The organism is Desulfurobacterium crinifex (genome assembly GCF_054656775.1).
Genome location: NZ_BAAHXO010000004.1, coordinates 56,162 through 109,872, shown reverse-complemented (window position 1 = coordinate 109,872; position 53,711 = coordinate 56,162). Strand labels below are relative to the sequence as shown.

The window sequence follows — 53,711 nt, the reverse complement described above, 5'->3', positions numbered from 1 at the left end:
GAACTTTTGAGGTAAATCTGTGAATGTTGTGGAAGATGATAAAGTCTTTAAAGAACTGATAGCCGTGCTTTTTCAATATTGCAACGTACCATGGAGCTACGATGAGAAGGTAAATACCGAAGCCTTTCAGCCAGGGAATCGCCTTGAGGGTTTTCAGCAGATCTCTTCTGAGGATGAGGTAAATAATGGCAATGAGACCCGGAAGGGCAAGACCAACAGGACCTTTGGTTAATGTTGCAAATCCAGAAGAAGCAAAGGCTAATAAATAAAACTTTTCGCTCTTTCTGTGGTAGCCTTCAAAAAAGAAAATAAGTGAAGCAGCCATAAAGAAAGTAAGGACAATATCTGGCATTGCAACAGATGCCATAACGATGAAATCGAGAAGTGAAAGGAGGACAAGGGAGCTCCAGAATGCAAAATCCCTTCCTTTCCACCTTTGTAACCACCAGTAAAGAAGAAGGACTGTCAAAACTCCAAAGATGGAAACGAAAAATCTGCCTCCAAACTCGTTGACTCCAAATATCTTGTAGCCTATAGCAATGAGCCAGTAAACGAGAATAGGCTTGTCAAATCTGTATTCATAGTTGTAGTAGGGAGTTATGTAATCTCCCGTTTTGACCATTTCCCAGGCTGCTTCAAGATACTTGGGTTCATCCTTATCAAAGGCTGAATAGAGACCGTTAGGCAAAACAAGGAGAACGATTGAGATTAAAGCTAAGATCCAGAATCGCTTATCCTTCATCATTTCTTCCTCTTAAAGTTGCAATTTGAAGTATAACAGAGAAATTATTGTCCGTAGGAAAATGTTTTTAAAGGGGTAATAATGTACAGGAAGCTTTTAAAGTGCAGCACCTGTGGAAATGTTGGAGAGTTTGAGTACATAGGGTCAAGGGACGTAAATAGAAAAGGCGATATAAGGGACATTATTGGAGATGAAGAAATGTGGATGAGTTATTTCAGATGTCCTGAGTGTGGTTCTATTGAGGTAGAATTTCATCCTGTAGGTGAAAAACCAGATATTCCAGACGAGCATTTCAAAGAGGTAGCTGTTGAAAAAGGAGATAGTAAATAGAACCTTCAGACTTTTTCTGATTTTCCTCGTTTTTTCGCTCTTGATAAATATTGGGACATTAGTTCTTCACCATGAAGAACCAAGACGGGGAATAATAACTTTTGAGATGTTGAAGCTTCACAACTTCCTTCAGCCAACTGTTCTTCTTGAACCATATTTTAAGAAGCCTCCTTTTCACAACTGGGTCTTAGCGCTCTTCTCAACAGTTTCGGGTTCGGTGTCTGAATTCTCACTGAGGATTCCCTCTCTTCTGTCTGTTGTTCTAACCACTATTCTTATCTTCTTCTTTTCCTCCAAGTTTTTCGAAAGGAGAGTGGCACTCTTTTCGGCGGTTGTATTTCCAACATTTTTCATGGTTCTCTTTGGGTATTCAACAAAGTGTGAACCGGATACACCCTTCACTTTCCTTGTTTCATCCTCTATTCTTTTCTGGTACTACTTTATGGAAAAGAAAAGAGAGAAAGTAGCCTGGTTTCTTGGGTACTTTTTTACCTCCCTTGCAGCCCTTACAAAAGGTTTTCCAGCATTTCACTTTTTCCTGATAGCTGTATTTGTTTACTTTTTCCTAAAGAAAGATTTAAAAGGGCTTTTTTCTTTAAATCATTTAATTGGATTTATTTTAGGGATTGTTCCTTTCGTTAGCTGGATACTTGCCGTTCCAACAGAACAAGCTTTGAAAACCCTTTTCTCAGAGGTTACTTCTCGGGCTCCCACTCAATTTAATTTGCTTGAAACCATCAAAAGGTACGTTTCTTTTCCATTTAGATTCTTGTTCGCAACCTTTCCGTGGTCACTAATTGTGCTTTTCTACCTGTATAAGGAAAGGGAGAGTTATAAAGATTTACTTAATAATAAACTTACCCTTTTTCTGCTCTTGACGTTTGCTGGAAACTCTCTTATCTACTGGCTCTTTCCTGGTTCGAGGATGAGATACACAATGCCTATCCTTCCACTTTTGGCAATTTTAATAGCGGTCTATCTGAAGGAGAAGTTTTTCTTACACAAGAGAGCAAAGAGTATTCTTCAGTTTACAATGGAGCTCCTCGTCCCAATTGGGATCGTTGCTGGAGTGGTTGCTACCCACAACCCATCCTTCATACTCAAACAGACAATCGTTTTTCTGATTTTTGCCTATCTCTTTTACTTCTTCTTTCTCCCAAGAATTAACTTTACCCCAGTTGTAATCCTCTTTGCACTTTTGATGGTTCTCCTCAGAGGGTTTTACAGCTCATATTATCTATCAGTAGCAGATTACAAATATCCACCGGTCAAAGAAGTTGCGAAAGAAATAGGAGAGATGACGAAAGACTATTCTCTCTATGCAAAGACAAAGTATCTCCAGCTCTGTTTTTACGTTGAAAAGTATAGAGACAAGGTGTTACCCTATTCCCCAAAGCCTCCAGAGGACTCCCTTTTCCTTTCTGAAAAACCTGAAGGAAATGTTTTAAAAGAATTGTCTCTTGGTAAGCACAAGTTTTACCTGTGTTCTTTTAGCATTGAAACAATAGATGGTAGGACTTTAGAGGCTGAATCCCGGAAAACAAAGTCGCAGTAGGAAGATATAGGAGTTTCCTCTGGATTTATCTCAACAAGAACTGCCCCATTTCTCTTTGCAACTATTGGTAGAGAAGCTACTGGCTGGACAACTGCTGACGTTCCAACGGAGAAAAAGATTTCACTTTTCTCTGTTGCCTGAAAAGCTCTTTGAAGAGCATCTTCTGGGAGACTTTCACCAAACCAGACAACTCCGGGACCAATGAAACTTCCACACCAACGACACTCTGGTAAATCCTCCTCCTTCAGACCTTCTAAAACTCTTTCTCTGAACTCTTCATCTGTGAGTCTTTTCAGAAATTCTCTATCTGAAAGAGGGAACAGTCTGGAAAACTCCTCCTCGCTGTACTTTTTGCCACAGTATCGACATTTTCCTTCAAAGATGTTTCCGTGGAGCTCTACAAGCCTTTTTGAGCCTGCTCTTCTATGGAGTCCATCAACGTTCTGGGTTATGAGAAGAAAATCAGGGAATAGACTTTCCATTTCGGCAAGGGCGGTATGAGCATGGTTGGATTTTGCCTTTGCTATAAGTCTCATTCTCCAGAGGTACCATTTCCAGACCATTAAAGGATTTTCTTCAAAAGCTTCAAATGTTGCGAGCTCTGTGGGGTCGTATTTGTTCCAGAGACCGTCTTTCCCTCTGAAGGTAGGAATCCCGCTTTCGGCACTTACACCAGCACCTGTGAGAACAGCAACGGACTGAGAGTTCTTGAAAAGTTGAATAAGTTTTTCTACGTTCTCCATCACGAGGTAACTGTGAAGTGTTTTTTACTTTTTATGGTGCCCGGGGCGGGATTTGAACCCGCACGGACTTGCGTCCACAGGATCCTGAGTCCTGCGCGTCTGCCAATTCCGCCACCCGGGCTTTATAATTGAGGAAGGACTTCTCCCTAAGAAGGGTAGAATTATAATATAGGCAAATTTTGACGAATTGCATAAATTGACTGCAGGGAAAATAACAAATGAGGTTAGAAATGGAAAATCTGAAGATTCTTTACGATAACACGGCGGTTAATGGCTTTGCTCCAGACTGGGGATTTTCTGCCCTTGTGGAGCTTTCCAAAGAAACTATACTTTTTGATACAGGGGCAAAGCCAGAAGTTCTTGCAGAGAATATGGAAAGGTTTGGATTAGACCCTTCAGAAATAGATACTGTTTTTATATCCCACAATCACTGGGATCATACCGGAGGATTGCCTTACCTTCTGGAGAAGAATGGAAATTTTGAACTTTTCATTCCTGAGCCTGACTGCCCGGAGTTTGAAGAAAACCTGCCGGAGAGTGTTGTCTGTGTTCCAATATCAGCTCCAACTTACATATCGGAGAGGGCAATCTCTACAGGAATGATGACAACGGGAATGGAAAAGCCCGCGTATGAGCATTCATTGATAGTTAGTACGGCGGAAGGGTTCCTTCTGTTGACAGGCTGCTCTCATCCTGGAATAGTCGAGATAGCTAAGAAAGCTGTGACAATCTGTGGAGAGGAACTGTTCCTCATAGTCGGTGGATTTCACCTTTATAAATCATCAGATGAGAAGATTATCGAAGTGACTGAAGAACTTAAAAGGTTTACTCGTTTTGTTGCTCCATGTCACTGTACAGGAGAGAGAGGAATAGAACTTTTCAAAGAAATCTGGAAAGATAGATTTGTAGAAGTAGCAACCGGTGTGGAAATTCCGCTCGAATAGGAGGTAGTTGATGTTTGATGCTTTAGCAGAAAAGGTTCAATCTGCAATAGAGAAAATTGGTAGGAAAGGAAGAATAGATGAAGAAACCCTTGAAAAGGGTCTTAGAGAGATAAAGCTTGCTCTTCTTGAAGCTGACGTAAACTACAGAGTTGTTTCAAAGTTTATAAAGGACATAAAAGAAAAAGCCCTTGGAGCCAAGGTAATAAAAGGTGTAAACCCTGCCCAGCAGCTTGTGAAGATAGTTCACGATGAGCTGGTTGAAACCTTAGGTGGAGAAGCTGAAAAACTCAACCTAAAGGGAAGACCGTCTGTTATTCTTCTAATAGGTCTTCAGGGTTCTGGAAAGACAACAACAGCAGCAAAACTTGCAAACTACCTGAAAAAGCAGGGAAAAAAGGTTCTTTTGACCTCTGCAGACGTTTACAGGCCTGCTGCAATGCTCCAGCTCAAAAAACTTGGAGATCAGATTGGAGTGCCTGTTTTCCTTGAAGAGAATGAAAAAGATGCTGTAAAGATTGCGGAAGATGCCCTAAGAAAAGCGAAAGAAGAAGGATACGACGTTCTCATTGTTGACACAGCAGGAAGACTCCACATAGATAAGGAGATGCTTGAAGAAGCAAGGAGAATAAAAGAAAGAGTTGTTCCTGATGAAACTCTCTTTGTTGTTGATGCAATGACCGGTCAGGAGTCAGTAAACATTGCGAAGGCTTTTGATGAAAGAGTTGGAATGAATGGAATTATCCTGACAAAGATGGATTCAGATGCGAGGGGAGGAGTTGCTTTATCTGTTAAGGGTGTTACAGGAAAGCCCATAAAGTTTGCCGGTGTTGGTGAGAAAATTGATGATTTTGAGCCTTTTTATCCTGACAGAGTGGCATCACGAATTCTGGGAATGGGAGACATTGTCTCTCTGGTTGAGAAAGCTCAAGAAGTGATAGATGAAAAAGAGGCACTTTCTATGCAGGAAAAACTCCTCTCAGGGGAGTTTACCTTAGAAGACTTCAGACAGCAGCTAAGAATGATTCAAAGGCTCGGACCTCTCCAGCAGATAATCAGGATGATTCCTGGACTCTCAAGTCAAAAAATGCTCAAACAGCTTGAGAAGGCGATAGATGATAAGAAACTGAAAAGGATTGAAGCGATAATAAACTCAATGACTCCAGAGGAGAGAAGAAACCACGCAATTATAAATGCCAGCAGGAAGAGAAGAATTGCAAGAGGTAGTGGAACTTCTGTTAAGGAGGTCGATGCGCTTATAAAACAGTTTGTTCAGGCGAAGATGGCAATGAAACAGATGAAGAAGATGCAGAAGAAAATGGCAAAGAAGGGTGGAAGGTTTCCCTTTCCCTTTATGTAAACTTGAACTAAATTTCTTTTGGAATAAAATTACCACTCAAAACTCTGATAATGCAGGAGGAGTGCCTTGGTTAAGATCAGACTTAAAAGGATGGGAAGAAAGAAGCTTCCTATTTACAAGATTGTAGTTGCTGAGAGTATGTCTAAGAGAGATGGAAGAGCAGTGGATATTCTTGGGACTTATAACCCAAAGTCTAAAGAGCTCCAAATCGATGTTGAGAAGGTAAAAGAGTGGCTTGCAAAGGGAGATCAACCTACAGACAGAGTAGCTGCTCTCCTAAAGAGAGTAGTTCAGTAAGGAGGTAGAAGATGTCTGCTCTAAAAGAGATGGTAGAGTGCGTAGCAAAGAGGCTCGTTGACAATCCTGACGCTGTTTATGTTGCAGAAACAGAGGGAGAAAGAACAGTTGTTATTGAGCTTAAAGTTGATCCAAAAGATCTTGGAAAAGTCATTGGAAGGCAAGGAAGAACAGCAAAGGCATTAAGAACTCTACTTTCTGCTGCTGCAACAAAAATGGGCAAAAGAGCTGTTCTTGAAATAATTGAGTAGCGGTTTGCCGCTACTCAAAACTCTTCATTTTCTCGAGGACTTCCTCAGCTTTGCTATCCTTACCAACATAGATTCCGTCTGATATTTGATAAGAACGTTTCTGTTACTGTAAAAAGCATACTATTCAATCTTTTAAACTTTGTCCTTCAAAATGAAAGTCTTATTCTTAATAGTTTTATCGCCAATTTTTTTATCTTCTTGATGCTATTTTCCCCTCTCCCTCCCGGTTAAATAGAGAATGCTATTTAAAGATTGCATCTTTATCAGGTACTTTTGCCCAATCCTCTAAGAACCTTTCAATTCCAATATCTGTTAAAGGATGCTTTGCAAGCTGCTTTATAACCTTAAACGGAATTGTTGCGATATCTGCTCCAAGGATAGCTGCTTGAAGAACGTGCTGAGGATGTCTGATGCTTGCAACGATTATCTCTGTGTCAAAACCGTAGTTATCGTAGATCTGAACAATTTGAGATATCAATTCCATTCCGTCGTGACCAATATCATCAAGCCTTCCAACAAAAGGAGAAACGAAAGTAGCTCCGGCTTTGGCTGCAAGAAGTGCTTGAAGAGGTGAAAAAACAAGAGTAACGTTTGTTTTTATTCCTTCTTCGGAAAGTATTTTGACTGCTTTCAATCCTTCTGTTGTCATAGGTATTTTTATAACAACGTTGTCTCCAAGTTTTGCAAGTTGTCTTGCTTCATCTACCATGCCTTGAGTATTAAGGCTGACAACTTCAAGACTTACAGGACCAGGAACAGTTTCAATGATTTCCTTTGCAACTTCAAGGAAAGGCCTTCCAGTCTTTGAAATCAAAGTTGGATTGGTGGTAACTCCGTCAACCATTCCCATTTCCATGGCTGCTTTTATTTCGTTAATGTCAGCAGTATCTATGAAGAACTTCATCCTCTAACCTCCTCGATTAATTTCTTTAAAACTTCAAAAATATCCTCATCTATAAAACTTGTATAGCTGAGTTCTCCAGAATCAATGAAATAGATGAGTATTGTAATCAGGGTAAGTATAACAAAAATCTCTCCAAACTTCCCTGAGCGAACAAACTTTAAAGAAAGCCTTGGATAATATTTTAGAGTAAAAGGTACTCCCAGAGGGTTTAAGATATCGAGGAGAATGTGTGAAACATAACCAATAGAAAAAGAGAGCAGGTAGCGTCCCAGTTCATAGCTATAGTTATCCCTGAAATAAAGAGAAAGCAGAACCAAAGTTATAGGTATAGCAACATGGTGGGTTATTCCTCTATGGGAATTGAATAGTGTTCTATTTTGTCTTTTAGGTAAGCCTTTTTTTAAATCGATATCGGGTAAGACGCTTCCAAATGCAGCAGGGATTACAGGTAGATGGAAAAGTGCTGCAAGAAGGATTCCACCTAAGATGTGTGTACCTGCTGTCATCCCAGAATCTCTCTTATAAATGGATTGGTACTTAGTTCTTCTTTTACTGTAGTTCTTGGACCGTGTCCTGGAACAAGAGTTGTATCTGGGTTGAGGTGGTTCAGAACTTTTACTATTGAGCGTTGAAGGTCATTGTAGTTGCTCATCGGAAGGTCGTATCTGCCTATACTTCCTTTAAATATCAGGTCTCCTACTATTGCCACGTTTACTTCAGGCGAATAAAGAACAATACTACCGGGAGAATGGCCTGGAGCATGAATAATCTTGAAGGAGCAATTCCCTAATCTTATTTCATTTCCTTCTTCTACAGTTTCATCGGGTTGTGGTGAATACTCCGCGCCTGCCATCTCTCCAATTTCGCTTTCAATCCAGAAGGAGAGGTTTCTTGCTGCTTCCGGGTGCATGATGAGTTTAGCTTCTGGGAACTTTAGCTTTGCCCAGGCGTTAGCCGCTATGTGATCAGGATGTTCATGGGTATTGATTATATACTTAATCTGAAGTTCTTCTCTGAAAACTTTGTCCTCTATCTCTTCCAGAGATCTCCTATCCCCGGGATCAATGATAAGAGCTTCTTTGGTCTTTTCATCCCAGATAAGAAGCGTATTAACCAGAAATGGACCTGCTGGAATTGCCATGGTTTTCATCTTCCTTCTCCTCTAATACGATGTAATCACCCATTTCTCCAAGGTCAATATATTCGTTAGCAGCCTGAATGAGTTCTTTCGCAGTTATAGCTCGAAAAGAGATTACTTCTACCTTTATTCCTTTTGCTTTTAAAAAGTTTATAAGATCAACAAAATCGCCATCACCACTCATCAAAACAACAACATCAATCTTTCCATTTTCAGCCATTGCAATGGCATCAATGGCTATACCCATGTCCCAGTCGGCTTTGTATTCTATTTTGTCCCAGCTGTAAAATTTCTTTGGTTCTTTGAGCTTAACTTCATATCCCAAGTTTTTCAAGACGTAGATAAAGCTGTCCTGATTTACCCTGTCAAGATTAACTAAATAGGCTATAGCTCTGTAAAGTTTTCTTCCTCTTACCTCCAACTCAAGCAGCCTTTGAAAATCAACCTTTTTCTTTAGTGTATTTTTTGCCCCGTAGTAAATGTTTTGCATGTCAACAAAGACAGCAACGCTAAGGTGGGAAGCTATCCTATCCCTTTCTATAAGCTCGAGTGCTTTCACCGGCTCCTCCTTGGGAGATATCACAGGCAAATCTATTCCAGACAGCAAGTGGTGGTTCACAGACAGGATCCTGTTTTAACTTCTCTATAAAGCGGGTGAGTTCTTCTTCGGGTATAAGCTTCATACCTATTCCATAGTTAGAGAGGGCAAAAATTACACCTTTTCCAATAGGTAATGAATTGACAGCAATGCAGTTAACACCCTTTGAAAGGAGAAACTCTACCAACTCAATGCATTTGCCGAATTTCATATTGGAGGCTGGGTTTTTCAGAAGTGCCAATTCCTCAAAGTTGTTTTTCTCTTTTTTTAGCAGGAGAATTTTCGGGCATTCTCCAAACCTCCCACAAACTCTTTTTTCATCTTCTTCAATGGGAATAGCATAGATAATATCGCTTCTCTCTTCTGGTTCGAAATGAATAACTATCTTTTCTATAAAGGGGACGTCTCGCTTTATCCTTTCCTCAATTTCATGGATGAGACTGTGGGCTTTTTCAAGGCTATCTGTAGAGACGCAGACTTCTGCTTCAATGAATTTGTAGCTTCCGGAACTCCTTCCGGTTATTGACTTAACTCTGGAGACAAGAGGATAGGAAAGCATTATTTCCTTAATTCTATCAAGGGTTTCTCTATCTATAGAAGCATCAAGAATGACTTTTAGAGAATCTAACATTATCTCGAAGCCTGAGTGGAAGATGAAAAGAACAACTATAAGAACTGCTATCTTTTCAAGTATGGGGTAACCAAAGTAGTTTCCAAGAATACCAGTAAGAACTATGATAGAAGAAAGCATATCGGTTTTTATGTGTTCAGAATCTGCAATGAGGCTGGGAGAATTGAGCTCTTCACCCTTCTTCCTCTCATACTTTGAAAAAAGGTAGGTAAGGATAATTGTAGTGATAATAGCCACAACAGCTGCAGGAAGATTGTCGATTATCATTTCTTTATGGCTGAAGAGAACATCTCTGGCTATCTCATAACCTGCGAAGAATATAGCAAAGGCACTAACTAATGAGATTACGTTTTCTACCTTGTAGAGTCCATAGGGAAAGCTATTCAGCTTCATATTGGCTATGACTATACCTGCATAAACAGATAGAGCAGCAGCAAAGTCAGCTATTGAGTGAATTCCATCTGCAATTAAAGCTGCAGAACCGGAAACTATTCCTGCACCAATCTTTAAAAGAGATAGAAATAGATTTAGAAAGACAGAATAGAGAGCTATCTTCTTTTTTTCCTCTACCATATAAAACTCCGTACCCAATAGAACTGTAAACTTAAATATCAAAGGCGTTATTTAAAAGATTTTCTGGCAAATTCTACCATCTCTGTAATTACATGATTGAGTAAGATTAAGTCAAAGTGTTACAATATATTTCAAGTTGACGTTCCATCCTCTACCTTCCTCAGGGGATTTTTTTTGACTACAGATGAAATATTTTTCCCTTGACAAATTTTCAATTCGAATGTAAATATTGCCTGCTTTCCCGCAAAACTAAAACAGGAGGTAAGTATGAAGGTAGTAAACCTGAAAGCTACCCGAAGAGAGAAGACAGGAAAAGGGGTAGCAAGAAAACTACGCAGGGAAGGCCTTCTGCCAGCCGTTATCTACGGTGGTGGAAGACCAGAGGCGACACACATAGCCATTCCTGCTAGCGAAGTAAGGAGAATCAAGCACCATCATGGTCTCATCAAGTTAGACCTTGATGGGGAAGAGAGGATATGCATCCTCAAAGATATCCAGTACAACTGGTTGGGGGATGTACCTATCCACGTTGACTTCCAGGAAGTCAAGTTTGGTGAAACCATCACTACTGTAGTCGAACTTGAGTTTGTAGGAACACCTGTTGGTGTATCCGAAGAGGGTGGTGTTCTCGAGATCATGAAAAGGGAAATTGAAATCGAAACTCTTCCAAGGGCAATTCCTGAAAAGATTGTTGTTGACATCTCCAACCTCCACGCAGGAGATGCTCTCCATGTAGGAGAACTTCCTGTTCCAGAAGGTGTCAAGATCGTTGACAACCCAGAAGAAACAGTTGTCGTAGTAACCGAACCAGAAGAAGCTACAACTGAAGGATCTGAAGAGGCTTCAGAGGAGTAATGATAAAGCTCATTGTAGGCCTTGGTAATCCCGGAAGGGAATATGAGAATACAAGGCACAACGTAGGCTGGATGGTTTTAGACCTTCTGGCTGAGGAGCTCGGTATCGATTTTTCTAAGGAAAAGTTTAAAGGGAAGGTCGCAGAGCTCAGAGCTGATGATGGTAGAAAGATTTTCCTTTTAAAGCCACTCACCTACATGAACCTGAGCGGGGAGAGTGTGGGAGAGATTGCAAGGTTTTACAAGATAAAGCCTGAAGAAATTCTGGTTATTTACGATGATCTTGATCTCCCTTTAGGTAAGCTCCGCCTCAGGTTGAAGGGAAGCAGCGGAGGACACAGAGGAGTAGCCTCTGTTGAACAGCACCTACGGAGCAGAAACTTCCCGAGACTTAGAGTGGGAATAGGAAGACCTGAAAGAAAGGAAGAGGTTGTCAACTACGTCCTGTCTCCTTTCAGAGAAGAAGAGATTGAAACTCTGAAGGAGACTATAGAGAAAGCAGTGAACTGCTTAAAAGAGATTCTCCAGAAGGGCGAGATTGACAACAAAATCATGAGTAAATGCAACTAACGGAGGTTAAAATGAGGGAATACTACTACGAGATGGTTTACATACTGAGACCAACAATGTCTGATGAAGAGATTGAAAAAGGCATAGAAAAGGTTAACTCTTATGTTGAAAGATACAACGGTGAAGTTCTCCACATTGATAGGTGGGGAAGAAGGCAGCTTGCGTACCCAATTAACGACTACGACAAAGGATACTACGTCCTTGAGTACATAAGGACAAACGATAGAGATTTTGTAAGGAATATGGAAAACTTTTTCAAAATCAACGAAGATGTAATCAGATTCCTTACATTCAGACTGAAGCCATCTGAAGTGAAGGAGTTAAAGGAGAAACTTGGAGCAAAGGCTGAAGCTGCTCCTGCTGAAGAGTCTAAGGGAGAAGAGTAATGGCAAACCTTAACAGAGTGTTTCTCATCGGAAGGCTCGTTGCTGATCCCCAGCTCTCACATACGAACTCCGGAACACCTTTTACCAGATTCAGAATTGCAGTTAACAACCCCTACAGGGACAGGAACGGCAACTGGCAGGATGAAACTCTTTTCATCGACGTTGTTCTCTGGGGAGATGCAGCCGATAGAGCTGTCAGCAGATTCAATAAGGGAACCAGAGTTCTTGTGGAAGGCAAACTGAGGCAGTCAAGCTGGGAAACAGAAGAGGGAGAAAGACGTTCAAGAATAGAAGTAAGAGCAGACAGAGTTGTAGGACTTGATCCCAGAAGGGAACAGAATGAATCTATTGAAGAAATTGATGACATCGAATTTTAAGGAGGTAAACAATGAGCAACGGACTTCCACAGAGAAGATTTGTAAGAAGAAGGAAATACTGTAAGTTTTGTGCTGAGAAGATAGAAAAGATTGACTATAAAAATGTAGAACTTATCAAGCCTTTTATTTCTGAAAGGGGAAGAATTATCCCAAGAAGAATTTCTGGTGTATGTTCCAAGCACCAGAGACAACTTGCAAGGGCTGTTAAAAGAGCAAGACACCTTGCATTACTCCCATTTGTGAAGATAGACTAATGAGAAATTACAAGCTGCCAGTTTTCTATGTTTTACTGACGGTTGCAACAGGAGCCCTAATGGGCATGGAGGCTCTTTTGCCTCTTGCTCTGGGGCTTTCTCTGTTTATTCCGGCTTTGTGTTATGTTGTCACCAGAGACTTTGGAATATTGGCTGCTTTGTTTCTCTCTGTAGTTTCTATTGGGATTATCTCTCTATCTGAAGGCTGGAAGATCTCTCTTGATATTTCTGCCTTTTCCCTTTTAGGTATATCAACAAGGATCTTAAAAGAGAGACTAAAAACAGAGAATATTATTCTTGTTCTGTCACTGATATCCTTTGGAACAACCATACTTGAAGATCTCTTTATAGGTCTTCCAGCCGAAGTTAAACAGATACCATGGTTTACTCAATTGAGATGGGGATTCTACTTTCTTTCATCCGTTGTAATATCAGCCATTAGTGTCGGCATGATAGCACTGGTTTCAAAAGAAGATTTCGGATTCAAGAGACTTAAATTTGATTTCTGGATTGTACCAATCTTTCTTATAGCTGGATTTTTATCCATCCTTAGGTGGATACCGGAGATACAGGTAATCAGTGCAAACATACTTGTTGGAGTTTTAGGACTTTTCATCGTCCAGGGATTTGCAATTTTTTCCTATTACATAGAGAAGTTTTCCTTGGTAGCAAAAATTTTGACCCTATTTGCTATTGTTTTCTTTCCGGCAGGAGCTGTTATAGTGGCAGTACTTGCTGGAATCTTCGATTTCTGGTTTGATTTCAGAAAACTAAAGGGAGGTAAGAAAAATGGAAGTGATTCTGCTTAGAGATATGGAAAACCTTGGAAAGGTTGGCGAAATTGTAAGAGTAAAGGATGGCTACGCTCGAAACTACTTAATTCCTGAGGGAATCGCTCTCCCTGCAACAAAATCCAACATTGCAAGGGTGAGAAATGAACTAAAAGCTCTTCAAAGGAAAGCTCAAAGACAGATTGAAAGGTATAAAGAACTTGCTGAGCAGCTATCTTCTACAAGAGTTGTTATTGAGCACGAAGCTGGTGAAGAAGGTAAACTGTTTGGTTCAGTCACAACCTCTCAGATAGAAAAAGCCCTTCACAAGGCTGGTTTTGAGGATGTAGAGAAAAGACAAATTATCCTTGAAAAACCTATAAGAGAAGTTGGTTCTTACGAGGTGAAAATTCACCTCTTCAAGGATATTGAGGCTACAATAACTGTTGATGTAGTGCCTCTTAAGAAATAAATTTTGCCCCTCCTGGGGCATTTCTTAATTATGGAGGTCTGCCATGGAATTTGTAGGAAGACACATAATGATGGATGCTACAGTTAAGGACATTGGAAGGATTAATGCTATCCAGCCCATCTATGACTACATGGAAGAGCTGGCAAGACAGCTGGACATGACTCTTGTATATCCACCAATCGTTGCAAGATTCCCATTTGCTCAATCTGAGCTTGAACAGTTTGTCAAAAAACTTTCCGAGGAAAACGTAAAGAGTAGAACCTTAGAATTTATGGAAGAAACCCTCAAAAGAAGAGCTACTGAAGATAGTGGAGTTTCTGGTGTTTCTATCTGGCTTGAAAGCCACTGTACAATCCACACCTGGCCTGAAGAAAAATTCTTCAGCCTTGACGCTTACAGCTGTAAGGACTTTGATCCAATGGTTGCCTTTGAGCTTACAATAAAGTGGTTTAACGTCGAATACGCATCTTTTGTTGACGTTGAAAGGTACATTGGAGGGCCTTGCATAATCAAGGCTTATGAATACAAGGACGGCGAACTTAAGCCGTGCGAACCTTCAATCTCTACTAAATAGTTCAATAGCTCTCTTATATACTTGGTTCTTAGGGAGACCTGTCCTCCGACAGGCCTCCTTTACAGCACCTTTTAAAGACATTCCTTCTTCTTTTAAACGAATCAACAAGGAATCCAGGTTTTCTTCTGATTCATTCTCTTGATTATCTGAAGGATAGAATAGAAGAACAAATTCTCCTTTCAGTTTGTTTTTTGATAGAAGCTCTTCAAGAACTTTTTCTGGAGTTCCTTCCAAAAACTCCTCATTTACTTTTGTTATTTCCCTATAAACACCAATCCTTTTCTGAGGAGCTATTTCACTCAAAATTTTCAAGGTTCTGTCCATGCGATGGGGAGACTCATAGGAAACAACAGTATAAGGTAATTTAACAACTTCTTTCAAAGTTTCTCTTAGCTGAGACTCTTTTCTGGGCAGAAATCCAACAAATAGAAACCGATCTGTTGGAAAGCCTGAAGCAGAAACGGCTGCAATTACTGCAGATGGTCCTGGTACTGGAATAACCTCAATTCCCTCTTCTTTAGCAAGTCTTACAATTCTATAACCTGGATCACTAATACATGGAGTCCCCGCATCGGAAACAAGAGCGATGTCTCTTCCTGATAGGAGTTCTTCAACCAGTTTCTTCGAAACCTTCTTTTCATTGTGCTCGTGGTACGGAATAAGCTTTTTCCCGTGGATATCGTAGTAGTTTAAAAGCTTCAAGGTTCTCCTTGTGTCCTCACAAGCAATTATGTCAACTTCTTTCAAAATTCTCAGAGCCCTTAGGGTTATATCTTCAAGATTTCCTATTGGCGTTGCAACAATGTAGAGCCTTCCTAACCTCTCTGGGCTATGCATTCTATCTCCACTTCAGCATTTAATGGCAAATCTGAGACCTCAATAACCGACCTTGCAGGCTTTACAGGACAATCCTTTAAAAACTCACTGTAAATCTTATTAAACTCTGCGAATCTATTTATGTCTTTCAAGAAAACTGTAATCTTTAAAATACTACACTTACTTGCTCCTGCTGTATTCAAAATAGCCTCAAGATTCCTAAGTGCCTGTAAAACCTGATTTTCAAAGCCATTCACAAGTTTTCCGGTTGTCGGGTCTATCCCGAGCTGGCCTGCAGTAAAAACCAGATTGCCGGAAAGAATTCCCTGAGAGTAAGGCCCAACAGGCTCTGGAGCCTTTTTAGTTTTTATTACTTTCATAATTAACTTTCCTCCTGAAAGTTTGGTTCTAATAAAAAGTTTTAACAAAAATAGGTTGAAACTATAATCTTGCAATCTTATATTTTCCATCAATAAAAGTGAAACTGGAATTCTGATTATTTAATATGTTAATTGTTGAGAAATTTGTTTTCCGAATAGAGATTAATTATAATTATCATAAAATAGGATAATTTAGGAGGAAGTATGGCCAGGAAGAAGGAAGAGATTATTTTAGATGACGAAAGGATTGAAGAGGGAGCTGAATGTCTTAAAGCTCTTGCTTCACCTGTAAGGCTAAAAATCCTTTTCACACTGAAAGAAAGACCCATGTGCGTTACAGATCTGGAACAGGAACTGGGAATTTCCCAATCTTCTCTATCACAACATCTCAGAACTCTCAGGTACAAGGGGATAGTTGCAAAAACGAGAAAAGGGAATAAAGTATATTACACTATATCTTCAGATGCTTTTAGAGAACTTTTGAACATTCTACCTCAAATAGCTTGTTTTAGAGGTTAAGATACGTGCTTAAAAAGTTTTTCAGGAAGAAATTGGGCGGAGATCAGAAGCCCCAGTCTCCCGTTCCAACAGGGTTATGGATTAAGTGTGAAAGCTGCAAGGCTCTCCTTTTTAGGGGAGAGCTCGAAAGCAATTTAATGGTCTGTCCAAAGTGTGGTTACCATTTTCCCGTTCCTGCAAAGGACAGACTCTATATGCTCTTTGACAAAGGAACTTTTGAAGAGCTGGATGTAGACTTGGAACCACGGGATATACTGGAATTTGTTGATAGAAAGCCCTATTCTCAAAGGTTAAAAGAGGCTCAGGAAAAAACCGGTTTAAAAGATGCAGTAATCAACGCTAAAGGAAAACTGGACGGTAAAGATGTTTTGATAAGCTGTTTTGACTTCCGCTTTATGGGCGGTAGCATGGGCTCGGTGGTCGGCGAGAAGATAACAAGAAACATAGAAAGGGCTGCTGAAGAGAAGATTCCCTTTATCTGCATCTCTGCTTCTGGTGGAGCAAGGATGCAGGAAGGGGTAATCTCTCTGATGCAGATGGCAAAAACCTCAGCAGCCCTTGCACTCCTTGAGGAAAGGGGGGTTCCTTACATCTCCGTCCTGACCCATCCTACAATGGGCGGAGTGTCGGCGAGCTTTGCTTTCCTTGGGGATGTGATAATCGCAGAGCCGAAGGCTCTTATCGGTTTCGCCGGCCCCCGGGTCATAGAACAAACGATTCGTCAGAAATTACCAAAGGGCTTCCAACGTTCAGAATTCCTATTGGAGCATGGACTTATTGATATGGTAGTTGAAAGAAAAGACCTAAAAAGCACTCTTTCTCAGCTCGTTGAATTGCTGAGTTAGTTCAAATAGATTCTGGAGGAACAGATGGCTTCTAAAGCTGATAAAATCCAGAGACTTGCAAGAACAATTATTGCTGACTTCTTTCTCTACAATCAGGACAAGATAGATCTTGCTCTTAAAAACGACAATCTGTTTGAAATACTGGAAGGAGAGATAGAAGATTCAATAAAGTTCTTTAAGGAACACGTAAAAGGTGGTGATTTAACTGTCTTCTGGGATACCTTATTTAACAGGCTAATGCAGAGAGAAGCAAAACTGATAGAAGGATAATGCTCCAGAGAAATCTGAGGTTACTCAAAGGAAGAATAAAAAGCAGAGAACCCGTCAGGTGTTATAACCTTCCTGGGGGGTCGAAAGGGCTTATTCTAAAGGAAATCAAGGATTTAATATCTCCTTTCCTGTTCTTAGTACCTTCAGAGACAATAGCAGAACCCTTAGCAGAAGATCTAAAAAGAGCCGGATTAAGAGTTTTCTATGTACCTGCCTGGGACGTCCCACCTCTTGATATCTCATCTCCTCTCTCTCTCTACCAGTATAGAAGGCTCAAGGTTCTCTATAAACTTCTTTCTGAACCCTTTGACGTTGTGGTTCTCACTCCACAATCCCTGTTTCAAAAAGTCCTTTCTCCAGACGATTTAATTGAGTACGTAATAGAAATAGAGAGAGAAAAAGAGATTGACTACTCAACCCTTCCCGAAAAGCTCATTATTCTCGGTTACAGGCGGGTTGATAGTGAACCAGAAGAAGGCGAATTCTCTGTAAAAGGAGATACTTTCGAGTTCGTAACTCCTAAAGGGGAAAGGTTTATCGTTGAACTTTTCGGTAACACAGTTGAGAGAATCCTTCTAAATAGTGAAGAGATAGAAAAGTTTGAAATAGTTCCTGTTCTGGAGCTCGTTCAGGACAAAGAGAGATTGAAAAAACTAGAGGAGATATACCCAGAAATTGTTGAAAGGCATCTCCTCCTGGGCGAGATTAGTGGAGCAGAAAAGCTGCTTCCAGAAGTTTTTGACCTTGTTCCAATCTTAGAATACATAGGAGAACTTCCGATAGTCTCTTTTGAACCCGACCAAGTCAGGACTGCTGGGGAGACGTTTATCAGAACAGTTGAAGAGAACTTTGAAACTTTAAAAAGAGAAGAGATTCCATCCTCAAGACCTGAAAAATTTATCTGGAAAACAGATGTAAAACCTCTAATCTCTATATATGAAAAACCTGTTAAAGACGGCATTGATTTTGGAATTAAACCACTTCCATCTGCCAACGATGAAAACATCGAGGAACTTCTGAAATCCCTCGAGGGCTTCAAAATCAGGTTCTTCTATACTTCAGAAACCTTAAAAATAGAAGCAGAAAAGGTCGCAAAGAAAATCGGTCTGAAGCTCATAGCGGAAAAAGGTATCTCTTCCGGTGGTTTCAGGTTAGATGAGAAAAAAGAAGCGTGGCTAACCGAATCTGAAATTATCTTTGAGACAAAGAAAAGGGAAGATATCACAGCATTAGAGCCAGGAACTCTTGTTGTTCACAGGGATTATGGAATTGGCATCTTTCAGGGTATAACGAGCAGAGAGATTGGTAGTAAGACTTATGACTTTATTGAGATAGAGTATGCGGGAGGAGAGAAACTCTATGCTCCTTTTACCCAGATAGACAGAATTTACAGGTATTCAGGCTACAAAGGAAAGTCTCCAAAGCTTGATAGGCTTGGAGGTACTTCCTGGAAAAACCTTGAGAGAAAGATAAAAGCCTCACTCATAAAGTTTGCAAAAGAGCTTGCAGAACTTTATAAAGAGAGGAAAACAGCAAAGGGTGAAAAGATAGTAGGCGACGAAACTCTCCTGAGAGAGTTCGAGAGACGTTTTCCTTACAAGCCTACTCCCGATCAGCTAAAGGCAATCAAAGATGTTTACAGGGATATGGAATCTGAAAAGCCAATGGACAGACTTATCTGTGGGGATGTGGGCTATGGAAAAACTGAAGTTGCAATGAGAGCTGCCATGAAGGCAGTCTCAGCTGGAAAACAGGTAGCCTTAATAGCCCCAACAACAATTCTTGCAGACCAGCATTACAGAACCTTTAAAAAGAGGTTTAAAGGCTTTCCAGTCAATATAGAAGTGATTTCCAGATTTAGAAGCAAAAAGGAGCAGAAAGAGATACTCGAAAAACTTAAAAAGGGAGAAATAGACATAATTATCGGGACTCACAGACTGACTCAAGACGACGTTGAGTTCAAGAATTTAGGACTCTTGATAATAGATGAAGAGCACCGCTTTGGAGTAAAGACAAAGGAAAAATTGACAAAACTTAAAAAGAACCTTGATGTTCTCTACCTTTCCGCAACTCCAATTCCAAGAACCCTCTACTCTGCCCTCTCTGGTTTCCGAGACATCTCTGTTATTGAGACTCCACCTGCTGGAAGGAGAGGAACCAAAGTTGTCGTTTCAAAATACTCTGACAAAATTTTGAAAACAGCAATCGAAAGGGAACTTGAAAGAAACGGTCAAATTTTCATAGTCCAGAACGATATTGATGAGTTAGAACCTCTAAAGCAGAAAATTGAAGAAATGTTCCCAGGTATTTCCGTTGATATTGTTCACGGCCAGATGAAGGCAGACAAAATTGAAAGAGTAATGCACAGCTTCTTTGAGGGAGACATAAAAATTCTCGTCTCTACCTCAATTGTTGAGTCAGGCCTTGATGTTCCGTCGGCAAACACCCTAATCGTCATTGGAGCTGAAAGGTTTGGACTTTCTCAACTCTATCAACTTAGAGGAAGAGTAGGAAGGGGAATCGAAAAAGGATACTGTTACCTTTTAACCTCTCCAAAGAGCAAGCTTACCCCGGAAGCTGTCAAGAGACTTGAGGCTATGAAGAAGATTTCTCCCCTTGGTGGTGGTTTCCAGCTTGCAATGAAAGATTTAGAGATAAGAGGGGCTGGTACTCTTCTCGGTCCAAAACAGAGCGGATTTGTCAATACTGTTGGACTGGACTTGTATCTCAAACTCTTTGAAGAGGTAACAACTGAGAGGGAAGAAGAGGATGTCGAGATAAACATTCCAGTAGAAGCATTCATCCCTGAAGACTACATAGAGGACACAAAAGAAAGACTTAAAATTTATGGAGAGCTTTCAAAGAGTGAAAATCCTGAAGAGGTCTTGAGGGAAATAGAGAAAATCCACGGAGCAATTCCGGATCCCCTCGTAAACATGTTCAAAATCATGAAGATAAAGAAACTGGCAAAAGAAATAGGAATAAAAGAAGTTACAATGACTCCTTCTGGAAAAATTATACTGAGTTTTGGTGAATCTCCTGCCATTTCCCCAGAAAAACTTGTAGAATTTGTAAAATCTAAGGGTGCTACTTTTACTCCTGATAAGAAACTATACACTGAAGCTGAAAATCTGGACGAGCTAATAAAAATTCTTGAAGAGATAAAGGAGTAGAAAAATGAAAAAACTACTGGCTGCTTCTACCGCAGCACTCATTCTAATTTCATTTCCAGCAATCACTCTTGGCGAAACCCAGACTCAAACCGTTCAGATTGACAAGAAAACAAAAAGAGAGTTCTTCAGAGCAGTTAGAGAAGGTAAGGTTGAAAAGGTAAAAGAACTTCTGAGCAGTGGTGTTCCTGTCGACATTGGAGACAAGTTTAACTGGACAGCTCTTTTCTACGCAGCAGACTCAAACAATGTGGAGCTCGCAAAGCTTCTCCTTGAAAAAGGAGCAAACATTGGTGTAAAAGACTACTTTGAAATTACACCTCTTCACCAAGCAGCAATCAGAAACAGTTTGCAGGTTGCCAAACTTCTTGTCGAACACGGAGCGGACGTAAACGCAAAAGACAAGTATGGTTACACTCCTCTTCACCTTGCTGCCATCTACAACAGCTATTCTGTTGCTAAGTTCCTCATAGAGAAAGGAGCAGATGTAAACGCAAAGGATAACTACGGGAACACTCCCCTCCACTACTGTGCAACAACAAGGGGAACTGCGAGAATTGTAAAACTTCTTCTTGAAAACGGTGCAGACCCAACAATTAAGAACAACAGAGGTAAAACGCCCCTTGATCTTGCAAACGACGTTAAGAACTATAGGGTTTCCAATCTGATTATTAAATACATGCAAAAGAAATAGGAGAAGGGGGCTTTCCCCCTTTCCATTAGTTTTAACTTCTTACCAATTTATATCCCAGTTTTTCTGCCCAAACTTGAAGGAAAAATTCCAACGAACGGTTATATTGCTTTTCAGCTTCAGGCGGGAATAAACAACCGGGAATTTCTCCTCTTTCACGGTGGGATCTTATGCAGTCGCAACAAATACCTCGTTTATTACAGTACACATAGGTGCAGGCACAAGATTTAAGATTCTCTTCCCTTTTGCACTCCATGTGTTTTCCTCCTGTTTCTGAGCTTCAAAATGCGTAGCACTTATTTCCCGTTTCACATCTCGCGTCTCTCGTCACTTACCAGGAAACCCTAATAACTCCCTTTGCGAAAGGAAGAATCAAAAATTTGTCTTACAATATTTTAGTACGCTTATAAGTAATACAAAGTATTCAAATGGGGAAATGTATATCTGAAACGGTAATATTGATAAATCCAAGTTCTATACAGGGCTTATTCTCGCCGTGAAAATCAGAACCTCCAGTGAAGTATAGGTCTAAACTTTCGCACATTTCCCTGAACGTCAAAACGTCTTCGGGTTTGTGGTTGTAATGGAATATTTCGAGTCCTGAGATTTTTTCATTTTTTGCACACTTTAAAAGACAATAGAGCTCCCTATATGAGAGTTTGAGAGAAACCGGATGAGCAATGACTGCTATGCCGCCAGCTTCATCTATAAGCCTGGTTATTTCCTTGTAGTCAAGTTTTTCTCTCTTGACTTTTAAAGAAGAAAGGAAATCAATTGCTTCTTCTCTGTCCTGAAAGTAACCTCTGTCTATCAAGACTTTTGCTATGTTGGGCTTTCCAAAGTTTGTTCCATACTTTGAGACCATTTCTTCGTAGTTAATGTTGTATCCCAGATCTTCAAGTTTTGATAGGAGTTCTTCATTTCTCTTTTTTCTCGAGTCCTGAAAAAAGGCAGTCAGTTCCTTCAAAGGTTCAGAGTCAATATCAACGTAGTAACCCAAAATATGAAACTCTCTCCTCCCTTCACCAAGGAAGGAGGTATCCGCCGTTACTTCAATACCGGGAATGACTTTTACGCCCAATCTTTTTCCTTCTTCGATAGCTTCTCTGACCCCGCAAACAGTATCGTGATCTGTAAGGGAAAAGATGTAAATTCCTTTTTCCTTTGACTTTCTTACCACTTCCCGTGGAGCTAAAGATCCATCAGAAGCTGTGGAATGGCTGTGGAGATCTACTTTCTGCAGAGGAAAGCTATCCATTCTCTTTCTCCTGCTTCTTCAAGGAGTTCAAGTCCTGCTCTCTCAAGGGTTCTTACAAATTCATCTCTCTGGCTTTTCAGTATTCCAGAAAAGATAACAGTTCCTTTTGCTTTTTCAACAATTCCTGGAATTAAAGGTTCTAAAAGATGTTTCTCAATGTTTGCAACAACAATGTCAAATTTGCCTTCAACATCCTCAATACTTCCAATAACGACTTCTATATTGGAAACTTCGTTGAGTTCACTGTTGAGTGCAACTTCTTCAACGACCTCTTTCTGGATATCACAGCCAACAACTTTTTTAGTTCCGAGCTTTTTAGCAAGAATTGAAAGGATACCGCTTCCGCATCCAACATCTAAAAAGGAATCTCCTGGTTTAAGAACCCTTTCAATAAACCTCATTGATAGTTTGGTTGTCTCGTGAGTCCCTGTTCCAAAGGTCTGTCCGGGATAGATGTAGATTGGAATCGAGTCTTCAGGAACTTGAAATTCCCCTTTCATCCATGATGGAACTACCCAGATTTTCTCGGAAACCTTAACAGGCTTAAAGTACTTCTTCCATTCCTCGTTCCAGTTTCTCTCCTGTAAAGAAGATTGAGAAATCAGGTATATAGAAATTTCCTCAGGCAGGTTAATCTCCTCTTCAAAATAGGCTTTAAATCTGACTCTATCTCCCTCAGAAACTATTTCTGTTCCGAGAGTCTTAAGGGAAAAAAGCTGTTCTTCCACTATTTCAAATTTTTCTCTCGGCACTTCAAACTCGTAAACTTTGTACTCCTTCATAGTAGATCCTCTTCACCCTTGGGCTGATATCACACATGATTTCATAGGAAATTGTTCCAGCTTTTTCTGCAATTTCGTTGAAGGTTAATTCCTCTCCACTGATGAGTGCAGTATCACCCTTTTTGACGTCCACTTTTTCAACGGAAACAACCGTCATATCCATGCAGACTCTTCCCCTTATTGGACACCTTATGCCGTTTATGAGAACTTCACCACGATTGGAGAGAGTTCTCAGTAAACCGTCGGCATAACCGAAACTGATCACTGCAATTTTTTCCCTTTCTGAAGTCCTGTAGGTTTTAGAATAGGAAACGGGAAAGTCTGCAGGGAGCTCCTTTACACTTATGACTTTAGCCTTTACTTCCATTACCTGCCTTAAATCGGCTGAATAGCCCTCATAAGGTTTTGAACCGTACAGAGCAAGTCCAACTCTGCAATGGGTAAGAATGGAGTCAAACTTCTCTGGAACAGCTGCGCTGTTGTCTATGTGGACTTTTATGTCTGGTTTCAATTGCGATAGTCTACGCGCAAAGGAGAGGAATTTCTCAAACTGTTTCTGAGTAAACTCTTTATCCTCATCAGCTGAAGAGAAGTGGCTCATAACACCTTCAACATTTGAACCATCAAGCTCCAGAATTAACCTCTTCCAGTCATCCTCTAAAAAGCCAAGTCTTCCCATTCCTGTATCAACTTTTATGTGGAAAGGAATTCCAAGCTCTTTGACAAGTTTTAAATCCTCAAAGTCAAAAATGACGGGAATCAGATTGTAATTAACAGCTTCTCTGTATCCCTCTTCAAGGTGGGAAGCCATAACAAGGATTTCTCTTCCTATTCCTGCTTCCCTGAGCTCTGCTCCTTCTTCAAAGGTTGCAACCGCAAAACCGTAAACGTCGCTGTTCTTTTCCAGAAACTTTGAAACCTCTACGCTTCCATGACCATAAGCGTTGGCTTTAACAACGGCAAAAATCTTTTTTTTCTTAGCAAGTTTTTTTATCTCCCTGTAGTTGTGAAGAAGCCTATCAAGGTGAACTTCTGCCCATCTAAGCATTTTTTTCCTTCGCGGTTGAATCCAGAAATTGCTCTAAAGAAAATTTCACTAATTCTATCACCCTCTGTTATCATTTACCAGCAAATTGCTTAAAAGGAGGTTGGAGTGAAACCTGTAAGGGCGATTATTTCTGTTTCTGATAAGACAGGAGTTGTGGAATTTGCAAAGGAGCTTTCAAGTCTTGGTGTTGAAATTATCTCAACCGGTGGAACTGCAAAGCTCTTAAAAGAGGCAGGAATCCCAGTTAAGGAGATCTCTGACCTGACAGGATTTCCAGAGATAATGGAAGGAAGAGTCAAGACACTCCATCCAAAGGTTCACGGCGGAATCCTTGCGAAGAGGGACAATGAAGAGCACATAAAGGCAATGGAAGAGTTGGGAATTGAGAGAATCGATATGGTGGTTGTAAACTTGTATCCCTTCAAAGAGACAGTTGCAAAGGGTGCAGATCTTGAGGAAATAATTGAAAACATAGATATTGGCGGTCCAACAATGGTAAGGGCTGCTGCTAAAAACTATAAATACGTTGCTATCGTTACAGACCCAAAAGACTATCCAGAGATAATAAAGGAGCTCAAGGAAACTGGAGAGATTTCTCTCAAAACCCGTTTCAACCTCGCAAGGAAGGCTTTTAACCTGACTGCTCACTACGATGCACTGATTTCGGACTTCCTCTACTCGATTGACGAAAATGGAAATGAAATCCACTGCAGAGAGCTGAGAAATCCTCTAACAATTACCTTTGAAAAAGTTCAGGATCTGAGATACGGTGAAAATCCACACCAGAGAGGAGCTTTTTACAGAGAAGTTTTTGTTAAAGAACCTTGTGTAACAAGGGCTGAGAAGCTCCATGGAGAGAAGGAGCTTTCCTTTAACAATATTTACGACCTCGATGGTGCTTTAAACCTTGTCCTTGAGTTTGATCCTGAGGAGGATGGTATAGCCTGTGCAATCATCAAACACGCTAACCCGTGCGGAATGGCACTTGGGAAAAGCGTAGAAGAAGCTTACGAAAAAGCTTTAAAAGTTGACCCACTCTCTGCCTTTGGTGGAATCATAGCTTTCAACACAAAAGTAACTCCAGAAGCTGCAAAACTTATAACTGAAAGGTTCTATGAGTGCATAATAGCTCCAGACTACGACGAGGAAGCTCTTGAAATTCTGAAGACAAAGAGAAACTTAAGAGTTCTGACAACAAAAGGGCTTGAAGGTCTGGAAAGGAAGGGTATTGACTCTCCATTTGAGTACAGAAGAGTCGTTGGTGGGCTCTTAGTTCAAGACAGAGACTTGATAACCGTTGATCCTGAAAAACTGAAAGTTGTCACAGATAGAGAGCCAACAGAGAAAGAATGGAAAGATCTTCTTTTCGCCTTTAAGGTTGTAAAGTGGGTTAAGTCAAATTCTGTAGTTTATGCAAAAGATGGTGTTGCAGTTGGAATCGGCGTGGGTCAAACATCAAGGGTAGATTCTGCCCGCTGTGCGGCGGAGAAGGCAAAGCTAATGGGACTTGACATTAGTGGTTCTGTCCTTGCTTCTGAAGCTTTCTTCCCATTCAGAGACAGCGTTGATGAAGCTGCAAAGGTTGGAGTAACTGCAATAATTCAACCTGGTGGTTCAATAAGGGATAACGAAGTAATTGAAGCTGCAAACGAACACGGAATGGCAATGGTATTTACAGGAATCAGACATTTTAGACATTAGATCAAAGGGGGCGGAAGCCCCCGTTCTTACTTCAATACAACTTCTTTCCAGTAATTTCTAATTTCTGTTTTCACGTTTTCTGGAAGTGGAACGTATCCAAGCTTAATAGCTGTGTTATCTCCATTTGTAAATGTCCAATCAAAGAAATCAATTACAAGTTTGTTTTTCTCTTTCTTCTCTTTTGGAAGGAGAATTACACTTGTAGCTGTAAGTGGCCAGCTGTCTTTTCCGGGTTGAAGCAGGAGATTACCTTCGAGATAAAAGTGGCTTTTCATATTCCAGTTAGCATGTGAAGCAGCAGCTTTGAATGCTTCTTCTGTTGGCTTAACAAAGTTCCCTCCCTTTGTCTGGAGCTGAGCGGCAGATAGTTTGTTCTGAAGCTTGTAGGCATACTCAACGTAGCCAATAGCACCCGGAGTCTGTTTAACGTAGTTTGTCACACCAGCGTTACCTTTAGCCCCAATTCCTGTAGGCCAGTTCACGACCTTTCCGTACCCAACCTTATCCTTCCACTCTGGACAGATGTTGCTCAGCCAGTAGGAAAAGTTCCAGGTTGTTCCTGAACCTTCAGACCTGTGTACCACAGTAACCCTTTGGTGAGGTAGTTTGATGTTCGGGTTGTCTTTCTTAATCTCTTCATTGTCCCAGTACTTGATTTTACCCATGAAGAGATCACAAACTGCTCTGTTTGAGAGTTTGAGCTCTGTGTCTCCAACACCAGGCAGGTTGTAAACGACTACGATAGAACCGATAATTGCTGGAAACTGGTAGAGCTTTCTCTTGTCCAACTCTTCTGGTGGGAGCATCTTGTCTGAACCACCAAAGTCAATAGTCCTTTCTGTCACCTGTCTAATACCGCCACCAGAACCAATTCCTTGATAGTTAACTTTTACTCCTGTAGCCTTTTCATAGTCCTTTGCCCAGTTTACATAAACAGGATAAGGGAATGTTGCTCCAGCTCCGTTAATTGCGATTTTTTTAGCTGCTCTTTTTTCTGTTCTACTTTCCTCTTTTTGTCCCCCTCCAAAACAGCCTGAAAGAATAAGAGCTGGAAGTGCAACTGCTAAGAGTTTCCTTCCTTTTTCATTTAACATTTCTAACTCCTCCTAAATCTAAATTTTCGGTTCACTTTTAATTTACCACTTGACCTCTGCCACCGCCATAAGTGTACTCTTGTCGCTTCCTGCGTCGTCTATAACTCTCTCGTGGGCGAGAGTAAATTTCAGATGGCTATTTAGCCTATAAAATGCACCGTAAATGAATTGATCTCTTTCGTCATTTGATTTATCATCGTCAGGATCCCAGTGGTCGTACCTCGCAAGAATACCGAGCGGATATCCTATGAAAGGCTTCAACTTCAAGTCTCCGTTGATTGAGTAACCTTTTTGGTCAGTGTCATCTCCTTCATAGTTGTCAAGATTATTCCAGATGTACTGAGCAGCGACTAAGAAATAGGGATTGTTGTAAACAGCATGAACCTGGTAAATGTGTCTATCGTAATTTTCATCTTTATGGTCAAAAGAGTGGACTGTGTGTCCTGAGATTGTAAATCCATCAAAGAGATTTAAAGAGAGCCTTCCTTCAAGGGATTTACCAAAGTGTTCACTGTTCTCCTCTTCGTGATAACCTTCGCCGTTGAAGACACCTACTTCCCATGAAGCTATTCCGTATTTACCTTTAAAGTTAGCTCCAATATCTGCAGAGTTTATGAGATGAGCTCCACCACTACTTTCTATAAAAGTTTTTTCAAGGTCTCTATGAAGCCAACCGTGGTGCTCTTCCCAGTCAATCCAAGGTCTGTGAGCCATACCAAGTTCTACCCCTGTGTGGGGAAGAACATCATGAAGGTAAACATAAGCGTATTTAAGTCTTGCAACGTAAGAACCTTTATCCACATCGGAATCTTGCTTAACGTCTAAGGTTGTTCTAAAGTAATCTTTGTCGTTAAAGTATCCGCGAACTTCGAGATAGTTTCTCGTAATTTTGAATGCGTTGTGTTCACTTTTATTCTGCATATCATAATCCCAGTGGATGTAGGCCTTTCCTTCAATCTTTATCTTTTTATCTTTTGAAACAACAGGAGTTCCTTTTGCTGCTGGAACTTCAATTTTCACAGCTTTCCTTCCAGGACCGGGAGTAAGGTAAAGTCTTCCATCTTCGTCAACATAAAGTTGCTTTACAGGTACTCCACCAATTAAAACTGTGGCTTCTTCAGCATTGGATGGAACTGCCATTCCAATTAAAAGAAGAGCAGAAGCTAAAAATAGTGCTTTTCTCATTACTATCCTCCTCATTAATTGTTTGAGAAAAGTTTAATTTGGAAAGTGTTAAGAAAGTGTTAAGGATTCCTGTTCAAAGAGATATTCTGATAGTAAATGTCGTCCCCTCTCCCTCTTCAGATTCAACTTCAATTTCCCAACCGTGGTACTTGACTATCTCTTTTACAACTGAAAGTCCTATTCCATGGCCATCACTTTCAGGAGATTTGAAGTATTTCTGGAATATCTGATTCTTGAACTCCTCTTTTATTCCAATGCCTGTATCTCTGACAATCAGCAAAACTGCTTTTCCGGTAGCTTTTAGAACAACTTCCACTTCACCCTTTTTCGTAAACTTTATAGCGTTGTCAATGAGGTTTCTAATAAGTTGTTCAACTAAAATTCTTTCACAGGGAACAGAAATCTCCTCAAGAGAAGTCTTTAGCTCTATTTCTTTTTTTCTGGCTTTTTCATGAAAACCCTTTAGAGCACTCAGGATAACCTCTTTTAAATGGCACTCTCTAAGCTCCTTTTCCTTTGAAACAAGTTTTTCCAATCCTGAAAGAATTTCTATCATTTTCAAAGTTTTCTCGTGTATCTCTTCCAGAACTTCTCTTTCTTCGCAATCCATGTAAGAGAGCAGGTACTCCACATTTCCTCTTATTACAGTAATTGGCGTTCTGAGCTCATGGGACAGAGTTGTTACCAGATCCTTTTTAATCTTTCCAAGTTTTTTCTCGCATGTAATATCGATCCTCTGCATCAGAAAAAGGTCATCTTCAATCCTGAATATTTTAAACAGATAGTGATTCTCTTTTTCCTCTATCTGAAACATCGAAAATCCTGAGTCTTGAGCCTCCCTAAACCCCTGAATTGTTTCAGCGTATGGAAAAATGTCCCAGATTTTCTTCTGACTGCCTATCAGAAAGCCTTTTCTATTAAGGAAATAAATGTCCTCTGCTGTTTTCTGAATCTTTTCAAGAAGTTTTTTACTCAAACCTATATCCTACTCCCCACACGGTTTTAATTCTATCCCCATACTTTCCCAATTTATCCCTCAGATGCTTTATATGAACATCAACTGTTCTCTTTGAAACGGCAGAGCTGTTCCAGACTTTCAAGAGCAAAAGTTCCTTCGGTACGGTTTCTCCCCTATTTTCAACCAGAATTCTTAAAAGCCCCAGCTCTTTCCTTGTTAACTTTATACTTTCTCCTTCTATAATCACAGAATCTTTTTTGAAGATAAAACTTCCTATGAAAGGCTTGGAAAAACCAGTTTCCCGTCTCCTGAGTAGAGCTCTAATCCTTGCAAGAAGCTCTCTGATTCCAAAAGGTTTTGTCACATAATCGTCAGCTCCACTATCAAGACCTGCAACTTTATTATCCTCTGCAGAAAGGGCAGTAAGCATCAGAATCGGGATATTTATTCCTCTTTCCCTCAAAAACTTACAGGTTTCAACTCCACTCATACCCGGAAGCATTACGTCAAGAATAATTAGGTCATACTCCTTACCGTATTCACAGAGTTCATTAACAAGCAATTCACCGGTGGAGTAAACCTTAACCTCAAACCCCTCTTTTGAAAGGATCTTCTTCAACAGATTCCCAATGGAGATATCATCCTCAACAACTGCAATTCTTGTAACCACACTTTTCCTCAGTTCAATTAGAACTTCCCATACTATATCACAGGCATTAGAATAGAAAAAAGCTGGTATAAAATATCTCCTACCTTTGACAGGGAGAAAACAATGTTATCTGAAGAGTTCATAGCAGCTGTTGAAAAAGCATTCACCATGGAAGGATTCGATCTTGCAGTAGAGTTTTCAGACATAGAGACATGGGATGAAGCAATTTTTCATACACAGAGTCTGTTATCGACCAGATCCATGTCCTACGTCTCATTCCACCATACTTTCAAGGTCGAATACCTTCTGGAAAATGGCAACTTAATATCAATAGCATATAGACCACGTCTTGGAGAGTTCTATGAGTAAAGTCCTTGAAACAGCTATAGAAGCTTCAAAGAGAGCAGCAGAAGTCCTGACACACTATTACACAAGGCTTAAAGACATAGAAATAGAACTGAAAGCAAAGAACGACTACGTAACAGAGGCTGACAGAAAATCAGAAATGATTATTATTAAGACTATACAGGAATCGTTCCCTCAACATTCTATCGTTGCAGAGGAAAGTGGTCTCCACTCAGGGAACGAGTGGAAGTGGTACATAGACCCGTTGGATGGAACAAAGAACTTCATTCACGGGTTACCGATTTTCTGCATATCAATAGGAGTTGAGTATAGAGGAGAGTTGGTTGCAGCAGTTATAAATGCTCCTGCTCTTGGAGAACTCTTTACAGCAGAAAAGGGCAGCGGTGCTTACTGTAACAGCAAGAGGATAAAGGTGAGTGATAGACAGTTTGAAGAGGCTTTAGTTGCGACAGGTTTCCCTTTCAGAGGAAAAGACCTGCTGGACAAATATCTTCTCTGCTTTCGGGAAGTTTTCTTGAAAGTTTCGGGCGTCAGGAGGTGCGGTTCAGCAGCTCTTGACCTTGCCTACACTGCAAAAGGTGTGTTTGATGGATTCTGGGAGATGTCCCTTCATCCCTGGGATATAGCTGCCGGTGTTCTCCTTATAGAAGAAGCAGGAGGAAAGGTAAGTGATTTCGATGGTAAGAAAGAATATCTTAAAAGTGGAAACATTATAGGAGCTTCTAAAAATACTTATGACAAACTTTTTGAAATAGTTCATAGACATTTAGGAGGTTAAAAATGGCATTTGATGAAAAAAAATGCGAAGGTTGTGCTCACAAAAGCACTTGCCAAGCTGCTCAGGATCCAATGGACGTTAAACTGACATGCAACCTTTCAAAGATAAAACACAAAATTGGTGTTTTAAGCGGTAAAGGTGGTGTTGGAAAAACAACAGTCGCAACAAACCTTGCAACAGAGTTGGCAAAGAGAGGGTTTAATGTAGGGCTCTTAGATGCCGACCTTCACGGTCCAAACGTAGCAAAAATGCTTGGAGCGGAAGGACAAAGGCTTTTTGCAGATCCTGAAACTCAAACGATAAAGCCATTCATCCCCCTTGGAATGCCAAATCTCAAAGTTGTTTCAATGGCTTTCCTTTTAGAAAACCCTGACCAACCGGTTATCTGGAGAGGACCTCTAAAGCATCAAGCAATAAAGCAGTTCCTTGCAGAAATCGACTGGGGAGAATTGGATTTCCTCCTCGTTGACCTTCCACCAGGAACTGGAGACGAAGCCCTTAGCGTTGCCCAGCTTATAAAACCAATGGATGGCTTTGTAATTGTTACGACTCCACAGGAAGTTTCACTTCTTGACACAAAGAAATCGATCAGCTTTGCAAAAATGATGGACGTTCCAGTTCTTGGAATCATAGAGAACATGAGCGGTCTCATATGTCCCCACTGTGGCAAAGAGATAGATATTTTCAAAAGGGGCGGTGGAGAGAACGCAGCTAAGGAACTTGGAATTCCATTCCTTGGTAGGATTCCGATAGAACCGGTAGTTGTGGAAGCTGGCGATGAAGGTGTTCCAATTGTCATGTCCCATCCTGAAAGCAGGTCAGCAAGAAGCTTTAGAGAGGTTGTTGACAAGCTCTTAGAAGAAGTTGGCGAAGTTGCAAAGGTTGAATGAATCGGGAATTGAAAATGGACAGGAAGAAGATAGCGGCAGGAGCTCTCTTGCTCCTGTCTTTACTTCTAATCATCGCCGGAATCTTTCAGAATGAATTGAGAATCATCTGGAACAACGGAAAAATACTCTGTCTCACCTGCATAGGGATTAAGTGATGCTGAAGGTCCCTTTCTTAAAAAATAGAAGGCTCTTTCAATTTCTAACAGGATTTATGGCAAATTTTCAAATTTTCAACTTCATCACAGCTCGCCTTTACACCGGAAAATTAAAGTCCATTCCCTTTCCGATAATGAACTGTTACGCCTGCCCAGCGTCGGTCTATTCCTGTCCAATTGGAACACTTTCCCACTTTCTTGTCATCTCAAAGATTCCACTCCTAACAGTTGGAGTAATCGCTGCAGTCTCTTCCACATTTGGAAGGTGGATCTGTGGATGGATCTGTCCATTTGGCTTAATTCAGGATCTCCTTCACAAGATTCCATCAATGAAGTTTGATCTTCCCAGACCCTTTGTTTACGTAAAGTATCTAATGCTAATCTTTGGTGTAATCCTACTTCCCTTCCTTTTCAAAGAACATTACTTCTGTATGGTATGTCCAACTGGAACGATAGAGGCAGGAATCTACTGGGTAGCTGCCAGCTCAATGATTCTCAACATGGCTGGACCGTTTTTTCTCTTTAAACTCGCCTTCGGTTCAATGTTCCTCTATGGTTCTATCTTCATAAAGAGACCTTTCTGTAGATACATCTGCCCACTTGGTGCCTTTTTCTCTATTTTTAACAAGCTGAGCATAGTTGATTTAAAGGTGGAGAAAGAAGACTGCATAGAGTGTAACCTCTGTAAGAAATCCTGTCCCGTCAACTATCCAATTTATGAAGATTCAAACTCTCCAGCCTGTTTAAGGTGTCTCAACTGCGTAAGGGTCTGCTCTGTGGTCAAAGTAAACTATCCAACAGTCAAACTATCCAAATTTTCAGAAGATTATCGTAGTTGAATTTTTAGACTCTCAATAAAGTTTAAATTTAGTCAATAATTCTGTATAATAAGATGCAAGCTTTCTAATGGAGGTAAGTATGGCTGAAACAGTTACACTTAAAGGAAATCCTGTTGTTCTTGCAGGTCCAACTCTTAACGTTGGAGACGATGCTCCTGTTGCTTGCGTAGTAAAGAAGGACCTTTCTGAGAAAGCTATTGGTGGAAAGAAGGATAAAGTTCAGCTAATTATCACAGTTCCATCCCTTGACACTCCTGTTTGTGAGATGGAAACTCAGAAGTTCAATAATCTTCTTAAGGACTTTGAGAACGTTGATGTTACAGTAGTTTCTATGGACTTACCTTTTGCAGAAAAAAGATTTTGTGAAAGCTTCAACGTTGAGAATATTGATGTAGCTTCTGACTTTAGATACAGAGATATGGAAAAGTTTGGCGTTCTTATTGCTGAAGGAGCTTTAAAAGGACTTCTTGCAAGATCTGTTTTCATTGTTGATAAGGACGGAAAAATCGCTTACAAGCAACTTGTTCCTGAAATTACCCAAGAACCAAACTACGATGAAGTTATTGAAGCTCTAAAAAAATTAGTTTAAAAAGCTTGTCCTTTGCGGGCAGGCTTTTTCTATTTTTCTCTAACAGAGCTTTATCCTTTCTTTCAGATAAATCCAGCCGTTTTCAGGACAGAAAGAAAGTTTAAAAGCAAAAAACTTAACTCCTATTTGAAGAGCTTTTTCAAAAGTTTTTGAAAACGCTGGGTCTTCAAGTTTGTTAGGTCTAAAACAACGGCACTTTCTAAAAACAAGAAACATTACAGCAGTTCTAAAGCCTCTTTGTTTAAGCTCTATAAGCTCCACTAAATGTTTTCTTCCCCTTTCTGTCGGAGCATCAGGAAAGAGGCAGATATCATTTTCGGATAAATTACAGCCTTTAATTTCAATATAGAAGTTACTGTTAACTCGAAAATCGATTCTACTCTTTCCCCACCTTACCTCTTTCTCAATCTTTGAAGGAATAAAACCTAAAAAGCCTTTCCTGATTACCTCTTCTGCAATTTTTGAGTGGAGGGATGTATTGAGAAAAACCCATTCGTCGTCTTTTTCAACAGCAATTAGCTTATAGTCAAGCCTACCTTTTGGATTTCCTGCCAGAAGAGTTCTTGCCCCGGGAACAAGAAGTTCTTTAAGTCTTCCAGTGTCGGAGATGTGAGCTTTAAAGATTTCTCTATCTACAGAGATAAGCCCTACAAATCTGTTGGGTCTTTCAATAAAAAGCCCCTGGGTGAGATCACCCAGGAGCTCCTTAACATTTAAAATCTTCTCCATTACAGTGATTTCTGAACTTCAAAGTCTATCTCTTTTCCAAGGTGTCCTGTGGCATTTGCAACGTGAACAATAACCTTCTTTGTTTCTGGATAGTACTCAAGAACTGTAATTCCACAGTTTGCCTGCTTGAAAGCCCAGAACTTATTGAGATCAACTCCAAGGAGGTAACACATTATGACTTTGTTTGTTGCATCATGTCCAACAATAACAATCAAATCATCATCATCATGCTTGCTAACAACCTCTTCAAAAGCTCTAACTGCCCTATCGTAAACATCTTTAAGAGTCTCTCCACCCTCTCCAGGCATCTTTACTTCTGCCGGTCTTTCTCTCCATAGTTTCAGGAGCTCTGGATACTTTTTCTCAACTTCAGATGCAAGCATTCCTTCCCACTCACCGTGGTCAATCTCTTTAAAACCTTCTCTCTCTTCTACAGGAAGGTTGTGGTGTTTTGCTATTTCCAGAGCAGTATCCTTACATCTTGAGAGAGGGCTTGAATAAACAGCCTTAACTGGAAAATACTTTAGTGCCTCTCCCACTCTCCTTGCCTGCTCTTTTCCCTCTTCATTGAGAGGTATATCCATCTTTCCCTGATATCTACCTTCTGCATTCCAGACAGTTTTTCCATGTCTAACAAGGATAATCTTCGGCATGTCCATCTCCTTAGAGAGTATTTAAGAAATACAAATTTCTCCCTGTATTGTAAATAAATAAAGCAAAAGATTGAACTCTCTCCCTTGTGGAGGGGAGGTGAAAGGGGTTTTAAAAAATTTGTATCTCCTATATCCCCTTAGAAAAGGGAAAATTTCAAACATTCTAATTAGAGTCCCCCCCTTCAAGGAGGGGACTGGGGGATTTTAACATCTATAGGATAAACTACCGAGGGAACTGACAACAGATCAACTTTACTTACTCATTACATATTCATGAATAGCCTTTGCAGCCTTTCTTCCGTCTCCCATTGCAATAATTACAGTTGAACCACCGTGGATAACGTCACCACCGGCAAAGACACCAGGAAGGTCTGTCATTAAAGTTTCAGGATCTACTAAGATTTCTCCTTTTTTACCTCTTCTTATTTCCTTAACCCCTTCTACAACAACAGGGTTTGGTCCCTGTCCAATTGCCATTACTACTGTATCTACTTCCAGTAGGAACTCTGAACCTGGAATAGGTATAGGTCTTCTTCTTCCTGATTCATCAGGTTCAGAAAGTTCCATTTTTACACACTCTACAGCTTTAAGCCATCCATTTTCTCCAACAAATCTTACAGGGTTTGTAAGGGTCTTGAAGATAACACCTTCTTCTTTTGCGTGGTGAACTTCTTCTACCCTTGCTGGCATTTCTGCTTCAGAACGTCTATAGATAACGTAAACCTCTTCGACTTCTTTTAGTCTTTTGGCTGTTCTTGCAACGTCCATTGCAGTGTTACCACCACCTATAACAGCTACTCTCTTACCTGTGAATACAGGTGTATCATATTCTGGGAATTTGTTAGCTCCCATAAAGATGATTCTTGTTAGGAATTCGTTTGCTGAGTAAACACCGTTAAGGTTAAGACCTTCAATGTTTAACATGTAAGGAAGTCCTGCTCCGGAACCTATGAAAACAGCATCAAACTCTTCGAGAAGCTCATAGATAGTTTTTGTTTTACCTACAATAAAGTTGAGTTCCAGCTTTACTCCCATGTTGAGAAGGAAATCGATTTCCCTTTTTACTGTTTCGTTTGGTAATCTAAACTCTGGAACTCCGTAAACAAGAACTCCACCTGGTTCATGAAGGGCTTCAAATATGGTTACATCATGTCCCAACTTTACGAGGTCTGCTGCACAGGCGATTCCAGCAGGACCAGAACCAACTATTGCTATTTTCTTACCAGTCTTCTCTTTTATCTCAAACTTCTCATAGCCAACAGAAGCTTCGTAATCTCCTGCAAAAGCCTCAAGAGCTCCAATAGCTACAGGGTCTCCTACTTTTCCAACTACACAAGCACCTTCACATTGAATCTCTTGTGGACAAACCCTTCCACAAACAGATGGCATTATGTTTTCTTCCTTAATCTTCCTTGCTGCTTCTACAAATTTTCCTTCTTCAATGAGCTTTAGAAATTGAGGAATTGGAACGCTTACAGGACAAGCCTTTACACAAGGAGCTGTAGGACACTGGAGGCATCTTTTTGCCTCTTCCATTGCAAGTTGGGGAGTGTACCCAAGCTTTACTTCTTTGAAATCCTTTATTCTTTCCTGTGGATCTCTTTCTGGAACTGGTACTCTCTTCTTTATAATTTCCCTCTTAGCCATTATTAACCCCTCTTACAACCGCAGTGTTTTTCTTGAAATCTTTCCATAGCAACTTTCTCAAGTGACTTGAACATGCAGAGCCTGTTCATTAGTTCATCAAAGTCAACTTCATGAGCGTTGAATTCAGGACCATCAACACATGCAAACTTTACTTCTCCTCCAACTGTCACTCTACAGGCACCGCACATTCCGGTACCATCAACCATTATTGGGTTCAATGACGCTATTGTTGGTATCTTGTGGGGTCTTGTAACCTCTGCAACTGCTTTCATCATTGGAACAGGACCCGCACAAATAACCATATCTATTTTTTCACCTTCATCTATAAGTTTTTGAAGGGCATCTGTAACAAGTCCTTTCATTCCATAAGAACCATCGTTGGTTGTTATTATTACCTTATCTGCAAGAATTTTCATTTTATCTTCCCAGAAGATTAAATCCTTACTTCTGAATCCCATTATCACAGTGAGGTTATTCCCTGCTTCTTTTACTCCCTGGCAGATGTGGTGTATTGGAGCAAGTCCAAGTCCACCACCTATGGCAACTACATTCCCCCAGTTCTCTATGTGGGTAGGTTTTCCAAGGGGACCTACCACATCTTTTAATGAGTTACCTTCTTCAAAGCAGGAGAGATGGAAAGTGGACTTTCCTACCCTTTGTACCATTAAGGTTATTGTTCCTGCTTCAGGGTCTTTCTCCGCTATTGTTAGCGGAATTCTCTCCCCCTTAGCTGTTGCTCTAACGATTACAAACTGTCCTGGTTCTGCCTTTCGTGCTATCTGTGGAGCTTCAATCACAAACTCGTCAACGTTTTCTGCCAGCTCTCTCTTGCTAACTATTTTGTACATCTCTCTCTCCTTCAAGGAAATATTTGAAGGTGAATTTTACAAAAATTTTACAAAATTTTAACATCCTTTCAGTTTCTCTTTTGTTCTCAGCATCCCGCAGGCAGCAGAGATATCCTGTCCTCTTGAATCTCTTATGAAAGCTGCAATGTTGTAATCCCAGAGAACTTTCTGGAACTTTTCTATTTGCTCTCTCGGTGAAGGTTCAAAAGGAGCTCCCGGATAAGGATTAAAAGGAATCAGATTGACCTTTACAGGGATTCCTCTAATTAGCTTTACAAGTCTTTTAGCGTCGTCTATTGAATCGTTCACACCTTTGAGCATCACGTACTCAATCATTATTCGTCTTATATTGTCGGCTGGATACCTTCTCAGAGCTGCCATGATTTCAGAGATTGGATACCTTCTGTTGAGTGGAACAATTTCTTCTCTGGTCTTATCGGTTGTTGCATGGAGTGAAACTGCAAGTTTAACTTTGTTCATTTCCTTAGCCATTCTGTCAATACCGGGAACTATTCCAACAGTTGAGATTGTTATCTTCCTTGTTGAGAGGTCAAGCATATTTCTATCTGTCATTATCTCAACAGCTTTCTTGACATTGTCAAAGTTGAGAAGAGGCTCTCCCATTCCCATAAAGACAACGTTTGAGATTCTTCTGTCTTCCCCTACATCTCTTTGAACATGAATGTACTGATCAACTATCTCTGCTGCCGTAAGATTCCTTGTAAAACCATCCTTTGCAGTAAGACAGAACTTACACTGAGCAGGACAGCCAACCTGAGTGGAAACACAAAGGGTGTTCCAGTCTTTTTCAGGAATAAATACGGACTCAATCCTATTTCCATCTTCAAGCTCAAAGAGGTACTTTCTGGTTCCATCGGCAGACTCTTCAACCTTCACAAGCTTCAAGACGTCTATTTTCGCATTTTCAGAAAGGAGCTTCCTTGCAGATTTGGAAATGTTTGTCATCTCGTCAAAGGATTTAACCCTCTTCTTGTAGAGCCACTGAGCTATCTGTTTAGCTCTATACTTCTCAAGTCCAAGATTCTGGACAAAATTCTGGAGTTCTTCGAAGTTTAGATTTTTTATCTTGACCATCTTTGTTCCTCAATCGGGTTAATATTATGTGGTGGTTTATCTTTTTCTTTTAACAGTTTTCACAATTCCATAGATAGTGGAACCTAAAAAGGCAACTGTCAAAATGAGAGATAGGAGAAAACTAAGTTTACTCATCGACTTCCTCAGCTTCTTCAATGAGCATTACGGGAATATCATCAACTATTGGATATGCCAGTTTACACTTGTGGCATATTAATCTGTTCTCTTTTTCTCTGTATTCAAGATCTCCTTTACATTTTGGACAGGCAAGGATTTTAAGGAGCTCTTCCGGTAGCATACCAGCCTCCGTGGTGGAATCTTGACACACTAAAACATAAGGTATATTTTTCACTTACGCAATCGGAGGGGTGGCCGAGTCTGGCTGAAGGCGGGTGACTTGAAATCACCTGAGGGCCTAACCAGCCCTCCGGGGGTTCAAATCCCTCCCCCTCCGCCATAAGTGGGCCGCTAGCTCAGTTGGTAGAGCAACGGACTTTTAATCCGTAGGTCCCAGGTTCGAGTCCTGGGCGGCTCACCATTCGATGGAGAGGTGGCCGAGCTGGCTGAAGGCGCTCGCCTGCTAAGCGAGTGTACCCCCAAAAGGGGTACCGCGGGTTCGAATCCCGCCCTCTCCGCCATTTACCTGTTCTTGCGGTCTTTCAGCAACCCATCCAGTTCTACAGACTCTCTGGATCTCGTCATTACCTTTAAAAGCAGGCAGTTGTAGAGTTGATTTTCTATTTTTTAATGAAGAACAACAAGCACTTAAAACTTTCTTACGGTTTACCTTAACCTCCTTTGGCAAAGAGAGAATCGTTTTAGCATCTTTAAAATACCAGGTGTTTTTACTACTATTCTGAATCTGCTTTAGCAGGTCTTATCCATCAACCACTCGTCTACTCAACTATTTTTACTTCTTTGTAGAAAAGTTCTGCCGTAAGCATATCAATGTTTGTAAAGTGAATTTCCTTTATGATAGTGTCTGGATTGTTATCTATATATTTTAGAACTTCGTCAACAATAACTTTTACTCCCAGTTCCTTTGGATAACCAAAAATTCCTGTGCTTACAGCAGGAAGTGCTACAGACTTAACTTCTAACTCTTCTGCAACTTCAAGGGCAGACCTTATGGCACTTCTTAATTTTTCTTCTTCGTTTCCCTCACCCCAAACAGGTCCAACCGTATGTATAACGTACTTTGCTTTTAGTTTTCCTGCAGAGGTATATGTAGCCCTTCCAACAGGAACGTAACCTATCCTGTCACTTTCCTCCTGAATGATTTTTCCACCCTTTTTTACAATAGCTCCTGCTACTCCCCCACCATGCTGTAGAGAACTGTTAGCGGCGTTTACAATGGCTTCTGTCTCTTCGTCTGTTATATCTCCGTGAATTACCCTGAGGGTTACTCCCTTATAATCTTTCTCAAGGAGCGTTTCCATCCCTACCCCTCGATAGTACTTATCCAAGATCACCCCATGTATACTGGACAAGAGTCATTCCTGCTATTGCAGCTGTTTCTGCCCTTAAGATTCTCTTTCCAAGGTAGATGGGTTTAAATCCTTTTTCCTTTAAAATTTCTATTTCCTCTTTATCGAGTCCACCTTCTGGACCAACTATAAATGAAACAGAAGAAGCACTAAATGATTCATAATCCTTTAGGCTTTTTCCACCTTTTTCCCATAGAACAAAAGCAAGCTCTGAGTTATCTTCTATCTCTGGAAGTCTCACCGGTTGATGTATTACAGGAAGGATGTTTCTTCCACACTGCTTTGCTGCATTTATTACTATCTCTTCCCACCTTCTCAGTTTGTTTTCCCAGTTTTTAACATTCTGGGCATTTGATGACCGTTTACAGATTACAGGCACAATTTCTGTTACACCCAACTCTGTTGCCTTCTGAATTGCCAGTTCAAACTTCTGAAGTTTATTTGTCAATCCCATGTAAAGAGTAGACCTTAAATGGCTGTCTCTGTTTATGTTTATCTCTTCAAGGACTTTAAGTCTAACTGAAGTTGGGGAGGCAGCTTCAATTTCCGCTAAGTATTCCTTCCCTTCTCCATCGAAGATTATTATTTCATCACCTTTTCTTAGCCTTAAAACTTTTAAAACGTGGCGGGCTTCCTGTCCCCGCAGGTAAGCCACACCACCGCTGACTTTATCGACTTTAAACCGTCGCATTCTTTATACTCCTGTTGTCTCTTTCTTCTTTCTCTCCTTTTTCTCTCTTACAGAGATTTTACCTTTTGGTGTTACGTCAAAGATAACGTTTCCACCCTCTGTAAACCTTCCCATCAGTATTTCATCTGTAAGTCTGTCTTCAATAAGAGTCTGGAGAGCACGTCTTATTGTCCTTGCACCATACTCTTTTCTAAACTCTCTGTTGACAACGTATTCTATAAACCTGTTTGTAACGTGAACCTGGAGGTTTCTCTCTTTGAGCTCTTCGTTGAGTCTTTCCACCTGTTTTCTTACAATCTCCTTGACATCTTCTTTTGTGAGAGGATGGAAGACGATTATTCCGTCAAGCCTGTTGATAAATTCAGGCTTGAAGTAACGCTTAACCTCATCCAGAACAAAGGATTTCATTCTCTCAAAGGAACGTTCCTCTTCCTTTCCATCAGCTATCTCAAATCCCATTCCTTTCTGGGAAGAAATAAGGTGTTTAGCTCCAAGGTTTGAAGTCATGATGAGTATCGTGTTTGTAAACGAAACCGTCCTTCCAAGTCCATCCGTGAGTCTTCCATCTTCCATTATCTGGAGAAGGATATTTAGAACGTCAGGATGGGCTTTCTCTATCTCATCGAGAAGAATTACAGTGTAGGGTTTTCTTCTAACAGCTTCTGTGAGCTGACCACCTTCTTCGTATCCAACGTATCCTGGAGGCGCACCGATAAGCCTTGATACTGTGTGTTTCTCCATGTATTCAGACATGTCGATTCTGACCATTGCTTTCTCATCACCAAAGAGCGTCTCGGCAAGGGCTTTTGCAAGCTCAGTTTTACCAACACCTGTTGGTCCAAGGAAGAGGAAAGAACCAATGGGTCTCTGTGAGTTGCTTCTTATACCAAGCCTTGAACGTTTGATAGCCTTTGCAACTGCTCTGACTGCCTCTTCCTGACCTACAACCCTCTTGTGGAGCTCGGTTTCAAGTTTAAGCAGTTTCTCAGCCTCTTTCTCCTGAAGCTGCTGTACAGGTATTCCAGTCCAGAGCGCAACAATTTCTTCAACTTTCGATTCGTCTATAACTATCTTCTCTTCCTTCTGTTTCTGTTTAAGCTCTCTTTTCAGCTCCTCAAGTTCTGCAAGGAGGGAAAGCTCCTGCTGCTTGTAGTAATGGGCTTTCTCATACTCTGCCATTGCAAGAGCTTCTTCTTTTAGAGATTTAACCTTTTCAATTTCCTTTTCGAGCACCTCAACCCTACTATCTTTCCGACTTGCCTGAAGCTGAGCCTTTGCTCCAGCCTCATCAATGATGTCTATTGCCTTATCAGGCAGTTTCCTGTCGTTTATATACCTCACAGCAAGCTTAACTGCCCTTTCGATAGCTCCATCTGTTATCTTAACGTTGTGGAACTCTTCAAATTTTGGCTTGAGTCCTTTGAGAATTTCAATCGTATCCTCGATGGAAGGTTCCTCAACCATTACAGGCTGGAATCTCCTTTCAAGAGCTCCATCCTTCTCTATGTACTTCCTGTACTCGTCAATCGTTGTTGCACCAATTACCTGAATCTCACCTCTCGAGAGAGAAGGCTTCAATATGTTTGAAGCGTCCATTGAGCCTTCTGCAGCACCAGCCCCAACAAGAGTATGAATTTCATCAATAAAAAGGATTATGTCTTTGTTATTTTCAAGTTCCTTAACAATAGCTTTCAGTCTCTCTTCAAACTGACCTCTATACTTAGTTCCTGCGATGAGAGAGGCCATATCAAGAGATACTATCCTTTTGTCTTTAAGTTTCTCAGGCACATCACCCTTTGCAATCTTCAGAGCAAGTCCTTCAACAATTGCAGTTTTACCAACGCCGGGCTCACCAATGAGAACAGGGTTGTTTTTCCTGCGCCTTGCAAGAATATGGGTGACCCTTTCAATTTCCTTCTCTCTTCCTATCACCGGATCGAGCTTACCTTCCTCTGCAAGCTTTGTAAGATCCCTTCCAAACTTATCAAGGTTTGGCGTAGATGTTCTTTTTGTAGTTTTCCTCTCCCTTGCAATTCCCTTCAGGAGATTGGAAACTTCTCTTCTAAGAGTGTAGTGATCAAGGCCATAGCTTCTGAGTATCCTTCCGGCAAGTCCAAGCCTTTCTTTGGCAAGGGCTATGAAGAGATGCTCCGGCCCAACGTAAGCATGTCCTAAGATTTTGGACTCCTCGAGAGCATGCTCAAGAACTCTCCTTGCCTCTGTTGAGAATGTAATAGTATTAACATCAACCTCGTAGCTTACAGGCTGAATCTGAGATATGATAATTTCCTGAATTCTCGCCTTTGAAATGTTATACTTCGCCAATATTTGATTTGTTATCTCATCTTCTTTGAGAAGAGTTAGAAGGATATGCTCAGTTCCCAGTTTCTCACACCTCAGGACGACAGCCTGCTCTTTTGATTTGATAATTATCTGTCTTGCCTTTGCTGTAAATCTTTCAAACATACACACTCCTTCAATAGGTTTTATTAGTTAAAACGCCGTCCTTTATAAAGTATACGTTATCAGCAAACTTTTCCAGTTCTCTATTGTGGGTTGCTATTAAAAAGGTAATGCCAAACTTTCGGTTGAGCTTCTGCATGAGGGTAACAACGGAGGTTGCGGTTTCGGTATCAAGGTTTCCAGTAGGTTCATCCGCTAAGACAACTTCGGGAGAGTTTACGAGGGCCCGTGCAATGGCAACTCTCTGCTTTTCTCCACCAGAAATCTCAAATGGTCTGTGAGATAATCTATGCCCAAGTCCTATAACGTGCAATAACTCCATCGCTCGTTCTTTTGCTTCTAACTTACCTATCCCTGAGAGAAGTAAAGGAACCATTACATTTTCAAGGATTGTCAATTCATTGATAAGATAATGAAACTGAAAAACAAAGCCTATTTTCCTGTTTCTGAAAATGGCAAGTTCCCTACGCTTGCGTTGAAAGAGATTCTTTCCTTTGTAAAGAACTTCGCCTTTTGTAGGTTTATCGAGGGTTCCAAGAATATGAAGAAGGGTCGATTTCCCGGAACCAGAAGCTCCCATCAGGAGAGAAAACTCTCCCTTTTTCAACTTTAAGTTTACTCCTCTTAGCGCTTCAACTCGATCTGTCTCTGTCTCGTAAACCTTCCAGAGATTAACCGCCTCGATTACAGTTTCCATCCTATATAATCTCCTTTATGGAAAAGAGAGTACATAAACTTACCTTCTACCATCCCGTAGTTGAGAAGATAGCAGCCTGTTTTGAAAAGGCATACCTTGTCGGCGGCTTCGTTAGGGATAGGCTTTTAAGAATTCTAAAGGAATCCATAGATATAGACATCTCGACTCCTGATGATCTTTCAAAAGTCAAAAATTGTGTTTCCAGAGCCTTAAATATCTCCTCATTCACATTTGAAAAAGAGAAAACTGTTGTTACATTCATAGGCAATGACTTCCGCATTGATATCAGCAACCTTTACGGAGAAACCGTAGAAAAAGATCTCCTTAAAAGGGATTTTACAATAAACGCAATTGCTGTCGATATTTCGGAGCTCTTTCTCCCATTTAACGATGATGTTCTCCTGATTGATCCTTCTAACGGATTTGAGGATCTTCAGAAAGGATTGATAAGACCGATTACTGCGACATCCATAACGGATGACCCGGTCAGGATTGTTCGTGGTGTTCGGTTAAAAGTTCTTCTTGACTTTGAATACCATTCCTCTTTTCTCGAACAGTCAAGGGCAAATTCGGAAAAGTTGAAAGAAAGTGCTGTTGAGAGAATGAAGGAGGAACTTATAAAGATTCTCAAAATCAATCGGTCAGCAGGGGCCTTCAGAGATCTTGATTATTTAGATGCTTTTGTTCACATTTTCCCTGAACTATCAGACCTTGAAAAAATTCCTCCTTCCGGACTCCATCAGTACAACCTTAAAGAGCACACATTCCGAACAGTTGAGTTCCTCGAAAACTACTGTCTTGAGAAAAAAGAGGAAATACTTCTGGAGTTCTCTGAAGAAATTGGAAAACAAGAGTTTCTTCCAGGATTTTTCGACTCTCACTCCCTGAAACTTGTGGCTCTCTACCACGATGTTGGGAAACCTCTGACAGTTAAAGAGAAGGATGGCAAACTGACTTTTTACAGCCATGATAAGGTAGGAGCTGAGATAGCAAAGAAAGCTTTCATAAGGCTTGGATTTGGGAAAAAAGCTGTGAATTTTGGATTTAAAGTTATTAGACACCATTTAAGACCTTTCTTCCTTTACAATCTCTTTAAAAAAGAACAACTCTCGGACAGAGCCATTTACAGGTTCTTCAGGGACACAGAGCCATATAGCTTTCACACTCTTTTTCATAGCGTTGCTGACTGGATGGCTACTTCTACTGAAATGGAGAAAGGAGTTGATGAGTTCATAGGCTTTATCCATTTTCTACTGAGGTTTTACAGGGAAAGGTTAAAAGATCTGAAGCCTCTTCTCTCTGGAAAAGAGATTATGGAAATCAAGGGTTTTGATAAACCTAATAGATGCGTTGGAATAATCAAAAAGAAAATGCTGGAGCTCCAAGCGATCGACAGAATTAAAACAATCGAGGATGCAATCAACTTTGTAAGAGGATACTCCTGTGAAAATCCTGATAAAGGCGGACTGGATTGTAACTCCTGATATAGAAGCGATAAGAGACGGTTACGCTGTAGTCAAAGATGGCAGGATAGACGGCTACTATAAGAGGAAACCGGAAGGAAATTTTCAGAAAGAACTGAATTTAAAAGGTGTTCTATACCCTCCTTTTGTCAATGCCCATACACACTTAGAGCTTTCAAATTTGAGCTTCTTACCAGACAAGTTTGCTTCCTTCTTTGACTGGCTTCTCTGGATAATTGGGAAAAGACAATCCTTTTCAATTGAAGAGATAGAAAAAGCTGTAATCAAAGGGCTAAAAGAGTCTGAAAAACATGGAGTGATTTACGTTGGAGATATCTCCTCCTTTGGAGTTTCAAAAAAGTTTATAAAAAGAGGATTTTCTTATCTGGAAGTTATAGGGAAAGACTTTGACGTTACCTCTCTACATCCACCCCTTTCTATCCATTCAGTATATTCAGTTTCATTTAAGCTCATCAGAAAGATTGCTACAGATTCACAGGAAAGAGGATATAGATTCCAGATCCATCTCGGAGAAACCGCAGATGAAAAGGCTTTCGTAAGGTGCAAAGAAAACAGATTTGAAAGCTTGATCTATCCCTTTCTGGGAAGAAAGAGATATGAGAGAGTCTGCTCAAAGGATCTTATAGACTACATAGAAAAAGCGGGAGCTCTGAATGAAAACATGATAGCGGTCCACTGTACGAACTTATCCAGAAGAGAACTTGATATTCTTATAAAATCGGGTTGTGGAATTGTTCTCTGTCCACGAAGCAACATTCATCTCAAAACAGGCTTTCCAGATATTCAACACCTTATAGATTATGAAAAAGTTGGTATCGGAACTGACGGATTAAGCACAAATGTCTCTCTTTCAGTAGTTTCAGAGATAAAAACCATTTACTACAAACTTGAAGGTACCATTCCCGTTAAAAAACTATTCAGGCTAATTACCTCTGGAGGTGCTAAAACACTTGGAATAGAAAACTACCATCAAAAACCTTGCTTTACCTTTTGCAAAACAGAAAAAGAAGTGGAAGATCCTTTTGATTTATTCCTTTCAGACTTCTTAACGTTTGAAATTCTTGACTTATGAGATTTAGTTTGATTTAATAGTTGAAAATTGACTGCGAGAACATGGACAGCAAGGAGAAAGAATGCTTAAGAAAATCTACGACTTCTTCAGCTCAGTAAAGCTCGCCATATTTCTCCTCCTGACTCTTGCTGTTACCTCCATCATTGGAACAATCATTGAACAGCAGCAGGATCCGGATAAGTACCTGAGAGAGTATGGAGAAACAACTTACAAGATCTTTAAATTCCTCGGTTTCACAGATGTTTACCACTCCTGGTGGTATATCCTGCTCCTAACACTTCTGGCAATCAACCTGATTGTTTGTTCAATTAAAAGACTTCCAAAAATTTGGAAGGTTGCAAAAGAGCCCCGAAAAACCCTTCCAGAAGGTTATGAGAAAACTCTGAGAGTTGTTCACCGGATAACTCTTGCTGGCAATGTTGAAGATATAAAAGATTCCATTCTGAATACCCTCAAAAAGCTTCGTTATAAATCAGAAGTTTCAAAAGAAGAAACAGAGGAAGTTCATATTTTCGCCGATAAAAATGTCTTCGCAAGGTTTGGTGTTTACATAGTCCACTTTGGAGTTCTGATTGTTCTGATAGGAGGGTTGATTACAGCTATTTTTGGTTACAGAGGTTATATGAATCTTTCAGAAGGTACCCGCAGTAATCTGGTAAGTTTCTTCAGTGGTCCAAAAGTCATAGAGCTCCCATTCTACATAAAGTGCAACAAGTTCACTATAGATTTCTATCCTTCAGGCATGCCTAAGGCTTATATATCTGATCTCTCGGTAATTGAAAACGGAAAAGAGGTTTACAGGAAAGAGATAAAAGTTAACGACCCTCTGAAATACAAAGGCGTCTATTTCTACCAGGCAAGCTACGGGCAGGGAGAAGCAATCTTACAGATCAAGAAAGGGAACAAGACTGAAACAGTTGGACTTGCCTTTGGACAACCTATCAAGTTTGGAAAAGATACTTATCTGAGGATTATCAGCCTTGACGGAAGAACGATGACCATAGGAATTGAGTTTATTCAAAATAAGAAAATAGAGGAAGGGATAATAAAGCCATTCATGTTCTATAAAATTCCTGGAACTGACATTGCTTTCTCAGTTGTTGATGTCAAACCTGTATTTTATACTGGTCTTCAGGTTGCTAAAGACCCTGGAACTTGGATTGTCTGGGTTGGAAGTACAATTCTCATCCTTGGACTTATAGTTGCTTTCTTTATTCCCCACAGGAGAGTTTGGGCAAGAATAAAAAAAGGAAAAGAAGGAAAGGTTACTCTTGTAATTGGTGGAATAACAAACAAAGGGACAGAAGGACTTGCAAAGGAGCTGGAGGAGGTCTTAGGGGTAGTGAAGTCTTCATACTGTCCAAATACCCCTAAGGAGGAAAGAGATGATTAATTCAGTAACTCTTTTCAATGCAGGAATGGTGGCATTTTTCTTAGCATTTCTTTTCTACACCATCCATACCTTTTCAAAGAGTTCCTGGTCTGGAAAACTTGGAACTTACCTTGCATGGCTTGGAGTCGTTGTTCAAGGAGCAGCGTTCATTGTGAGGGGAGTAGAAAAGGCAAAGGTCAATATGGTTTCTGATTGGACTGCCTTTTATAAATATGCTCCTTTCACAAACATGTACGAATCTCTCATGCTCTTTGGCTGGACAGCAGTTCTCCTTTACCTGCTTTTTGAGTGGAAGTACAGAAATAAAGCCTTTGGTATGTTTGTTATTCCTTTAGCTCTGATGGGAGAGCTTTCAACACAGATTTTAGGTTTCAACCCGGAAGCACAACCCCTCGTTCCAGCACTTCAGAGTAACTGGCTTCTCTTCCACGTTGTCACAACATTCATAGGTTACGCTGCCGCTGCTGTAAGTGCAGGAGTAGCTTATGCCTATTTTGCGAAACGGGATGATACAACAGGAAAAGACTGGATGGTAATCTTCGTAACGACCTGGTTTATTTTCTTCTTTATCATCTACTCAGCTTACAGGGAAAACGTTTTTCTCTTTCTTGGAGTTTCATCCGTAGTAGCTGCTACTTTCTGTGGATTTCTTTTCATACTCAAAAGATACGGAATTACAAAGATTTTCCCTTCTATAGAAACGATGGAACAGATAATGTATCAGTCTGTAGCCGTTGGCTTTGTCTTTCTGACAATTGGAATTATACTGGGAGCTGTTTGGGCAAAGTATGCGTGGGGCGGATACTGGTCCTGGGATCCAAAAGAGACCTGGTCACTGATTACATGGCTCGTTTACGCAGCCTATCTTCATGCGAGATATATCAAGGGACTTTCTGGCAAGCCTTTAGCTTATTTTACAATCATAGGTTTTCTGAGTGTTATCTTCACTTACTATGGAGTTAACTTAATCATTCCCGGCCTCCACAGTTACGCCCAGTAGGATATCTTTTCTCCGGGTTGTTTCAAAAGTAGACAACCCGGGGTAAGATATAATTCCATTTATGGTTTGTAAAAATTTTTTGAAAGATAGATCATTCTTTAGATACGTTATCTTCTCCTTCTGTGATGCTATTAAGAGTGATTACCCTTTCTTTGCAGCATCCATTGCCTACTACACTCTAATGTCAATTATTCCTCTCTTCATATTCCTATTCTTTCTCGGAATGGTCATCTTTCAGATAAATTTCCAGGATTTGGTACCGAAAGAGATTTTTAACTCTCCATTAAAACCGATCTTCCTCCAGATTGAACAGATTATCAACAACTCAGGCCTAATAAGTGGTACAGCAGCTGTAGTTATGCTCTGGTTTTCCAGAGGTATATTTCTATCCTTTGAAAGATCGTTTTGCGAAATATTAGGAGTTGAAAATACTGCAGGCTTTTTCTACAAGCATCTGGTTATTATTTTAGTGATTTTTTTTCTGTGGATTTTGATGTTTATCTTTTATTCAGCTAAGTATTTAATAGCTCTGCTGCTTCCTCAGTTTCCATTGTTTTCAATTGCATCATCTCTTCTGGTTCCAGTTTTGCTGTTTACTATTTTGGTTAGTATATACTACTTTTTATTACCGATTAAAGTCCCTTTGAAGTTTATTTTAAAAACCTCAACCTTTGTTTTCTTTCTGTTGACAATATTTGAAAAGGTCTTTGTATGGTTTATTCTTAACGTTTCGAAAGTCAGTATTCTCTACGGTTCCTTTGCTGCTGTAATTATCTTTCTCATCTGGATCTACTATTCTGCAACTGTTGTGCTGGTTGGAGTTGGCATAGTAAAAGCAAAATTAACTTTTGAAGAGGAGATAAAGGAATGAGAATAGTCAAGAGCATCAAAGAAATGCAGGCTATTTCTAAAGCTCTGAGAAGAACAGGGAAGAGAATAGGATTTGTTCCTACAATGGGTTACCTTCACGATGGACATATCAGCCTTGTAAGGTGTGCTAAAAAAGAAAACGATGTTGTTGTAATGAGTATTTTTGTAAATCCTACCCAGTTTGCTCCAAACGAGGATTTTGAGAGATATCCCCGGGACCTAAAAAGAGATTCCGAAATAGCTGCAAAGGAAGGAGTCAACTACCTTTTTGTTCCCGAAACTTCCGATATGTATCCGGAAGGGTTCTCAACGTATGTAGAGGTTGAAGGGCTGACAGAAGGCTTGTGCGGAGCAAGAAGACCTGGACATTTTAGGGGAGTGGCAACGGTCGTGACCAAACTTTTAAATATTGTTCAACCCCACAAGGCTTACTTTGGAAAGAAGGATTTTCAGCAGCTAAAGGTTATAGAACGTCTTGTAAAAGACCTCAACTTTGATGTTGAAGTTGTAGGCTGTCCTATAGTAAGAGAAGAAGACGGTCTTGCTAAGAGCTCCAGAAACGTCTACCTCTCACCTGAAGAGAGAAAATCGGCAACTTCTCTCTATGGAGCTTTAAAGCTTGCCAAAAAGATGATTGATGAGGGTGAAAGAGATCCAGAAAAGATAAAAGCAGAAATGAAGAAGTTCATACTTTCCCATCCCCATGTTAAGAAGATTGATTACATAGAGATTGTTGACGCTAATCTCTTAAAACCTGTAAAATCCTTAAAAGAGGGGGATCTAATAGCCCTGGCAGTCTTCGTTGGAAACACAAGGCTTATTGATAACTGGGTGGTGGGAGAAGATTTTTAGAGGAGGTTAGAATGGTCTACGAAATTTCCCTGAAAACCACAGGTAGAACACAATTTGTTGATATAACCCGCCAGGTTGAATCAATTGTTTTGCAGTCTGGAGTCACAAAAGGAATCTGCGTAATCTATGTACCCCATACAACTGCCGGCGTTACAATAAACGAAAATGCAGATCCTTCTGTAAAGAAAGATATAAAAACCATGCTCGATAAACTAATTCCCTGGAGAGAGCCTTTCTACGAACACGCTGAAGGAAACTCTGCTGCTCATATAAAATCCTCGATTGTAGGTTGCAGTCAAACTGTCATCATTCAAGATGGAAGACTTCTGCTTGGAACATGGCAAGGAATCTACTTCTGTGAGTTTGATGGACCAAGAACACGAAAGGTCTATGTGAAAATAATAGAAGGATAACGGAGCAGGCGTGTAAGCCGGGTTCTGTTTGAAGGGGTCATTTATCTATGCGGCTTACCCGCTGGCATCGGGCGGGCAACCCTCAAGCGCCAGCCTATTTGGCCTTGCTCCGGGAGGGGGTTACCGTGCCCTCTCTCCTCGCGGAAAGAGGCGGTGGTCTCTTACACCACCGTTTCACCCTTACCACCTTATAGGTGGCGGTCTCTTTTCTGTGGCCCTATCCGCAGGGTCACCCCTGCCTGGCTTAACGCCAGCTCCCTGCCCTGTGGAGCCCGGACTTTCCTCTCTCCTTACGGAGAGCGACCCCACAGCCTGCTCCATTATAAATTTAGTCTATTCCATATTATTTGCTAACTTCCCTTTCCAGCTTACTCTCAACAGACTTTATCTTCTGAGCCATCCTGTTGCTTTTACCCTTTCTGATGTCGAACTTTACAACAGAGTAAACTCTGTTGCAGTCCGGTTCCAACTGTTGATACGCCTTCTTTATTAGTTCAAGGGCTTCATCCATGGTCTCAGTTTCAAAAACTGTTCCCATAGAAGTAAGCTTATAAGGGATTCCACTCTCGTCTATCATTTTTATAATTCTTGTGACGTATGAGCTTACACTTTCTCCCTTATCTGTCGGAAACATGGAAAACTCTACAAGTACAGACATATTCTCCCTCCGTAAAAATTTTGTTTGACTTTAACTATTCTATCATCTAATTTTTCTATAACTTGTCACTTATTACTCGTTACTTGTCACTTGCACAGGAGGCTTTTATGGTTAAGCCAATAGGAGTATGCATAGGAGAACCCTCTACCAGAGAAGTTGAATTTATAAGTTCAGGTGCCGTTCAGTTAGGAGACTACGTTGAGCTGGAATACGAGGGTTATAGAGTCCTTGGATTTGTGAAAGAAATAAGGAGAATCAACAGATCTCTAACGGAGGATTTAGAACCTGAAGATGTCGAACACTTACGGAAACTAACGGATAAGAACTCCTACTTCAAAGGGAAAATATCCATTCTCGGCGACGTTGATAGAGGAATGTTTATTCCAAGGGTTCCTCCTGAACCGGGAACTGACATTTTCTTAGCTTCTGGAAAGACTCTCCAAAAGGTTTTTGGAAAAGATGATGGAAAAAAAATTCATATAGGACATCTGCTTACAAGAGAGGATGTAGATGTCTTTATTGACATAGACAGTATAGTGAGCAGACACCTTGCAATTCTTGCAGTTACAGGTGGGGGTAAATCGAACACAGTTTCAGTAATCCTCGAGGGAATGCTTGACAAGTATGGCACAATCCTCGTCTTTGATATGCACGGAGAATATATCAACTTTGACTACACCAGAAATGGTAATAGCTGTGTGAGAAAAATAGACCTTGAGCTAAATCCAACAAGACTCAGTTATCATGAGTTCAGGCTTTTTGCCAACGTTGATGATAGCGCTTACATCCAGGACAGGTATCTGAGAAGGGCATTTAAAGTAGCTGTTGAAGAGATTCAGAGCGGTCAGATTTCAGCCTCCGATTTCTGGGGAAGACTCTTGGGAGAGCTCCAGAAATACAGAACTGACGAAGCCTACAAAGAGGACTGGAAATCAATAACAGGTGTAATAAACAAAGTTGAAGACATGCAGGAGTTTTATGGAGGTCTCTTTAATCTTCTCCAGACCCCAATAGTCGATCAGATCGAGTTTGGAAGGCTTAATGTCATTGACCTTTCCCACGTTGACGAGAAAATAGCCGATATCGTTGTAAGCCACGTTTTAAGGAATATTCTGGAAAAGAGGAAAGCTCATGTCAGAGAAGAACCCGGAGGACTTGAATTTCCCGTTTTCATGATTTTAGAAGAGGCCCACATACTTGCATCATCCACAATTAACACAAAATCGAGATACTGGATTTCGAGAATCGCAAGGGAAGGAAGGAAGTTTGGCCTGGGACTCTGTTTAGTTACTCAAAGACCCAAGGCCCTTGATTCAAACGCCCTTTCTCAGGCTAACAACATGATAATCCTTAGGCTGGTTGAGCCCGGAGATCAAAGACATGTTCAGCAGGCTTCAGAGTCTTTGAGCTCAGACCTTGTAGAACAGCTTCCATCTCTTAATGTTGGAGAAGCTCTCATCATGGGAAAAATGATTCCCGTTCCTGCACTTGTAAAGATTAAACTTGCAAAGGCAAAAAGAAGTGGAAATGACATTAGTGCTGTTGATGAATGGAAAAAGTATAAGGAAGATACTCTAATTTCAGGAGAAGAACTGGATGATTTTCTTGAACTTGGGGACACGGAGCTCTAAGCTATGAGAGCTATGTTAGTATGTTTATTATTTGGTTGGTTAGCTTCAAATGCGGTAGCAGGAGAATGTCCTGGTATTCCTGAGGCGCAGGCTATACTTAATAGGTGTTTAAAAGCACACTTGTCCGTTAGAGCTGTTGAGGAGATTAAGGATTTTCCTGTCTGCAAGGTAACAACTCAGGAAGGAGAAACTTTTTTCTTATCCATGAATAGAAAACATCTTATTGAAGGAATTTTGATAGAAGTTCCACCTCTTGTTCTTTCCAGTGGAGACTATCAAATTCTGAAAAAGAATATCTTGTCTTCCGTTGGGGAAGGAACTGAAATAATCGTTGTTACAAACCCACTTTGCAGGGCTTGTCGAGAACATAGGAAAAAAATTAAACAATTGACAAAGAAATTCAAAGTTAGCTTTGTAATGGCAGGGTTTAATAGAGAAGAAATAAACGCTGCTGTTGATGCAGTTTGCAGGAAGAAGAATTTTTCCAATCTGTTTGATACCGAAAAGTCTCTTGAGATATGTGATTCAGGAAAACTTAAAGTTTGGACTGTTTCAGATACTCTGAAAAAGTATGGAATAACAGGAACTCCTGTTTTTGTTTTTCCAGATAGGAAAGTAGCAGTTGGTATTGATGATTTTGAAAATACGCTTGAATCAGCAGAGTGATTTTTATTGGTGGAGGTGGCGGGATTCGAACCCGCGTCCGGAGATGCGGCTCAGGTAGC

63 protein-coding genes, 4 tRNA genes and 2 other RNA genes (2 of these 69 running past the window's edge) are annotated in these 53,711 nt (G+C 40.5%); 38 read left to right on the top strand and 31 right to left on the bottom strand.

Annotation, left to right across the window (positions count from 1 at the left end; all coding sequences use genetic code 11):
• On the bottom strand, positions 1-745 hold the beginning of the coding sequence (locus tag ACYQ3A_RS02320) for an ArnT family glycosyltransferase (RefSeq protein ID WP_459895348.1). Its footprint begins 812 nt before the window's first position; the window shows 745 of its 1,557 coding nt (coding positions 1-745); the start codon lies at positions 743-745; its stop codon lies beyond the left edge, outside the window.
• 78 nt (positions 746-823) lie between these two features.
• Here ACYQ3A_RS02320 and ACYQ3A_RS02315 point away from each other — a divergent pair, with 78 nt between their 5' ends.
• Both ACYQ3A_RS02315 and ACYQ3A_RS02310 read left to right on the top strand, forming a co-directional pair.
• Positions 824-1,072, top strand: coding sequence for a hypothetical protein (locus tag ACYQ3A_RS02315; RefSeq protein WP_459895346.1), 249 nt, complete (start codon positions 824-826; stop codon positions 1,070-1,072).
• Positions 1,050-2,627: an ArnT family glycosyltransferase gene (locus ACYQ3A_RS02310; protein ID WP_459895344.1), complete on the top strand. Its 1,578-nt coding sequence runs from the start codon at positions 1,050-1,052 to the stop codon at positions 2,625-2,627. The genes ACYQ3A_RS02315 and ACYQ3A_RS02310 overlap by 23 nt, the downstream gene beginning before the upstream one ends.
• Here the strand turns inward: ACYQ3A_RS02310 and ACYQ3A_RS02305 are convergent.
• Complete coding sequence (locus tag ACYQ3A_RS02305; protein ID WP_459895342.1) at positions 2,549-3,370, bottom strand: SIR2 family NAD-dependent protein deacylase; 822 nt, start codon at positions 3,368-3,370, stop codon at positions 2,549-2,551. The two genes, ACYQ3A_RS02310 and ACYQ3A_RS02305, sit on opposite strands and share 79 nt — an antisense overlap.
• Positions 3,371-3,404: 34 nt before the next feature.
• A tRNA-Leu gene (locus ACYQ3A_RS02300) sits at positions 3,405-3,491 on the bottom strand.
• Between the two features lie 109 nt (positions 3,492-3,600).
• Here ACYQ3A_RS02300 and ACYQ3A_RS02295 point away from each other — a divergent pair.
• The 4 genes from ACYQ3A_RS02295 to ACYQ3A_RS02280 all read left to right on the top strand — a co-directional run bounded on the left by ACYQ3A_RS02295 (position 3,601) and on the right by ACYQ3A_RS02280 (position 6,219).
• Complete coding sequence (locus ACYQ3A_RS02295) at positions 3,601-4,314, top strand: MBL fold metallo-hydrolase (RefSeq protein ID WP_459895340.1); 714 nt, start codon at positions 3,601-3,603, stop codon at positions 4,312-4,314.
• A gap of 10 nt (positions 4,315-4,324) precedes the next feature.
• Positions 4,325-5,671, top strand: coding sequence for a signal recognition particle protein (gene ffh / locus ACYQ3A_RS02290; protein WP_459895338.1), 1,347 nt, complete (start codon positions 4,325-4,327; stop codon positions 5,669-5,671).
• A 66-nt stretch (positions 5,672-5,737) separates the two neighbouring features.
• Entirely contained in the window at positions 5,738-5,968 is a 231-nt protein-coding gene (rpsP, locus tag ACYQ3A_RS02285; RefSeq protein ID WP_459895336.1) for a 30S ribosomal protein S16, read from the top strand.
• An 11-nt stretch (positions 5,969-5,979) separates the two neighbouring features.
• Complete coding sequence (locus tag ACYQ3A_RS02280) at positions 5,980-6,219, top strand: KH domain-containing protein (RefSeq protein WP_459895334.1); 240 nt, start codon at positions 5,980-5,982, stop codon at positions 6,217-6,219.
• 241 nt (positions 6,220-6,460) lie between these two features.
• On the opposite strand, the gene fsa is transcribed toward ACYQ3A_RS02280, so the two are convergent.
• The 5 genes from fsa to ACYQ3A_RS02255 are packed head-to-tail and all read right to left on the bottom strand — an operon-like array spanning position 6,461 to position 10,063.
• The gene (gene fsa, locus ACYQ3A_RS02275) at positions 6,461-7,123 is read right to left on the bottom strand and encodes a fructose-6-phosphate aldolase (RefSeq protein ID WP_459895331.1); all 663 of its coding nucleotides are present in this window, start codon (positions 7,121-7,123) and stop codon (positions 6,461-6,463) included.
• Entirely contained in the window at positions 7,120-7,629 is a 510-nt protein-coding gene (locus tag ACYQ3A_RS02270) for a metal-dependent hydrolase (RefSeq protein WP_459895328.1), read from the bottom strand. The genes fsa and ACYQ3A_RS02270 overlap by 4 nt, the downstream gene beginning before the upstream one ends.
• Complete coding sequence (locus ACYQ3A_RS02265; protein WP_459895325.1) at positions 7,626-8,273, bottom strand: MBL fold metallo-hydrolase; 648 nt, start codon at positions 8,271-8,273, stop codon at positions 7,626-7,628. The genes ACYQ3A_RS02270 and ACYQ3A_RS02265 overlap by 4 nt, the downstream gene beginning before the upstream one ends.
• Complete coding sequence (locus ACYQ3A_RS02260) at positions 8,233-8,820, bottom strand: LabA-like NYN domain-containing protein (protein ID WP_459895323.1); 588 nt, start codon at positions 8,818-8,820, stop codon at positions 8,233-8,235. Before ACYQ3A_RS02260 ends, ACYQ3A_RS02265 begins: the two co-directional genes overlap by 41 nt.
• Positions 8,789-10,063, bottom strand: a complete 1,275-nt coding sequence (locus ACYQ3A_RS02255) for a cation diffusion facilitator family transporter (RefSeq protein WP_459895320.1) — start codon at positions 10,061-10,063, stop codon at positions 8,789-8,791. Before ACYQ3A_RS02255 ends, ACYQ3A_RS02260 begins: the two co-directional genes overlap by 32 nt.
• A 267-nt stretch (positions 10,064-10,330) precedes the next feature.
• Here ACYQ3A_RS02255 and ACYQ3A_RS02250 point away from each other — a divergent pair, with 267 nt between their 5' ends.
• The 8 genes from ACYQ3A_RS02250 to ACYQ3A_RS02215 are packed head-to-tail and all read left to right on the top strand — an operon-like array spanning position 10,331 to position 14,320.
• Positions 10,331-10,918 (top strand): 50S ribosomal protein L25, encoded by a 588-nt coding sequence (locus ACYQ3A_RS02250; RefSeq protein ID WP_459895317.1) that lies wholly within the window; start codon positions 10,331-10,333, stop codon positions 10,916-10,918.
• Positions 10,918-11,487, top strand: a complete 570-nt coding sequence (gene pth, locus ACYQ3A_RS02245; protein ID WP_459895314.1) for an aminoacyl-tRNA hydrolase — start codon at positions 10,918-10,920, stop codon at positions 11,485-11,487. The genes ACYQ3A_RS02250 and pth overlap by 1 nt, the downstream gene beginning before the upstream one ends.
• An 11-nt stretch (positions 11,488-11,498) precedes the next feature.
• The gene (gene rpsF / locus ACYQ3A_RS02240; RefSeq protein ID WP_459895311.1) at positions 11,499-11,873 is read left to right on the top strand and encodes a 30S ribosomal protein S6; all 375 of its coding nucleotides are present in this window, start codon (positions 11,499-11,501) and stop codon (positions 11,871-11,873) included.
• Positions 11,873-12,250: a single-stranded DNA-binding protein gene (locus tag ACYQ3A_RS02235; protein WP_459895308.1), complete on the top strand. Its 378-nt coding sequence runs from the start codon at positions 11,873-11,875 to the stop codon at positions 12,248-12,250. The genes rpsF and ACYQ3A_RS02235 overlap by 1 nt, the downstream gene beginning before the upstream one ends.
• A gap of 11 nt (positions 12,251-12,261) precedes the next feature.
• Entirely contained in the window at positions 12,262-12,504 is a 243-nt protein-coding gene (gene rpsR, locus ACYQ3A_RS02230; RefSeq protein ID WP_459895305.1) for a 30S ribosomal protein S18, read from the top strand.
• The gene (locus tag ACYQ3A_RS02225; RefSeq protein ID WP_459895303.1) at positions 12,504-13,313 is read left to right on the top strand and encodes a YybS family protein; all 810 of its coding nucleotides are present in this window, start codon (positions 12,504-12,506) and stop codon (positions 13,311-13,313) included. The genes rpsR and ACYQ3A_RS02225 overlap by 1 nt, the downstream gene beginning before the upstream one ends.
• Positions 13,294-13,746: a 50S ribosomal protein L9 gene (gene rplI, locus ACYQ3A_RS02220; protein ID WP_459895301.1), complete on the top strand. Its 453-nt coding sequence runs from the start codon at positions 13,294-13,296 to the stop codon at positions 13,744-13,746. The genes ACYQ3A_RS02225 and rplI overlap by 20 nt, the downstream gene beginning before the upstream one ends.
• 43 nt (positions 13,747-13,789) lie before the next feature.
• Positions 13,790-14,320, top strand: coding sequence for an S-adenosylmethionine decarboxylase family protein (locus tag ACYQ3A_RS02215; RefSeq protein ID WP_459895298.1), 531 nt, complete (start codon positions 13,790-13,792; stop codon positions 14,318-14,320).
• Here the strand turns inward: ACYQ3A_RS02215 and rsmI are convergent.
• Together rsmI and ACYQ3A_RS02205 are read right to left on the bottom strand one after the other, a co-directional pair.
• A complete protein-coding gene (gene rsmI, locus ACYQ3A_RS02210; protein ID WP_459895295.1) occupies positions 14,303-15,157 on the bottom strand; it encodes a 16S rRNA (cytidine(1402)-2'-O)-methyltransferase in 855 nt (284 codons plus the stop codon). The two genes, ACYQ3A_RS02215 and rsmI, sit on opposite strands and share 18 nt — an antisense overlap.
• Entirely contained in the window at positions 15,136-15,516 is a 381-nt protein-coding gene (locus ACYQ3A_RS02205; RefSeq protein WP_459895292.1) for a RidA family protein, read from the bottom strand. Before ACYQ3A_RS02205 ends, rsmI begins: the two co-directional genes overlap by 22 nt.
• A gap of 204 nt (positions 15,517-15,720) precedes the next feature.
• Here ACYQ3A_RS02205 and ACYQ3A_RS02200 point away from each other — a divergent pair, with 204 nt between their 5' ends.
• The 5 genes from ACYQ3A_RS02200 to ACYQ3A_RS02180 are packed head-to-tail and all read left to right on the top strand — an operon-like array spanning position 15,721 to position 21,014.
• Positions 15,721-16,035: an ArsR/SmtB family transcription factor gene (locus ACYQ3A_RS02200; protein WP_459895289.1), complete on the top strand. Its 315-nt coding sequence runs from the start codon at positions 15,721-15,723 to the stop codon at positions 16,033-16,035.
• 5 nt (positions 16,036-16,040) lie between these two features.
• Positions 16,041-16,880, top strand: a complete 840-nt coding sequence (gene accD, locus ACYQ3A_RS02195; protein WP_459895286.1) for an acetyl-CoA carboxylase, carboxyltransferase subunit beta — start codon at positions 16,041-16,043, stop codon at positions 16,878-16,880.
• Between the two features lie 24 nt (positions 16,881-16,904).
• Complete coding sequence (locus ACYQ3A_RS02190; RefSeq protein ID WP_459895283.1) at positions 16,905-17,150, top strand: hypothetical protein; 246 nt, start codon at positions 16,905-16,907, stop codon at positions 17,148-17,150.
• Positions 17,150-20,323 carry a transcription-repair coupling factor gene (gene mfd / locus ACYQ3A_RS02185; RefSeq protein WP_459895281.1) on the top strand — a complete coding sequence of 1,058 codons (3,174 nt, stop codon included), beginning with the start codon at positions 17,150-17,152 and terminating at the stop codon, positions 20,321-20,323. The genes ACYQ3A_RS02190 and mfd overlap by 1 nt, the downstream gene beginning before the upstream one ends.
• 4 nt (positions 20,324-20,327) lie before the next feature.
• Positions 20,328-21,014 (top strand): ankyrin repeat domain-containing protein, encoded by a 687-nt coding sequence (locus ACYQ3A_RS02180; protein ID WP_459895278.1) that lies wholly within the window; start codon positions 20,328-20,330, stop codon positions 21,012-21,014.
• A 31-nt stretch (positions 21,015-21,045) separates the two neighbouring features.
• Here ACYQ3A_RS02180 and ACYQ3A_RS02175 read toward each other — a convergent pair whose 3' ends face one another.
• The 4 genes from ACYQ3A_RS02175 to alr all read right to left on the bottom strand — a co-directional run bounded on the left by ACYQ3A_RS02175 (position 21,046) and on the right by alr (position 24,099).
• Positions 21,046-21,267, bottom strand: a complete 222-nt coding sequence (locus ACYQ3A_RS02175) for a DUF6485 family protein (protein WP_459895276.1) — start codon at positions 21,265-21,267, stop codon at positions 21,046-21,048.
• A 168-nt stretch (positions 21,268-21,435) separates the two neighbouring features.
• Positions 21,436-22,269: a PHP domain-containing protein gene (locus ACYQ3A_RS02170; protein WP_459895274.1), complete on the bottom strand. Its 834-nt coding sequence runs from the start codon at positions 22,267-22,269 to the stop codon at positions 21,436-21,438.
• On the bottom strand, positions 22,242-23,051 hold the full coding sequence (locus tag ACYQ3A_RS02165; RefSeq protein ID WP_459895272.1) for a 50S ribosomal protein L11 methyltransferase: 810 nt from the start codon (positions 23,049-23,051) through the stop codon (positions 22,242-22,244). The genes ACYQ3A_RS02170 and ACYQ3A_RS02165 overlap by 28 nt, the downstream gene beginning before the upstream one ends.
• The gene (gene alr, locus ACYQ3A_RS02160; protein WP_459895269.1) at positions 23,023-24,099 is read right to left on the bottom strand and encodes an alanine racemase; all 1,077 of its coding nucleotides are present in this window, start codon (positions 24,097-24,099) and stop codon (positions 23,023-23,025) included. Before alr ends, ACYQ3A_RS02165 begins: the two co-directional genes overlap by 29 nt.
• A gap of 105 nt (positions 24,100-24,204) precedes the next feature.
• On the opposite strand from alr, the gene purH reads away from it, so the two are divergent.
• Positions 24,205-25,800 (top strand): bifunctional phosphoribosylaminoimidazolecarboxamide formyltransferase/IMP cyclohydrolase, encoded by a 1,596-nt coding sequence (gene purH / locus ACYQ3A_RS02155; RefSeq protein WP_459895267.1) that lies wholly within the window; start codon positions 24,205-24,207, stop codon positions 25,798-25,800.
• A gap of 26 nt (positions 25,801-25,826) precedes the next feature.
• Here purH and pstS read toward each other — a convergent pair whose 3' ends face one another.
• From pstS to ACYQ3A_RS02135, 4 genes are all read right to left on the bottom strand, one after another.
• The gene (gene pstS / locus ACYQ3A_RS02150; RefSeq protein WP_459895265.1) at positions 25,827-26,894 is read right to left on the bottom strand and encodes a phosphate ABC transporter substrate-binding protein PstS; all 1,068 of its coding nucleotides are present in this window, start codon (positions 26,892-26,894) and stop codon (positions 25,827-25,829) included.
• A 42-nt stretch (positions 26,895-26,936) separates the two neighbouring features.
• Positions 26,937-28,079 carry a hypothetical protein gene (locus ACYQ3A_RS02145; RefSeq protein ID WP_459895263.1) on the bottom strand — a complete coding sequence of 381 codons (1,143 nt, stop codon included), beginning with the start codon at positions 28,077-28,079 and terminating at the stop codon, positions 26,937-26,939.
• A 73-nt stretch (positions 28,080-28,152) separates the two neighbouring features.
• Positions 28,153-29,055 (bottom strand): sensor histidine kinase, encoded by a 903-nt coding sequence (locus ACYQ3A_RS02140; RefSeq protein ID WP_459895260.1) that lies wholly within the window; start codon positions 29,053-29,055, stop codon positions 28,153-28,155.
• Positions 29,048-29,707, bottom strand: coding sequence for a response regulator transcription factor (locus tag ACYQ3A_RS02135; protein WP_459895257.1), 660 nt, complete (start codon positions 29,705-29,707; stop codon positions 29,048-29,050). Before ACYQ3A_RS02135 ends, ACYQ3A_RS02140 begins: the two co-directional genes overlap by 8 nt.
• Before the next feature lie 102 nt (positions 29,708-29,809).
• Between ACYQ3A_RS02135 and ACYQ3A_RS02130 the strand changes: the two genes are divergently transcribed.
• The 6 genes from ACYQ3A_RS02130 to tpx all read left to right on the top strand — a co-directional run bounded on the left by ACYQ3A_RS02130 (position 29,810) and on the right by tpx (position 33,303).
• Positions 29,810-30,055 (top strand): hypothetical protein, encoded by a 246-nt coding sequence (locus ACYQ3A_RS02130; RefSeq protein WP_459895255.1) that lies wholly within the window; start codon positions 29,810-29,812, stop codon positions 30,053-30,055.
• The gene (locus ACYQ3A_RS02125; RefSeq protein WP_459895253.1) at positions 30,048-30,830 is read left to right on the top strand and encodes an inositol monophosphatase family protein; all 783 of its coding nucleotides are present in this window, start codon (positions 30,048-30,050) and stop codon (positions 30,828-30,830) included. The genes ACYQ3A_RS02130 and ACYQ3A_RS02125 overlap by 8 nt, the downstream gene beginning before the upstream one ends.
• A gap of 2 nt (positions 30,831-30,832) precedes the next feature.
• Positions 30,833-31,720: an Mrp/NBP35 family ATP-binding protein gene (locus ACYQ3A_RS02120; RefSeq protein WP_459895251.1), complete on the top strand. Its 888-nt coding sequence runs from the start codon at positions 30,833-30,835 to the stop codon at positions 31,718-31,720.
• A 14-nt stretch (positions 31,721-31,734) separates the two neighbouring features.
• Positions 31,735-31,875 carry a CD1871A family CXXC motif-containing protein gene (locus ACYQ3A_RS02115; RefSeq protein WP_459895249.1) on the top strand — a complete coding sequence of 47 codons (141 nt, stop codon included), beginning with the start codon at positions 31,735-31,737 and terminating at the stop codon, positions 31,873-31,875.
• Between the two features lie 56 nt (positions 31,876-31,931).
• Positions 31,932-32,714 carry a 4Fe-4S binding protein gene (locus ACYQ3A_RS02110; RefSeq protein ID WP_459895247.1) on the top strand — a complete coding sequence of 261 codons (783 nt, stop codon included), beginning with the start codon at positions 31,932-31,934 and terminating at the stop codon, positions 32,712-32,714.
• 79 nt (positions 32,715-32,793) lie between these two features.
• A complete protein-coding gene (gene tpx, locus ACYQ3A_RS02105; protein WP_459895245.1) occupies positions 32,794-33,303 on the top strand; it encodes a thiol peroxidase in 510 nt (169 codons plus the stop codon).
• Between the two features lie 39 nt (positions 33,304-33,342).
• Here the strand turns inward: tpx and sfsA are convergent, their stop codons facing one another.
• From sfsA to ACYQ3A_RS02075, 6 genes are all read right to left on the bottom strand, one after another.
• Positions 33,343-34,032 (bottom strand): DNA/RNA nuclease SfsA, encoded by a 690-nt coding sequence (gene sfsA / locus ACYQ3A_RS02100; RefSeq protein ID WP_459895242.1) that lies wholly within the window; start codon positions 34,030-34,032, stop codon positions 33,343-33,345.
• Complete coding sequence (locus ACYQ3A_RS02095) at positions 34,032-34,685, bottom strand: histidine phosphatase family protein (protein ID WP_459895239.1); 654 nt, start codon at positions 34,683-34,685, stop codon at positions 34,032-34,034. The genes sfsA and ACYQ3A_RS02095 overlap by 1 nt, the downstream gene beginning before the upstream one ends.
• 252 nt (positions 34,686-34,937) lie before the next feature.
• On the bottom strand, positions 34,938-36,332 hold the full coding sequence (gene gltA, locus ACYQ3A_RS02090; RefSeq protein WP_459895237.1) for an NADPH-dependent glutamate synthase: 1,395 nt from the start codon (positions 36,330-36,332) through the stop codon (positions 34,938-34,940).
• Positions 36,333-36,334: 2 nt separating this feature from the next.
• Positions 36,335-37,180 carry a sulfide/dihydroorotate dehydrogenase-like FAD/NAD-binding protein gene (locus ACYQ3A_RS02085; RefSeq protein WP_459895235.1) on the bottom strand — a complete coding sequence of 282 codons (846 nt, stop codon included), beginning with the start codon at positions 37,178-37,180 and terminating at the stop codon, positions 36,335-36,337.
• 57 nt (positions 37,181-37,237) lie between these two features.
• A complete protein-coding gene (rlmN, locus tag ACYQ3A_RS02080; RefSeq protein ID WP_459895233.1) occupies positions 37,238-38,275 on the bottom strand; it encodes a dual-specificity RNA methyltransferase RlmN in 1,038 nt (345 codons plus the stop codon).
• 127 nt (positions 38,276-38,402) lie between these two features.
• Entirely contained in the window at positions 38,403-38,573 is a 171-nt protein-coding gene (locus tag ACYQ3A_RS02075) for a Trm112 family protein (RefSeq protein ID WP_459895231.1), read from the bottom strand.
• A 64-nt stretch (positions 38,574-38,637) separates the two neighbouring features.
• Between ACYQ3A_RS02075 and ACYQ3A_RS02070 the strand changes: the two genes are divergently transcribed.
• The 3 genes from ACYQ3A_RS02070 (at position 38,638) to ACYQ3A_RS02060 (ending at position 38,913) form a co-directional block, all read left to right on the top strand.
• A tRNA-Ser gene (locus ACYQ3A_RS02070) sits at positions 38,638-38,732 on the top strand.
• 5 nt (positions 38,733-38,737) lie between these two features.
• Positions 38,738-38,813 (top strand) — tRNA-Lys (locus ACYQ3A_RS02065).
• Between the two features lie 6 nt (positions 38,814-38,819).
• Positions 38,820-38,913 (top strand) — tRNA-Ser (locus tag ACYQ3A_RS02060).
• Between the two features lie 258 nt (positions 38,914-39,171).
• On the opposite strand, the gene ACYQ3A_RS02055 is transcribed toward ACYQ3A_RS02060, so the two are convergent.
• The 4 genes from ACYQ3A_RS02055 to ACYQ3A_RS02040 are packed head-to-tail and all read right to left on the bottom strand — an operon-like array spanning position 39,172 to position 43,613.
• Complete coding sequence (locus tag ACYQ3A_RS02055; protein ID WP_459895229.1) at positions 39,172-39,714, bottom strand: macro domain-containing protein; 543 nt, start codon at positions 39,712-39,714, stop codon at positions 39,172-39,174.
• Between the two features lie 19 nt (positions 39,715-39,733).
• Positions 39,734-40,453, bottom strand: coding sequence for a 16S rRNA (uracil(1498)-N(3))-methyltransferase (locus ACYQ3A_RS02050; protein ID WP_459895226.1), 720 nt, complete (start codon positions 40,451-40,453; stop codon positions 39,734-39,736).
• Between the two features lie 3 nt (positions 40,454-40,456).
• The gene (locus ACYQ3A_RS02045; protein WP_459895223.1) at positions 40,457-42,919 is read right to left on the bottom strand and encodes an ATP-dependent Clp protease ATP-binding subunit; all 2,463 of its coding nucleotides are present in this window, start codon (positions 42,917-42,919) and stop codon (positions 40,457-40,459) included.
• A gap of 10 nt (positions 42,920-42,929) precedes the next feature.
• Entirely contained in the window at positions 42,930-43,613 is a 684-nt protein-coding gene (locus ACYQ3A_RS02040; RefSeq protein ID WP_459895221.1) for an ABC transporter ATP-binding protein, read from the bottom strand.
• Between the two features lie 17 nt (positions 43,614-43,630).
• Here ACYQ3A_RS02040 and ACYQ3A_RS02035 point away from each other — a divergent pair, with 17 nt between their 5' ends.
• The 7 genes from ACYQ3A_RS02035 to ACYQ3A_RS02005 all read left to right on the top strand — a co-directional run bounded on the left by ACYQ3A_RS02035 (position 43,631) and on the right by ACYQ3A_RS02005 (position 50,697).
• Positions 43,631-45,097 (top strand): HD domain-containing protein, encoded by a 1,467-nt coding sequence (locus ACYQ3A_RS02035; RefSeq protein ID WP_459895219.1) that lies wholly within the window; start codon positions 43,631-43,633, stop codon positions 45,095-45,097.
• Positions 45,057-46,169, top strand: coding sequence for an amidohydrolase family protein (locus ACYQ3A_RS02030; RefSeq protein ID WP_459895216.1), 1,113 nt, complete (start codon positions 45,057-45,059; stop codon positions 46,167-46,169). Before ACYQ3A_RS02035 ends, ACYQ3A_RS02030 begins: the two co-directional genes overlap by 41 nt.
• Before the next feature lie 61 nt (positions 46,170-46,230).
• Positions 46,231-47,562 (top strand): cytochrome c biogenesis protein ResB, encoded by a 1,332-nt coding sequence (resB, locus tag ACYQ3A_RS02025; protein ID WP_459895213.1) that lies wholly within the window; start codon positions 46,231-46,233, stop codon positions 47,560-47,562.
• Complete coding sequence (ccsB, locus tag ACYQ3A_RS02020; RefSeq protein ID WP_459895211.1) at positions 47,555-48,562, top strand: c-type cytochrome biogenesis protein CcsB; 1,008 nt, start codon at positions 47,555-47,557, stop codon at positions 48,560-48,562. The genes resB and ccsB overlap by 8 nt, the downstream gene beginning before the upstream one ends.
• A gap of 79 nt (positions 48,563-48,641) precedes the next feature.
• A complete protein-coding gene (locus tag ACYQ3A_RS02015; protein WP_459895209.1) occupies positions 48,642-49,433 on the top strand; it encodes a YihY/virulence factor BrkB family protein in 792 nt (263 codons plus the stop codon).
• Entirely contained in the window at positions 49,430-50,284 is an 855-nt protein-coding gene (panC, locus tag ACYQ3A_RS02010) for a pantoate--beta-alanine ligase (RefSeq protein WP_459895207.1), read from the top strand. Before ACYQ3A_RS02015 ends, panC begins: the two co-directional genes overlap by 4 nt.
• An 11-nt stretch (positions 50,285-50,295) precedes the next feature.
• On the top strand, positions 50,296-50,697 hold the full coding sequence (locus ACYQ3A_RS02005; protein WP_459895205.1) for a secondary thiamine-phosphate synthase enzyme YjbQ: 402 nt from the start codon (positions 50,296-50,298) through the stop codon (positions 50,695-50,697).
• Here ACYQ3A_RS02005 and rnpB read toward each other — a convergent pair.
• Both rnpB and ACYQ3A_RS01995 read right to left on the bottom strand, forming a co-directional pair.
• An RNA gene (gene rnpB / locus ACYQ3A_RS02000) (RNase P RNA component class A) lies at positions 50,695-51,016 on the bottom strand. The genes ACYQ3A_RS02005 and rnpB overlap by 3 nt on opposite strands.
• A gap of 24 nt (positions 51,017-51,040) precedes the next feature.
• The gene (locus tag ACYQ3A_RS01995) at positions 51,041-51,355 is read right to left on the bottom strand and encodes an MTH1187 family thiamine-binding protein (protein WP_459895202.1); all 315 of its coding nucleotides are present in this window, start codon (positions 51,353-51,355) and stop codon (positions 51,041-51,043) included.
• Positions 51,356-51,462: 107 nt separating this feature from the next.
• On the opposite strand from ACYQ3A_RS01995, the gene ACYQ3A_RS01990 reads away from it, so the two are divergent.
• Complete coding sequence (locus ACYQ3A_RS01990) at positions 51,463-52,986, top strand: helicase HerA-like domain-containing protein (RefSeq protein WP_459895199.1); 1,524 nt, start codon at positions 51,463-51,465, stop codon at positions 52,984-52,986.
• Between the two features lie 3 nt (positions 52,987-52,989).
• Positions 52,990-53,652 (top strand): hypothetical protein, encoded by a 663-nt coding sequence (locus tag ACYQ3A_RS01985; protein WP_459895197.1) that lies wholly within the window; start codon positions 52,990-52,992, stop codon positions 53,650-53,652.
• A gap of 7 nt (positions 53,653-53,659) precedes the next feature.
• Here ACYQ3A_RS01985 and ssrA read toward each other — a convergent pair.
• Positions 53,660-53,711, bottom strand: a transfer-messenger RNA (tmRNA) gene (gene ssrA / locus ACYQ3A_RS01980) (it continues 301 nt past the right edge of the window).

What these genes read in the sequence shown, in the direction of transcription:
- ACYQ3A_RS02315 (WP_459895346.1), top strand. Translation starts at nt 824, where the DNA reads ATGTACAGGAAGCTTTTAAAGTGCAGCACCTGTGGAAATGTTGGAGAG.
- ACYQ3A_RS02125 (WP_459895253.1), top strand. Translation starts at nt 30,048, where the DNA reads ATGAGTAAAGTCCTTGAAACAGCTATAGAAGCTTCAAAGAGAGCAGCA.
- ACYQ3A_RS02255 (WP_459895320.1), bottom strand. Translation starts at nt 10,063, where the DNA reads ATGGTAGAGGAAAAAAAGAAGATAGCTCTCTATTCTGTCTTTCTAAAT.
- ACYQ3A_RS02085 (WP_459895235.1), bottom strand. Translation starts at nt 37,180, where the DNA reads ATGTACAAAATAGTTAGCAAGAGAGAGCTGGCAGAAAACGTTGACGAG.
- ACYQ3A_RS02190 (WP_459895283.1), top strand. Translation starts at nt 16,905, where the DNA reads ATGGCTTCTAAAGCTGATAAAATCCAGAGACTTGCAAGAACAATTATT.
- ACYQ3A_RS02265 (WP_459895325.1), bottom strand. Translation starts at nt 8,273, where the DNA reads ATGAAAACCATGGCAATTCCAGCAGGTCCATTTCTGGTTAATACGCTT.
- ffh (WP_459895338.1), top strand. Translation starts at nt 4,325, where the DNA reads ATGTTTGATGCTTTAGCAGAAAAGGTTCAATCTGCAATAGAGAAAATT.
- ACYQ3A_RS01985 (WP_459895197.1), top strand. Translation starts at nt 52,990, where the DNA reads ATGAGAGCTATGTTAGTATGTTTATTATTTGGTTGGTTAGCTTCAAAT.
- ACYQ3A_RS02005 (WP_459895205.1), top strand. Translation starts at nt 50,296, where the DNA reads ATGGTCTACGAAATTTCCCTGAAAACCACAGGTAGAACACAATTTGTT.
- ACYQ3A_RS02120 (WP_459895251.1), top strand. Translation starts at nt 30,833, where the DNA reads ATGGCATTTGATGAAAAAAAATGCGAAGGTTGTGCTCACAAAAGCACT.
- ACYQ3A_RS02050 (WP_459895226.1), bottom strand. Translation starts at nt 40,453, where the DNA reads ATGCGACGGTTTAAAGTCGATAAAGTCAGCGGTGGTGTGGCTTACCTG.
- ACYQ3A_RS01995 (WP_459895202.1), bottom strand. Translation starts at nt 51,355, where the DNA reads ATGTCTGTACTTGTAGAGTTTTCCATGTTTCCGACAGATAAGGGAGAA.
- ACYQ3A_RS02215 (WP_459895298.1), top strand. Translation starts at nt 13,790, where the DNA reads ATGGAATTTGTAGGAAGACACATAATGATGGATGCTACAGTTAAGGAC.
- rplI (WP_459895301.1), top strand. Translation starts at nt 13,294, where the DNA reads ATGGAAGTGATTCTGCTTAGAGATATGGAAAACCTTGGAAAGGTTGGC.
- ACYQ3A_RS02165 (WP_459895272.1), bottom strand. Translation starts at nt 23,051, where the DNA reads ATGAAGGAGTACAAAGTTTACGAGTTTGAAGTGCCGAGAGAAAAATTT.
- ACYQ3A_RS02045 (WP_459895223.1), bottom strand. Translation starts at nt 42,919, where the DNA reads ATGTTTGAAAGATTTACAGCAAAGGCAAGACAGATAATTATCAAATCA.
- ACYQ3A_RS02270 (WP_459895328.1), bottom strand. Translation starts at nt 7,629, where the DNA reads ATGACAGCAGGTACACACATCTTAGGTGGAATCCTTCTTGCAGCACTT.
- ACYQ3A_RS02130 (WP_459895255.1), top strand. Translation starts at nt 29,810, where the DNA reads ATGTTATCTGAAGAGTTCATAGCAGCTGTTGAAAAAGCATTCACCATG.
- ACYQ3A_RS02175 (WP_459895276.1), bottom strand. Translation starts at nt 21,267, where the DNA reads ATGGAGTGCAAAAGGGAAGAGAATCTTAAATCTTGTGCCTGCACCTAT.
- tpx (WP_459895245.1), top strand. Translation starts at nt 32,794, where the DNA reads ATGGCTGAAACAGTTACACTTAAAGGAAATCCTGTTGTTCTTGCAGGT.
- pstS (WP_459895265.1), bottom strand. Translation starts at nt 26,894, where the DNA reads ATGTTAAATGAAAAAGGAAGGAAACTCTTAGCAGTTGCACTTCCAGCT.
- sfsA (WP_459895242.1), bottom strand. Translation starts at nt 34,032, where the DNA reads ATGGAGAAGATTTTAAATGTTAAGGAGCTCCTGGGTGATCTCACCCAG.
- ACYQ3A_RS02200 (WP_459895289.1), top strand. Translation starts at nt 15,721, where the DNA reads ATGGCCAGGAAGAAGGAAGAGATTATTTTAGATGACGAAAGGATTGAA.
- ACYQ3A_RS02180 (WP_459895278.1), top strand. Translation starts at nt 20,328, where the DNA reads ATGAAAAAACTACTGGCTGCTTCTACCGCAGCACTCATTCTAATTTCA.
- ACYQ3A_RS02280 (WP_459895334.1), top strand. Translation starts at nt 5,980, where the DNA reads ATGTCTGCTCTAAAAGAGATGGTAGAGTGCGTAGCAAAGAGGCTCGTT.
- ACYQ3A_RS01990 (WP_459895199.1), top strand. Translation starts at nt 51,463, where the DNA reads ATGGTTAAGCCAATAGGAGTATGCATAGGAGAACCCTCTACCAGAGAA.
- ACYQ3A_RS02295 (WP_459895340.1), top strand. Translation starts at nt 3,601, where the DNA reads ATGGAAAATCTGAAGATTCTTTACGATAACACGGCGGTTAATGGCTTT.
- rsmI (WP_459895295.1), bottom strand. Translation starts at nt 15,157, where the DNA reads ATGCATAGCCCAGAGAGGTTAGGAAGGCTCTACATTGTTGCAACGCCA.
- ACYQ3A_RS02250 (WP_459895317.1), top strand. Translation starts at nt 10,331, where the DNA reads ATGAAGGTAGTAAACCTGAAAGCTACCCGAAGAGAGAAGACAGGAAAA.
- rpsR (WP_459895305.1), top strand. Translation starts at nt 12,262, where the DNA reads ATGAGCAACGGACTTCCACAGAGAAGATTTGTAAGAAGAAGGAAATAC.
- rlmN (WP_459895233.1), bottom strand. Translation starts at nt 38,275, where the DNA reads ATGGTCAAGATAAAAAATCTAAACTTCGAAGAACTCCAGAATTTTGTC.
- ccsB (WP_459895211.1), top strand. Translation starts at nt 47,555, where the DNA reads ATGATTAATTCAGTAACTCTTTTCAATGCAGGAATGGTGGCATTTTTC.
- ACYQ3A_RS02225 (WP_459895303.1), top strand. Translation starts at nt 12,504, where the DNA reads ATGAGAAATTACAAGCTGCCAGTTTTCTATGTTTTACTGACGGTTGCA.
- ACYQ3A_RS02040 (WP_459895221.1), bottom strand. Translation starts at nt 43,613, where the DNA reads ATGGAAACTGTAATCGAGGCGGTTAATCTCTGGAAGGTTTACGAGACA.
- ACYQ3A_RS02235 (WP_459895308.1), top strand. Translation starts at nt 11,873, where the DNA reads ATGGCAAACCTTAACAGAGTGTTTCTCATCGGAAGGCTCGTTGCTGAT.
- ACYQ3A_RS02110 (WP_459895247.1), top strand. Translation starts at nt 31,932, where the DNA reads ATGGCAAATTTTCAAATTTTCAACTTCATCACAGCTCGCCTTTACACC.
- panC (WP_459895207.1), top strand. Translation starts at nt 49,430, where the DNA reads ATGAGAATAGTCAAGAGCATCAAAGAAATGCAGGCTATTTCTAAAGCT.
- ACYQ3A_RS02075 (WP_459895231.1), bottom strand. Translation starts at nt 38,573, where the DNA reads ATGCTACCGGAAGAGCTCCTTAAAATCCTTGCCTGTCCAAAATGTAAA.
- ACYQ3A_RS02055 (WP_459895229.1), bottom strand. Translation starts at nt 39,714, where the DNA reads ATGGAAACGCTCCTTGAGAAAGATTATAAGGGAGTAACCCTCAGGGTA.
- rpsF (WP_459895311.1), top strand. Translation starts at nt 11,499, where the DNA reads ATGAGGGAATACTACTACGAGATGGTTTACATACTGAGACCAACAATG.
- resB (WP_459895213.1), top strand. Translation starts at nt 46,231, where the DNA reads ATGCTTAAGAAAATCTACGACTTCTTCAGCTCAGTAAAGCTCGCCATA.
- mfd (WP_459895281.1), top strand. Translation starts at nt 17,150, where the DNA reads ATGCTCCAGAGAAATCTGAGGTTACTCAAAGGAAGAATAAAAAGCAGA.
- alr (WP_459895269.1), bottom strand. Translation starts at nt 24,099, where the DNA reads ATGCTTAGATGGGCAGAAGTTCACCTTGATAGGCTTCTTCACAACTAC.
- ACYQ3A_RS02035 (WP_459895219.1), top strand. Translation starts at nt 43,631, where the DNA reads ATGGAAAAGAGAGTACATAAACTTACCTTCTACCATCCCGTAGTTGAG.
- ACYQ3A_RS02170 (WP_459895274.1), bottom strand. Translation starts at nt 22,269, where the DNA reads ATGGATAGCTTTCCTCTGCAGAAAGTAGATCTCCACAGCCATTCCACA.
- ACYQ3A_RS02095 (WP_459895239.1), bottom strand. Translation starts at nt 34,685, where the DNA reads ATGCCGAAGATTATCCTTGTTAGACATGGAAAAACTGTCTGGAATGCA.
- fsa (WP_459895331.1), bottom strand. Translation starts at nt 7,123, where the DNA reads ATGAAGTTCTTCATAGATACTGCTGACATTAACGAAATAAAAGCAGCC.
- ACYQ3A_RS02145 (WP_459895263.1), bottom strand. Translation starts at nt 28,079, where the DNA reads ATGAGAAAAGCACTATTTTTAGCTTCTGCTCTTCTTTTAATTGGAATG.
- ACYQ3A_RS02115 (WP_459895249.1), top strand. Translation starts at nt 31,735, where the DNA reads ATGGACAGGAAGAAGATAGCGGCAGGAGCTCTCTTGCTCCTGTCTTTA.
- ACYQ3A_RS02205 (WP_459895292.1), bottom strand. Translation starts at nt 15,516, where the DNA reads ATGAAAGTAATAAAAACTAAAAAGGCTCCAGAGCCTGTTGGGCCTTAC.
- pth (WP_459895314.1), top strand. Translation starts at nt 10,918, where the DNA reads ATGATAAAGCTCATTGTAGGCCTTGGTAATCCCGGAAGGGAATATGAG.
- gltA (WP_459895237.1), bottom strand. Translation starts at nt 36,332, where the DNA reads ATGGCTAAGAGGGAAATTATAAAGAAGAGAGTACCAGTTCCAGAAAGA.
- ACYQ3A_RS02305 (WP_459895342.1), bottom strand. Translation starts at nt 3,370, where the DNA reads ATGGAGAACGTAGAAAAACTTATTCAACTTTTCAAGAACTCTCAGTCC.